The sequence below is a fragment of the Bacteroidales bacterium genome, from assembly GCA_013141385.1.
Classification (GTDB): Bacteria; Bacteroidota; Bacteroidia; order Bacteroidales; family Tenuifilaceae; genus UBA8529.
On sequence record JABFRB010000011.1, the window covers coordinates 115343 to 172018 of the forward strand.

Here is a 56676-nt window from a genome sequence, read left to right on the forward strand (position 1 = left end):
ATGGGGAAAAGTATTACAATAGAGCAAACCCGAAATACACTAAAGAATTTGGCAATTGCTGGAATTAAAACAACAACCTACTGGGTTATTGGCCACCCAGAGGAAACAGAAGAGGATTTCCAGTTAACACTTGATCTGATAAGTGAATGTAAAAATTACATCTATCAAGCAGAATGTAATCCATTTAACTACTCATATTACGGACAAGTATCTTCCGATAAATGGGCAAGTATGCAGACGTTACTGTACCCAGAACATGGGAAGAAAATGTTATCGATGCTCCAAACATGGGTACTAAACTGTGAGCCTACAAGGGATAAAACTTTTGATAGAATTTTCAGGTTTACACAGCATTGTAAAAAAATAGGATTACCTAATCCATACTCACTTAACGAAATATATAAAGCGGATAAGAGATGGCAAGGTCTTCATAGAAATGCTGTTCCAGCATTGTATGATATAATTAGCAATAGCGTTAATCATGAAGAGGATAGAGAAAATGTTAAATTAGTACAGTTTGTTCAAACAGAGAACGAGAATATTGTAGAATTCAATTTTTAGTATGGAAATGGAAAAAAATAATAATACCCAGCCAACAGTTTCAGATAGGGAAGTTATTAACGAACAACTTTTCTGGAATAAAATGTTCGATAATTTCTCGGAAAGAATAGTTATTCCCTATGATAATTTTGATGTATTAAATGACTGTAATTATAAAGAGGTTGAGTTTGAATTTGAAAAGGAAAGCTCAGAGCGACTTATCTCTATGAGCAGTAATTCGGATCTTGCTTTACAAATTATTCTTAACGCGTTTGTCATTACTCTTCTTCAAAAATATACATCAAGTAAAGATTTGGTAATAGGAACAACTATTGATAAGCAGGATTTCGAAGGTGAGTTTATTAATACGGTATTACCATTACGTGTGAGGTTTGATTCGAAATTTACATTTAAAAATTTAATTCTTGAGTGCAGAAAAACAATTCTAGAATGTAAAAAAAATCAAAACTACCCGATTGATTCTCTTCTTTATGAATTAAAACTTCAACGCACAGAATCATATTTTCCTTTGTTTGATATTGGTGTTATTTTAAAGAATATTCAAGAGGAATCATATCTTAAAGGGATCTATCCTGGTGTTATTTTTATTTTTAATAGAAAGGAATCTTCTATCCAAATAACTATTAAGTATAATTCATATTTGTACAACGAGTCAAAAATATTTGCAATCAAGGAAAATGTCACTTCTTTAATGACTAATTTAATTTTTGATGTAAATAAACCCCTCAGCAACATATCTTTATTTTCGAAAGAAAGAACTAAAGAACTTCTTAATAAATACAGTAATAAAGCAGATGTTGGAATAAAATGTGAAACCATCCATTTTCTATTTGAAAATCAGGTCAAGAATAATCCGGATAGGGTTGCCATAATTTATGAGGATAAGCAGATAACATATCGTGAGTTAAATACAAAAGCAAATATCATTGCAAAAACCTTGCAGGAAAAGGGGCTTGAAAAAGGTGAAATAGTTGGGCTTGTGTTAAATCGTTCAATTGAAATGATAATTGGAATGTTGTCAGTGATAAAGGCCGGAGGTGTTTATTTGCCTATAGATATTGAAGCGCCTATTAATCGAAAGATTATGATGCTGAACGATTGTAGCGTGAAATTATTAATATCAAATATTGAAATTGACGAAAAACTATCTAATAATTATAATATTACAAGCCTCAATAATATTGAATCAATTACGGATCAATACGCAGATAATTTTGTAAGCATTCACGATCCAAACGAGGCGGCATATATCCTGTATACATCTGGTTCAACGGGTAAACCTAAAGGAGTAGTTATAAATCAAAACTCTGTAGTAAATCAGATAAGTTGGAGGAAAAAATATTTTAACTTAAACGAAAAAGACATAATTCTACAAATATTTTCATACTATTTTGATGGTTCAGTTACCGATATTTTCTCTTCACTGATAAGTGGTTCAACATTAGCAATTGTTCCTGCTGAGAATCGTTTTAATTACGATTTTATTGATAAGATGATTAAAAGACTAGGTATAACCTATACCATAATGGTTCCTCAGCTCTATAAAGCTTGTTTAGACAATTTAACAGAGCCTCCGAAAACGTTAAGAACTGTAATAATTGCCGCAGACAAACCTGCGGTTGATTTGTCTAAGCAACATTTTAATAAGCATGCGGATGTTAAATTATATAATGAATATGGACCAACTGAAAACTGCGTTGTAACTACTGTATACAATATTACAGGAGATGAAATATTTATTGGTAACGAAATTTTTAATTGTAAATGCTATATCTGCAATGATGATCTAAATCTTTTACCTGCCGATTTTTCAGGCGAACTTGTAATTTCAGGTAAAGGTGTTGCACGTGGATATTTAAATCAACCCGAATTAACTGCTTCGAAATTTATTAAAAACGAAAATTTTGAAGAAATTGTCTATGCAACTGGAGATCTTGCTAGGAGAACAACCCTTGGGATGCTTGATTTTATAGGGAGAAAAGATCATCAGGTGAAAATTAGAGGGATTAGAATTGAACTGGGCGAAATAGAAAGTTTACTTGCAAAACATCCATCTATAAAGGAATCTGTCTTAGTTGCGAAAGATGATAATAACGATAAAAAGTTGACGGCATATATTGTAGCAAATAAAGTTTTAGCTGTTGACGAAATTAGAGAATATCTTCTTGAATCGTTACCTGAGTATATGGTTCCATATAATTTTGTGTTTCTCGACGAAATGCCATTGTCAAGCATCGGTAAAGTTGATATCAAGGCATTGCTTCAATTGGATACAAATAACGATCAACTCGTTGTTAAACCTAAAACAGAAATTGAACAAAAATTGGTTGCTATCTGGTCTGAGATTTTAAAGATAGATTATGATAAAATCAGTGTTGATAAAAGTTTTTTTGAGTATGGAGGTAACTCCTTAAACTCAGTCACACTAATTTCTAAGATTCACAATGATTTAAATGTGGAAATAAAACTCGTGGATTTTTTTAAAAATCAAACAGTTCTAAAACTTTCTGAGATGATTGAAGCCTTATCGATAAGTTTTGATGAGATCAAGATTGAGCGGGGAAATGTAAAAAGAATTACAATATGAAACACCCATGTAAGGCAGCTTACAAAAACACAGATGAACAAAACATGGGTGTTTGCCTTCGGCGAGCCCTTCGGTGTTCATCCGCTCGGTAATGATTGTTAGAATATAAATGTAATGAATTGGTAATTAACTAATTATATATTTTGTACGAATGAAAGTTGCAAATCTTATTATTAAATTATATAAGTTGGGTATAAAAATTCAACTTATCGATGAAAATTTAGATATTGAAGCTAATGAAGGCGTTTTGACCGAAGAGCTAATTGGCGAAATAACTAAGAATAAGAAGGAGATTATCTCTTTTTTAAAAAAGCAGCAAAGTAAAAATGAGCAACTATCTATAATAAATACTGAGAAAAGAGATTATTACTCTTTATCTTCGGCTCAAAGAAGGTTGTATGTTTTGAATCAACAAGATAAGAATAGCACTGCTTATAATTTAACCAGTATAATATCATTACCAAAAGATTACCAGAAGAACAAAATTGAAAACGCCCTAATAGAATTAATCAAACGACATGATAGTTTCAGAACCAATTTTTACTATTTGAATGAGGAACCAGTTCAGATTATTCATTCAACTGTCAGTTTTCAATTGGAGGTATATAATTGTTTAAAAAATGATTTCTATAAAATATACAGTCAATTCAATAGACCATTCGATTTAAGCAAAGACTGTTTGCTTAGGGGCGCATTTATTGAAATAGACGGAACTGAAAAGGTGTTATTGATAGACATGCACCACATAATTAGCGATAATGTTTCCGCATCAATATTAGAAAAAGAATTTATAAGTATTTACAATGGGGGAAAATTACCTCCACTTCCACTTCAATACAAAGATTATTCAGAACTGCAAAAGAATATTATTCAACAAGCAAGAATAAAAAATCAGGAAGCGTACTGGCTAGATAAATTTAATGATGAAATTCCAGTATTAACATTACCAGTCGATTATTCAAGAGAGGCTATTCAGAGTTTAGAAGGCACTTCAATGAATCTGATAATATCTGGAGACGAAGCTAAACATATTAAATCTTTTGCTGAAAATCAGGATGTAACTATTTACATGGTATTGCTATCGGCATTTTCATTATTCATTTCAAAAATTAGTAATCAGAACGATATCGTAATTGGAACACCCGTAGCAGGAAGACAGAATCATAATTTTGAGGATATTGTAGGTATATTTATAAATACTCTAGCGCTTCGCTTTAAAATTGATTCTAATACAACTTTAAATGAGTATTTAAATACATTAAAAACAAATACGCTAGAGGCGTTTGATAATCAAGAATATCAGTTTGAAGATTTAATTGATAAAGTCATCATTAATAGGGATTTTAGTCGTAATCCGCTTTTTGATGTTATGTTTAGTTTTGTTGATCAAACACATATTTTAGATGAGTTTTCCGAGAGTTCGGAAAAGTTTAATTTTACGACTAAAACGTCAAAATTTGATTTAACTCTAATTGCGGTTGAGTATGAAAATTACTTTTTACTAAAATTTGAGTATAGCACAAAATTATTTAAACAGGAAACAATTGAACGAATCATAAATTATTTTAAACACATTCTGCAACAACATACAAATAAAATAACAAGCAATATATCTGATATTGAATTAATAACTCCTTCCCAAAAACAACAAATATTACATGATTTTAATAAAACAAAGAAAGATTACCCAACTACAAAAACAATTCATCAACTAATAGAAGAACAGGCATATAGAACTCCGAGTGAAATTTCAGTTTCTTGTAATGGCGTTGTACTTACCTATTCAGAGTTAAACAGAAAAGCAGAACAGTTGGCCCATTACCTTTTCCAAAAAGGTTATAATAATGGAAAACTTGTTGGGATAATGGTAGAACGTTCAATTGAGTTAGTAATTGGAATACTTGGAATATTAAAATCAGGGTGTGCATATTTACCTTTGGATGCTGAGCATCCAAAGGAACGAAACGAAAAAATAATTAAAAATAGTGAGGTAGAGGTTATACTATCAAATATTGATGGATTACAGTTAAGCATATCTGAAATTATTGATTTGAAAAATGAAGAAATATTCAATAGAACAGAATTAAAAAATATTATAAAATGCAAGAGTGATGATTTAGCTTATGTTATATATACATCCGGTTCAACTGGAGATCCCAAAGGGGTAATGGTGGAGCATAAGAATGTTGTCAACTTTATTTTTGGCATGAAAGAGTTTTTTGATATTAAAGAGGGAGCGTCCCTTTTATCATTGACCACAATTTCATTTGATATTTTTGGATTGGAAATATATGCTCCTCTCTGTAGTGGAGCAAAAGTAATTATTGGTAGTAATGAAGATCAGAAAGATGTAAAAAGGATAAACCAAATACTACATGAAAATGAAGTTTCCGTATTGCAGTTAACACCATCTAGGTTAAGATTAATCCTGTCGAATACAGAAAAACCGGAGTTATTAAGTTGTATTAAAACGCTGTTAATTGGTGGGGAAGAGTTGCCATTAATGCTGCTGGAAGAAGCAAGGGAGGTTTTTAAAGGAAATATATATAACATGTATGGACCAACTGAAACAACAATATGGTCTACATATAAAAATGTTACTGGAAATGCTCAATTGAACATCGGTAAACCAATAATTAATACACAGATAAGGATTTTAGGGCAAAATAATTCGCTTCAACCCATAGGCATTTCAGGTGAATTGTGCATATCGGGTGATGGTGTTGCAAGGGGATATTACAGAAACCCAAAACTTACTGAGGAGAAATTTGTAGAAATAGTAGATGATTTAGGAATTAAAACAAGAGTATATAAAACAGGCGATCTTGCTCGTTGGTTACCTGATGGCGATATTGAATTTTTAGGTCGAATAGATCAGCAGGTTAAGATAAGAGGCTACCGGGTTGAGCTAGGAGAAATAGAAAGCATACTTCTTAAACATCCCGAAGTAAAAGAATGTGTTGTACATATCTTTGAGAGTAATGAAGATAAATATCTTTGTGCTTACATAGTTGCTTCAAAAGGTTTCGATTTCGATTCTTTAAGAAGTTATTTAATTGGACTGTTACCAGATTATATGATCCCATCCCATTTTATTGGTGTGGATGAGATACCTCTAACCCCAAGCGGGAAAATAAATAGAAAAGCATTACCCTCCCCTCAACCTACAAGAAAAGATGATTTTGTTAAGCCATTAACAAAAACTCAAAAATTATTAGTGGAAATATGGAAAGAGGCTTTGAAATTAGAAGACGTAGGTGTTAAAGATCAATTTTATAAAGTTGGGGGCGACTCAATTAAAGCAATAAGATTAGTCAATTTGATTAATAAATCATTTAATGTTGAACTTCAAATTACCGATTTATACTTAAACGAAACAATTGAGAAACTATCCTCAATTATTAGTAATCAGAATTCAAATCGTATTGAAGAAAAAAAGACAATTGAAAAAAGTATTAATGAATTAAAAGAGAATATTCTTGATCGTATTGAAGAAAGACAATTGATTGAAGATGTTTACCCAATGAGTGATATCGAAATTGGTATGGCATACCATTCGATTCTCGATAAAGAAAGTGGAACATATCTTGATCAAATGGTGCGACAAGTAAAGATTCCAAATTTCAATCCGCAATTTTTTGAGAAAGCATTAAATCTATTATGCGATAAACATTCGATACTCAGAACTACTCTTCATCTTGAAGATTTTCAAGAACCAGTTCAAGTTGTTCATAAAAAAAGTATAGTTGATTATCAACACATGGATTTAACAGGGCTAAGCGGAAAAGAGCAGGAAGAATATTTGTTGCAAGTTCAAAAGAATGATAAAACAAAAGGCCTTGATATTAAGAAACTACCTCTTTGGCATGCTAAATCATATTCGGTAGGTAATGATGTAATCGTTGTGCTTTTTATGTGTCATCATGCAATCCTTGATGGTTGGAGCGATAGTTCATTAATGACTGAATTAAATAACGTTTACCTAAAGTTAATTGAGGATAATAGCTATAAACCAGGGCTATTACAAAGTACATATAGAAATCATGTAGTAGATCAAATTATTGAAAAGAGAAACGAAGAAACAAAGGAATACTGGATACAGGAACTCAAGGATTATAAAAGATTAGAGTTTTCAAAAGATATAAATATTGTTGAAGAGAAAAAGATCAAGTTTGTTCGTATTGATGATGTTTTAGCGAATTCAATTGTTAGTTTGGCTAATGAATTCGGAACAAATGTTAAGAATATTTATTTTGCTGCATATATCGATATCATTAGAAGATTTTCGTATAAAAAGGATTTTGTAGTAGGCATTGTCTCAAATACTAGACCCGTTTGCACTGATGGCGATAAAATTTTAGGATGTTTTTTAAATACAGTGCCAGTAAACATAACTCTTCAGCCTAATATTACAAATGAAAATTTCTTAAAATATATCATCAGTAAGCTAAATGTTTTAGTATTTTACGATAAACTACCCCTTGCGGAGATTCAAAAACTGGTGGGAGAGGATTCAAGTGATAAAAACCCATTTTTCGATACACTATTTAACTTCATCGACTTTCATATTTTTAATGATATTGAAGAGACAAAGGCTGTTGATTATCTTGGAATTAAAGGTAATGTCAGAATAAACACGCTATTCGATTTTAGTATTGATAGAACTTTTAGCGAAACTAGCCTTCTATTGCTATATACAAACAGTATTATCACCGATTCAAGAGCAGAAGAAATTTGCAATTGCTTTATTACAACCCTTAAGAGATTTGTAAGTAACTCTGAGGAACAACTGGGGAACGATAAGGTATTCTCCGATGAAGAAAAAAATGAATTATTATATTCATTTAATAATACCGAGAATACTAATAGTAATTTCAATCAGGTAAGTAAAATAATAAATAAAATATTCAGAGAGCACTCCAATAAGACTGCAATAGTTGTTCCAGTTGTAGTAGAGGACATGCATTATAAATATGGTGGGAGTGTTTCTAAAGAAGAAATAATTTATGATGATTATACATACAAATACATCGATCAAAAATCCAACTCGCTAGTAAGGTATCTTGAGAAAAAAGGGGTAAGAAAAAATTCATTAGTAGGAATACTTCTTGAACCTTCCGTGGAGATGATTATAAGCATTGTGGCGGCTTTAAAATCAGGATTTGGATATATGCCTATTTCATCTGAATTCCCAATGGATAGGATTAGCTATATGCTTAATGATAGCGATGCCAAAATTCTTATCTCCGATGGATTATTTGATTTAACATTTAATGGCGAAGTTGTTGATGTAGAAGATGAAAAAATCTATGAAGAGAGTACAGAACCGATAGAAAACGAAGTTAACGAAAACGATGCTGCTTACTTAATATATACATCAGGAACAACGGGAAAACCAAAAGGTGTATTAGTAAGTCAGGGTAATCTTGCCAATTATGTGAATTGGTTTACTGAAAAAATGAGTATTACCCCGAATGACAAGGGAATCTTAACATCATCATTTGCGTTTGATCTGGGGTATTCATCGTTATACACATCAATACTAAGCGGAGCAGAGCTACATTTACCTTCAAAAGATTTATATCTATCATCCAGTAAGCTAATAAAATATATCGATAGCAATGAAATTAGCTACCTTAAACTAACTCCCTCACATTTTAATGCACTAATAAATAGCAATGAACTTCGGAGTGATAATACTAGCAATCTGAGGTTAATCCTTATGGGCGGAGAGCCTATTAATCCAATTGATCTTAAGAAATTATTTAACATTAAAAAGGAGATTGTAGTTGTAAACCATTATGGTCCAACAGAAGCAACAATTGGGTGTATTACTAAGACAATTAAATCTGATATAGTTGAAGAATATTCCTTACAACCTGTAATCGGATCGCCAATAGATAATGCAAAGGCATTGATTCTGGATGATGATGGAGGAATACTTCCCATAGGGATATTAGGTGAACTTTGTATATCAGGTAAAGGAGTAGCCATGGGCTATTTAAACAAGCCAGAGCTAACCCATAGTAAATTTATTCAGGTAGATAAAATAGATGGAAAGGTCTATAGAACTGGTGATAAAGCGAAATGGCAATTTAATGGCGATATTGATTTCTTGGGTAGAGTCGATAATCAGATCAAAATTAGAGGATATAGAGTAGAACTTGGAGAGATTGAATCGAGTTTGAAAAAAAGTAATTTAGTAAGAGATGCCATTGTTATTGCAAAGCAGAATAGTAACGGCGATAAATATATATGCGCTTACATTATTAAAGAAAAAGAGAAAGTTGAAAATTGTTGCTCATGCAACAATACTAGTGACTTAAGAATCGATTACTCCGATTTGCCTTCAATTATAAGCAATAAGTCAGCTGAGAATGCCGAAGAAGATTTTATAGTAACTTCAAACACATCATTAAATTTCAGTGATGTAAATAGCAAAGTTACTAGTATTGCACATTCAATTTCCTCCAGTTTTGATAATAAGTATAGTTTAAACAATAGCGAGAGAGAGCGTTATAAACGACAAATTCTTTTGGATAGTTGGGGTTTAAGTTCACAGGAAAAGTTAAAAGCTACTGTTGTATTCGTTGCAGGGGCAGGAGGGGGTGCTTCGCCTACTTTAATGCAATTAGCGCTTGCAGGATTTGGGAAAATAAAAGTGTGTGATTTTGATGAGGTAGAACTATCGAACCTAAATAGACAATTTATGCACGATGAGTCTAGGTTAGGTAGGAACAAGGCTTTATCAGCACAAGAAACATTATCAAAAGTCAATCCAAATATTGAAGTCATACCCATTACAGAAAAATTGACCAGAGATAATGTAATGAGACTTGTAGGAGATTCAGCAATAATATTTGATATGTTTGATGGTGTACAGGATAAGTTTATTCTTTCCGAATGCGCCGTAAGAAAAGGAATTCCGCATGTTATATCAGCAATGACTGATATAAATGCCTACTCTGCCGTTTTCCACACCCCTCATACACCATGTTACCACTGTGTGTTTGATAGAGATAGACTCTATGCGTTGGTTAATGGAATGAAAAAAAATGATGAATCATACAAGAAAAACCCACTAGCAGTGGTGTCATCATCTCTTTTTGTAAGTGCTGGGCTGGGAGTTAGTGAAGCTTTAAAAATCGTTTTGGGGCTGGGCGTTCCAGCATACAATACATTCTTTTACTATAATTCAAAGGGGACAGATAGAATAAGCGAAATGTCAACTTACAGATCAATGACCTATTCCTTTAGCGATTTCTTTAGAGAAATTTCCAAAGAACAGGGTTTTGACTGGGAAGTTGGATGGAGAGGCAGATATTTAGAGGAAATAAAGATAAAAAAAGATCCTAATTGTCCTGTTTGTGGAGCTTCTGCGAAAATAAACGAGTTAGTAAGTGAGAATGATATTCAATCTAAACCAGCTACAAGCAAGAGTTTCCTGACCAATGTTATTAACGAAAATAATTGTGTGTCGATATGCCTGAGTGATGAAGTTGCAATGTCATTATCAATCCTTGCAATTATTAAAGCAGGTAAATCATTATGTATCCTTGATCCAAAACAATTAGACAACGATTTGAGAAATATTGTTATAACTAGTGGAACAAGAATAATTATTACAGATAATAGCACTTTAGATCGTGCCGAGAGGTTAAGGAACTCTGTTAATCGTAATATTAAAATTGTAAATATTGATACAATTCCTAGCGACACACAAGCAAATTTAAATCAACCTGAAAATAAGAACCTTAGTTATTTCTACAGTGATAATAACAATGAAATAAAGAGTATTCAACTTTCTAAACTTAGCACTTGGCTTGCGGAAGAAGAGAGTTCAACGAGTAAAAAGGATCTTATTATCCTTAAAAAGATATACAATTCACTGTTGAATAATAGAAAGTTAGTATTAGATAGAAGCTTATTTAATAGTGGTGATATTTCAACGGTACTAAATCAAGAGTTACTTAAACATCTCCCTGAATACATGCTGCCTGCCATGTACATTGAGATTAATAGTATTCCCCTTACTCCCAATGGCAAAGTAAACATTAAAGCATTGCCAGAACCTTTACAGGTATTAGACGAAGAAATTGAAAAACCACAGGATGAAAAGGAAGAGATAATTCTTCAAGTATGGCAAGAAGTATTGGGCAGAGATATAATATCAATAACCGATAATTTTTTTAGAATTGGCGGTGATTCAATAAAAGCCATTCAAATATCAGCCCGGCTAAACAAGGTTGGGTATAAACTTGAGATGGCTGATTTGTTGAGACTAGCAACAATTAAAAGTGTGGCAAATGTTATTAAAAAATCCACGTTAGTAATTGATCAAAGCGATGTTACCGGTGATGTACTATTAACCCCAATTCAAAAAGAATACTTTAAGGATAACTTCGATCTACATTATCGGAATATGGCTGTAATGTTTCATTCTCCAAATGGTTTAAGCGAAGAGGAAATACGGGCTGTATTTAATAAACTCGTTCAGCATCATGATATGCTTAGAAGCACATTTACCAATGTGGATGGCAATGTAATTCAAGCCATTGCTCCTGTTGGTAATAGTGTGCCACTTTCAATTTATAATTTAAAGGGTGATAAAAATGCCGCAGATAGGATTGAAGAGTTAGCAACTCAAATACACGCTAGCTTTGATTTATCTAAAGCACCTTTGATTAAATTGGGTTTATTCAAGTTGGATGATGGCGATCGTTTACTTATCTCAATTCATCACTTGGTTATGGATGGAATATCATGGCGAATTTTATTTGAGGATATTTCCATTCTACTAAATCAATACCGTAAAAATGAGAAATTAACCTTACCGCTTAAAACAAACTCATTTAAGCAATGGTCGGATAAACTGCATGAATATTCGAGTAGCGATGCATTAATTAAGGAGAGAGAGTACTGGGAGAAACTTGATATAAGCGTTACAAGACCTGTTCCAGAAGATTTTAAGGGTGATAACAGAATTAAAAATAGTAACTCAATTATCTATGAATTTGATACTGATGTTACTTCAAATCTTCTCTCCGAGGCTAATAATGCATTTGGAACCGAAGTAAATGATTTACTTCTATCAGCCCTAAGCTTGTCAATCCATAGACTGTATGGATATGATAAAGTTCTTATTTCGCTTGAAGGGCATGGTCGAGAAGGTATTGGTGTAAATATTGATATTAGCCGCACAGTAGGCTGGTTCACAACAACATTCCCAGTTACCCTAAGTATGGAATCTGCAAATGATTTAAGAAGGCAGATCATTGTAAATAAAGATATTATCCATAGAATTCCAGTAAAAGGCCTTGGCTATGGCTTACTTAAAATGATAAGCGAAAACACCAATAGTGCTTATAAACTGACACCTCAAATTAGTTTTAACTATTTAGGACAATTCGATGAGGATATTAAATTTATAAATGATTTTACATTAGCAAAAGAGTCAACTGGTATAACCAATAGCCCTGAAGGATTGCTTTCTTTTGATATTAGTTTCTCCGGCATGGTAAGGAATAAAAAACTTGAAATTATACTGTCATATAATAAATCGAAGTATAATCATGAAGGAATGGAGTTGCTATTGAACCAATTTAAGCAAGAGTTACTAAATATAGTCCAGTTTTGTTTATCAAAGGATAACCAAGAAACTACCTCAAGTGATTTTGATTACAAAAACCTTTCAGTGGAAGAACTTGAATCAATATTTGATTAATCCTACATCTTTTTAATATATTTCTTTTCTATTTAAACTACATAGCTTAATTATGTTAGCAAAAGAGAATATTCAGAATATCTATACCTTATCACCATTGCAGGAGGGTATGTATTTTCATTCATTATACAACGATGACAATGCATATCAAGAACAGGTATCTTATAGAGTGAGAGCAGACTTGGATATTCAATGTGTTGAGAAGAGTTTAAATGATTTGATAGTTGGACATGATATACTAAGAACTGTTTTTATAAATAAATCCGAAAAAATACTTCAAGTTGTCCTCAGGAAAAGAGATATAAAAATATATTTCAAGGATATATCTGGAACACAGGGTATCGATGAATTTCTTTCAGACTATAAGCAAACTGTTAGAAATGAAAAGTTTGATTTAGGAGTTGATTTACTTTTAAAAGTAGCCGTTATTAAGTGCTCAGATAATGAGTTTGAGATAATATGGACATTTCATCATATCCTAATGGATGGATGGTGTATGGGTTTGCTGAATATCGAATTCTTGGAAATTTACTTTGCAAATATTCAGAATAAACCTCTGAAAAAAGAGCCCGTAGGTCAGTTTGGAGTTTATATAAAATGGTTAGAGAAACAGAATAAAGATAAAGCACTTGAATTTTGGAGAAACTACCTATCGGGATTTGATAGATTAAGTACAGTGCCTGTTTTAATGAATGATAATACCAATTCTGAAATCTACGATCCTTGCTCATATAAGATAAAACTTGATGAAGTAAATTCTAAAGAATTAATTGGAATTGCCCTAAACAATCAAGCAACCATTAGTACAGTATTCCAAGCAATTTGGGCAGTATTGCTAAGTAAGTATAATAATTGCAATGATATAGTTTTTGGAACAGTAGTTTCTGGTAGACCTCCCGAAATTATTGATGTAGAAAAGATTATTGGTCTATTTATTAATACAATTCCACAACGAATAAAAATAAATGGAAGCGATACTTTTATTGAACTCTTAAAACAAGTTCATTCAGACACAATAAGTTGTAAACCTTACCATTATTCCTCTTTAGCCGAAATTCAAAGAGAATCAGGACTCCCTGATGGGTTGTTTGATAATATTCTTGTATTTGAGAACTACCCAATTTATCAGGAATTGGACTCTGTTATGCAAGATAACTCGGGAGAACATGAGTTTAAGGTGGTTAATTTTGATATGATTGAACAAACAAATTACCATATCAACGTATCCATAATCCCTGGTGATTCTATTACTTTACAATTTGACTTTAATAAGAATAAATACGGCTCAGATACAATCTTGAAAGTTGCTGAACATTTTCAGCAATGTGTAAATGAAATTGTTAATCATCGAGATAAGAAAATTAAAGAAATATCTATTTTATCAATTGATGAAAAAGAAAAAATATTGAATGGTTTTAATTCTAATTATAAAATAGTCAATACCGAAAAAACAGTTATAAATTTATTTCAAGAGCAGGTAACTAAGCACCCAGATAGAATTTCAACAATAATAAATCAGAATTATTTTACTTATAAAGAAATAGATAAAAGATCTGATTCCCTCGCTATTTATTTAAAAGATAAAGGTGTTACAAGAAACACAATTGTTGGAATATACCTAGATAGATCACAGGATGTCATTATTTCGATTTTGGGTATACTAAAAGCAGGTGGAGCATTCCTTACAATTGATTCAACCTATCCTCCCGATAAAACAAAATATATTATCAAGGATAGTAACACGAAATACCTTATATCACATCAAGACTTAACATCTGGTATTATTTCTGCAATTAGCGATATCATCTATTTAGATCAGATTTCAGAATACGAAAATAATCAAAAGCCTGAGGTGATTAATGCACCAGATGATTTGGCTTACATTATTTACACGTCTGGCTCTACCGGTCAGCCAAAGGGTGTTATGATTGATCATGCGCAGCTAATGTCAGTTACAAATGCATGGACTGTGGGTTATGATTTAAACGAATTTGAAATAAAACTTTTACAAATTGCCAGTTTTTCATTCGATGTATTTGTAGGAGATATATCAAGATCTTTGTTCAACGGAGGATGCATGGTAATTTGTGACAGTGAACAAAGAATGGATCTAATACTTCTCCAAAACCTATTTATAAAACACAACATTAGCATTGTTGAATCAACACCATCATTGTTAATCCCCTTAATGGATTACATGTATGATGCTAAAACAAAAATTAAAGCTTTAAAACTTCTAATAATTGGATCTGATGTTTGTAATAGTACAGAATTTTCAAGATTGAAAAGTAGATATGGAAATAGTTTCAGAATAATTAATAGCTATGGAACCACTGAAACAACTATCGATTCAAGTTTTTATGAGTGTTTAAGTGCTGATTCTATGAATGGTACGCTTAAAGCGGGTACGGTGCCTATAGGAAATCCAATGCGAAATACCAAGTATTATATATTAGATAATAATCAATCATACGTTCCAATTGGGGTACTTGGCGATTTATATATTGCAGGGAATGGGGTGGGACGTGGTTATCTCAATAAAATTGAACTATCCGATGAAAAATTTAATTATTACTTAAATGATAATCAACGACTTTATAAAACTGGAGATGTCGCAAAATGGTTGCCAGATGGAAATGTTGATTTTATAGGAAGAATAGACAATCAGGTAAAAATTAGAGGTTTTAGAGTTGAACTAGGCGAAATAGAATCGGCAATATTAAAATATGGTGGTATTGAGAAGGCTATAGTATTAGTGAATGAGGATGCTAATAAAACTAAATACTTATGTGCTTACATTAAGCATAAGAGCATTATTAATCAATCGGCATTATTATCATTCTTAAAAGGAATGTTGCCAAATTATATGCTTCCAGCATTATTTATTAAAATTGATGATGTACCACTTACTGCTAATTCAAAAATAGATATTAACGCTTTGCCCAAACCTCAAATAGTTAATAATAATATTATTGAAAAGGCAAACAACGAAAACGAGCAAAAACTAATTTCTATTTGGTCGGAGGTGCTACTTATAGATATTGATAGAATTGGAAGAAATTCAGATTTCTTTGAACTTGGAGGACATTCTTTAAAAGTTATACTATTAATTGCCAAAATATACAAGCAATTTGAAGTTAAAATTACAGTTAAAGAAGTATTTGAAAACCCTTTACTTAGTGGTTTGGCAGATATAATCAACAAGAATGATAAAAAGAAATATATTTCAATTAGTAAAGCCGTAAATAAAGAGTTCTATAAATTATCATCTGCACAAAAGCGATTGTATTTGCTACAGCAATTGGATTTGGATTCCACCGCATATAATATGCCCAATTTCCTACCCTTGGAGCTAGGAATGAATATTTCGAAGATACAAGAGGTTTTCAATCAGCTTATGATGCGCCACGAGACTTTCCGAACAAGTATAGAAATGGTTGGTGAAGAGCCCATGCAGCGAATACACGATAATGTAGAATTGAAAATTCAAGAAATTCACATAGAAAAAGGGGAGGAGCAAGCCACCAAAAATAAATTCATACAGGCTTTCGATTTATCAAAGGCTCCAATGTTAAGAGTGGCACTGGTTGAGGTTCACGGAGCGGGAAGTCACTTAATGATAGACATGCACCATGTTATTTGTGATGGAATTTCGCACGATATCTTAGAGCAGGAATTTAGGGCACTATGCTCTGGGAAAACGCTACCCCCATTAAAATTGCAGTATAAAGATTATAGTGAGTGGCAATGCAGCGATGAACACAAAGAATGGGAAAAGAAACAGGAATCATATTGGTTAAAGAAATTTGAAGGTGAAATACCAGTTTTAAACCTTCCTACAGATTTTATACGCCCTGCTATACAAAGTTATGATGGAGCGAATATAAACTTTACCTTGAGCAATGAAGAAACTGCAAGTATTAAATCACTTGCAAAAGAAAGTGGTTTAACCAATTACATGGCCGTTTTATCGGCATTTACTATTCTTCTTTCGAAATTGAGTGGTCAAGAAGATATAATTGTAGGTAGCCCAATTGTAGGCCGTAATCATATTGATTTAGAGCGAATAGTTGGAATGTTTGTGAATACATTGGCTTTACGAAACGAAGTAAAAGGCGATACAACGATAAGAGCATTTTTGGAGAATGTAAAACAAACAGCAATTGAGTCATTTGATAATTCCGATTACCAATTTGAGGATTTGGTGGAGAAGGTATCAGTAAGAAGGGATATGAGTCGCAATCCAGTGTTTGTTGTAATATTTACTATGATCAACCAGGAGGAATACAGTGAAAATTTATCATATATAATTGAAAAGGAATTCAAACATACACTCGGAATATCAAAATTTGATTTGAACTTAACCACTGTCGATTTTGGATCTCAAATATTAATGAATATTGAATATTGTACTAAGTTATTCAAGGCAGAAAGTATTGATCTTTACATTGGTTATTTAAAGCGTATTATAAAGGGAATATCGGAAAATATTGATCAACCCATTTCGGCGATTGAGATGCTAGGTGTTGAGGAGAAGCATCAGCTGTTGTATGATTTTAACAATACTACAACAAATTACCCTATTGATAAATCTGTAAAATTAATAGTGGAAGAAATATCCGCTAAATTCCCTGATAATATTGCATTGAGCTATGGACAAACTCAAATAAGTTATAATGAGTTTAATAATAGAAGTAATCAACTCGCTAGACAAATAATAGCAAAGGGAATACAGCAGGGCGATGTGGTTGGTTTAATAGCTGAAAGATCCGAATTACTTATCATAGCAATATTTGGTATAATTAAAGCAGGAGCAGCATATTTACCCATTAGCTTCGATTGGCCTGAAGAACGTATTCAATTTCTATTATCTGATACAGGCTGCTCGTTAATTCTTTATGAAAAAGGGTTAGTGGAACTTAAAGATTTTAATGCAGATACACTCGATATTACTATCCCTGACTTATTTGAAGGAAAATCAGAAAATATAGACTTTTCAGTAGAAGCATCAAATCCAATATATATAATCTATACATCAGGAACTACAGGAGTTCCAAAGGGTGTTTTAACAACCCACAGTAATGTAACACGCGTTGTCCTTGATAACCATTACCTATCCTTGGCGAACAGTGACAAAATATTGCAATTATCTAGTTATACATTCGATGGATCTGTTTTTGATATATATGGAGCGTTGTTAAATGGGGGTAATCTAGTGGTTGTTGGTAGTAATGATATATTAGAAGTGGATTTATTATTGAATATTATTTCAAAAAAGCAAGTTTCTGTATTCTTCCTTACAACCGCACTGTTTAATACTCTTGTTGATTATGGTATAGATAGATTAAAAGATGTTAAAAAGATACTATTTGGTGGCGAGCGGATATCAAAACAACATGCAACCCTTGCATTAAAGGAGTTAGGCAAAGGAAAACTTGTTCATGTATATGGACCAACAGAAACTACTGTATATGCAAGCTATCATAATATCGATGAAATTGATAATGAAAGGGAAACAATACCTATAGGTAAACCATTATCTAATACAACAATTTACTTGTTAGATAAATCACGGAAACTTGTTGCCAAGGGAACTCCCGGAGAAATTTATATTGGAGGCACAGGTAATGCAAAAGGTTACCTTAATAGAGTTGATTTATCAAACGAGAAATTTGTCATTAACCCATATAAAGAAGGCGATATCCTTTATAAAACGGGAGATTTAGCGAGAATGCTACAGGATGGTAGTGTCGAGTTTATGGGTCGGATTGATCATCAGGTTAAAATTCGAGGATATAGGATAGAACTCGGTGAAATTGAAGCACATTTATTGAGATATTCAGGAATTGATGAGGTTTGCGTTGTTCTTTTCGAAAATAATGAAGATAAATATATCTGTGCGTATTATATTGCCAAAACGGACATTGATTTTAATGAACTAAAATCATTTCTAAGTAAATCAATCCCGGTATATATGATTCCTTCCTATTTTGTTGAACTTGAGAAATTTCCATTAAATGAAAACGGAAAAATTAACAAAAAAGAACTACCACAACCATCGAATGAATCAATAAATTATGCTGAATTTGTTGCCCCCAAGGATGGTGTTGAAAGGGACGTTGCAGATGTTTGGGAAGATGTTTTAAAAAGAAGCAGCATAGGGGTTAACGAAAACTTCTTTGATGTTGGCGGTAATTCATTAAAAATCATCGAACTAAAAAGTAAATTAAGTAAGAGGTTAAATATTGAAATAACTGTTGTTGAACTATTTGAAAATGCTACCATAAGTTCGTTTGTATCATCTTTAAATAGGAAAAAGAAAAATGCTGATGATGAACAATTTCAGGATGCTGGAACAATAGTAAATGAAACAATTGATATGTTTGAAAATATTGTTAGCAACTGATTCAAATAGCAGTACTTTAATGAAAGCGATTTTTTTGTTGGATTACCTTTTTAGAAAGTTCAAATAAATATGAGTAAAAAACTTACTGGCCTTGAAATAGCGGTCATTGGAATGTCTGGTAGATTCCCTGATGCTGACGATGTAAATACGTTTTGGGAGAATTTGAGGGATGGGCGTGAATCAATTTCTTTTTTAACTAAAGAGGAGTTGGAGAGTATTGATAAAGATATTGTTAATAACCCTGCATTTGTTCCATCAAAGGGAGGAATGCTTAAAGATATAGATAAATTCGACGCAAATTTCTTTGGTTATAACTCAAGAGAGGCAACCATAATGGATCCTCAAATGAGAATATTCCATGAGTGTGTTTATAACGCATTGGAGGATGCTGGATGTGATCCATTTAGATATTCAGATATGATAGGTTTATATGCTGGATCAGAGATGAATATTGACTGGATAATGAAACTAGCAAATTCAAGTATTATAAGGGAGTATGGAGTTTTTGAATCTTTCCTTTTAGCGAATAATGAATTTTTATGTACTAACATATCATATAAACTAAATTTAAAAGGGCCTGCTATTGTTGTTCAATCTGCTTGCTCAACTTCTTTGGTAGCAACTCATCTTGCTTGTAGAGCACTACTTATGGGGGAATGTAGAATAGCTGTGGCGGGTGGAATTGGAATTAATACCGGAAGCAGCGATGGATATCTCTATCAGGAGGGTATGATTTACTCACCCGATGGTCATTGTAGAGCATTTGACAAAGAGGCAAAGGGAATGGTTAATGGTAGAGGTGCTGGAGCCGTTGTGTTAAAGCGATTAAAACATGCTATTGAAGATAATGACAATATTCATGCTGTTATCATTGGTTCAGCATTAAATAATGATGGCAATAGAAAAGTAGGATATACAGCACCGAGTGTTGAAGGCCAAAAGAACTCAATTCAGCTTGCACTAAAAGTTTCACAGGTTGATCCTTCAAGTATTTCATACATAGAGACACATGGTACTGGAACAGTGCTTGGTGACCCTATTGAATTTGAAGCACTAATACAAGCTTATAAAATTAAGGAAAAGGCACGTTGTGCAATTGGATCTGTTAAAGCAAATATCGGCCACCTAGGCGCAGCTGCTGGTATTACTGGTGTAATTAAAACAATACTTGCATTAAAGAATCGGCAGATTCCACCAAGTATTAACTATTCTGAACCAAATCCTAAAATAGATATTGATAATAGTCCCTTTTATGTTAACACAAAAATTAAACCTTGGACCGAAGAAGTTTTGAGGGCTGGAGTGAGCTCTTTTGGAATTGGGGGTACAAATGCGCATCTTATTATTGAAGAAGCTCCAGTAAAAGAAAAAAGTGAAAATAATAATGAATGGAAAATTATTAATATATCAGCAAATTCAGAAAAATCCTATAAAGAGTTATTATCTAAACATGTCAATTTCCTAAAACAGAATAGTGAAATAAATTTATCGGAAGTTTCATATACATTACTTGAAGGAAGGCGAGAGTTGAAGTTTAGGAATTCATTTATTTGTAAAGACATTCAAGAATGTATAGATAATCTCACAAGCGATAAGGCAGAAAAATTTACAATTGTTGAGAAAAATAAAGAAGATATTGTATTTGTTTTTCCAGGTCAGGGATCTCAATATGTTGGGATGGGTCTCGAAATCTATAAAACGAATGAGCGTTTTAGAAATGAACTTGATAGCTGCTTTAAAATTATTAATGAAATATCAGGGATTGATATAAAAGGGATAATATACTCTGAATTTGCTGTAGATAAAACAAAATTAGAAGGGTTAAGTGTTGACAAGCAAATAATATCTCAACCCCTTTTGTTCTCGTTCGAATATGCGCTATCAAAACTTTTAATAGAATTAGTAGGAGCTCCCTATGCGATGATTGGTTACAGCTTAGGGGAATATGTTGCTGCCTGCTTATCTGGCGTATTTTCTTTGAATGATGCTCTTTTATTGGTTGTTAAGCGGGGTGAATTAATGGATAAAATGCCCGGCGGCATTATGCTAAATATTCCATTAACAGAGAAAGAGTTATTACCATTACTTGATAAAAACATATCGCTTGCAGTATCGAATGGAGAATCATGCATTGTTTCAGGTGATGAAAATAGCATTAAAATAATTGAAGAAAAAATGAAAGAAATGCGTGTGCTTTGCATGCGCTTGGGGATATCACATGCAGGCCATTCTTCGATGATGGATCCCATATTACCAGAATTTAGAAAAGAATTATTAAAAATAAAACTGGGGAAGCCAGAAATACCCTATATATCTAGCGTAACAGGAAATTGGATTGACGCAAATGAGGTTGTTAAACCCGATTTTTGGTTACGAAACCTGAGAGATACAGTGAGATTTGCTGATGGAATCCTTAAATTGATTGAAAAGGGTAAGGATTTTATCGAAATTGGTGCTGGTCGAGATTTAAGTGCTTTAGTAAGAAGATTTTCGGAGGGTTCACATTCAGTTAAGGTTTTTAGTACAATAAAACATAAAACAAGTAATGTATCGGATCAGAAATATCTATATAACTCAATTAAACAATTATGGTTAGAAGGATACAAAATTAATTGGAATGAATTATTTATTAATAAAAATATTAAAAAGATATCCTTACCCAGCTATGTATTTGAAAAAGAAAGTTATTGGATTGATGCTTCACCCCGACGTGCTAATAGTTATCAATCTAGCCCCAAACAAATAGCAAAAAACAATAACATTAGAGATTGGTTTTATATACCAACATGGAAAAAAAACCAGGTTAATAATGATTTGTATAGTTCTGATTTTGATAATTCATCGCTTACCATTTTTCTAGGAAAAGACGAAGATTTATTTACATCAAATCTATTGAAAATCATTAATGAGAAATGTAAAAATATTAATCTAATATACATTGGTGATTCATTTAAGGTTATAAATTCAAATATTTTTGAAATTGACCCTTCCAACCCAGATGACTATAAAAAATTGTTCTCATACTTTATTGAAAACAAAATTGATTTCAAAAGAATTTTTCATTTATGGAATAAAACCAATTCAGAGAATAGTAATTCCAAGAATATTCAGAACATTAACGCATTAGGTTTTTATAGTATACTTAATATTGCTAAAGCAACTGGAGATCTTGGTTGGGTGAATGAATTATTTATTAGCGTTATTACAAATAATGTATTTGATGTATTTGACGATGACCTTATTGTACCTGAAAAATCTTTAATTATTGGTGCACTTAAAGTAATTCCTCAGGAGCAACCTAATATAAGTTGTAAATGCTTGGATATAGATAATAGTTTTGATACGCTAATAAATAATCACTTTAATACTCTTATTAACGATTTAATATCTTTTATTGATAATGAGAAAATAATAGCCTACAGAAATAAAACACGATGGGTGCAAATTTTTGATAAACTATTAATTGAAAATAACTTTATCCTAAAGACCAGATTAAAAGAAAATGGTGTTTATTTTATTACCGGAGGTTTAGGTAGAATAGGTTTTACACTGGCAGATTTTTTAATTGAAAAGTATTCTGCAAAAATAGCCCTCCTTTCCCGACAGGTAATCCCATCCAGCGATAATTGGGAGAAATTGTTAAGTGATGCCTCAGCTGATATTGCTCTGAAGAGAAGAATTAAAAAGATTCAGCACTTACAGAAAAAAGGTCAGGTTTTAGTTGTTAATGCAGATATAAATAATTCTGATGAACTTCGAAACGCCTTCCTAAAGGTCGAAAATGCGTTTGGAGATATTAGCGGGGTAATTCATTCTGCTGTAAATCTCAGTGACAATAGCTTTGCGTTAGCTCAGGAATATTCTAAGGAAATATGTGAAAGTCATTTTAAAACTAAAGTTCACGGTTTAATAGCTTTAGAAGAAATTTTAGCAGAAAGGGAAATTAACTTTTGCCTCCTAATGTCGTCAATTGCATCAATATATGGTGGGTTAGGCTATTGTGCTTATAGCGCATCTAATATATTTATGGATGCATTTGCGAAGTCAAGAAATAAATATTCAAAAACCGATTGGATTAGTGTAAACTGGGACGGTTGGACATATAAGGAAAATAGTATCGATCCAATTTTATTTATTGATGATCTAGCAGGCGACGAAATTAAAATGTCACTTGAAGAATCATATCAAGCAATTGAAATTGTATTAAGCAATCATAAAAATGGGCAAATAGTACATACGCTAACAGATATAAACCAGAATATAGATAAGTGGATAAAACTAAAATCAGTTAATAATGATATCACTCAAAAAGATAGGTTGTTAATTGATAGACCAAATCTTGCAAATGATTACATACCACCAACTAATGACTTGGAAATATCATTATGTAAAATATGGCAAAGTGTTTTAGGAATTAATCAAATTGGTATTCAAGATGATTTCTTAGAACTTGGGGGAGATTCCTTAAAAGCAATAAATGTCATCTCCAGAATTCAGAAGCAATTAAATAAAAAATTAAAACTATCAGAGTTCTTCGAGAATCCCATTGTTCAGGAAGTAGCCTATAAAATTAGTAATAGGAGTATTAGTAACGATAAAATTGTAATCCAAAAAGCCGAAAAGAAAGAGTATTATAACCTCTCATCAGCTCAACGTCGACTCTATTTCACTCAGGAATTTGATAAAGAAAGTATAAGTTATAATGAGACTTATGTTTTTAGATTTTATGGTGCTCTCAATAAAGATATACTGAAGACTACATTTCAAACTTTAGTCCAAAGGCATGAGATTTTCAGAACTGCAATTGAAATAATTAACGATATACCTTATCAGGTAATAAAAAATAATGTTGAAATAAAAATTAATTCATATAAATGTCTAATTAGCGAAATTGATGAAATATTAGAAAAAATAGTAATTCCATTTAATTTCAAAAACCCACCCTTTTTTCGAGTCAATTATATTGAACTTGAGAATAACGAGTGCCTTATGGTTGTTGATATGCATCATATCATTACCGATGGTATTTCATTTGAAATATTTTTCAGCGATTTTATAAGTATATACAATGGTAGCACAACTAAAACAAATTATTTACAATATAAAGATTACTCCGAATGGCAATTAACTGATGGATATCTAAAAGGGTTGAAAAATCAAGAAAAATTTTGGATGGAGGAATTAAGCGGAGAATTATCTGTGTTAAATCTCCCATATGATTCTAACCTAAATAATATTGAGAAATTTAACTTTGGAATAGAGAAATTTATTATAGAAAATGAAACTTACACAAAAATTAAGAAATTATTAGTTCGTAAAGGAATTACATTATACATGTTCCTGTTATCAGTTTATGAAATTATATTATCAAAATTATGTAATCAGAAAGAGATAATTATCGGAACACCTGTGGCTGGAAGAGAAACTCCCGAAATTAACAGTATAATCGGCTTTTTTATTAATATGATTTTGATTAAAGATACTGTTAACGAAGAACAATCATACAATACATTTATTGAAGATATTAAGAAAAAAACTATTAAAATCTTTGAAAATCAGTTTTACCCATTCGATGAATTGATTAATAAGGTATCAATTGAAAGAGGTGTGATTAGAAACGATTTTATTAAAACTATATTTATTTTACAAAACGCTAATGGTTTAAATAATAATAATAATAACGAAACAGTTGATGGGCTTAAAATAATCTCATTTGAGAATAAAAATAAGTCATCTAAATTTGATATAGAATTTAATGTTGCAGAAGAAGAAAATAGATTATTACTCTCATTTGATTATAATAATAATCTATTCAAGCAATCAACAATTAAACGATATGTTGAATTCTATTTAAGGATTGTAAATATCATAATTGATGATATTGATATTAAACTTTCCCAAATCGAAATAATTTCAAAAGAGGAGCGTCACCAGCTACTGTACGAATTCAACGATACGAGGTTCAGTTACCCGAAAGGCAAGACGGTTCACCAGCTCTTCGAGGAGCAGGTTGAGAAAACGCCAGATGGGGTATCGGTCATCTACGACGGGAAACCGATGACCTACGCGGAGCTGGATAGCAAAGCAGGCCGGCTAGCCGGTTACCTACTACAGAAAGGGTACGGGGGTAAGCAGCTGGTCGGCATCATGGCCGACCGCTCCGCCGATATGGTCGTGGGCATCCTGGGGGTGCTGAAATCGGGGAGCGCGTACCTCCCCCTCGATGCCGATCACCCCAGGGAGCGGAACGAAAGGATAGTCCGCAGCAGCGGTATAAAGGTGCTGCTGACAAATATTCTTGGGCTACAGCAGGGGGGCGTAGAGATTCTAGCCCTCGCCGATGGGATCGCTGAGGGTCAGATCGATGCGGATCGGCGGGGCAGCGGGGATGACCTGGCCTACGTCATCTACACCTCCGGCTCCACCGGGGAGCCCAAGGGGGTAATGGTGGAGCACCAAAACGTGGTAAACTTCGTATTCGGGATGCGGAAGGTCTTCCGCATGCCGGAGGGCTCGGCGCTGCTCTCGCTGACCACGATCTCGTTCGACATCTTCGGGCTGGAGGTCTACGTCCCGCTGCTCGGCGGGGCGAGCGTGGTAATCGGCAGCGGGGATGACCAGTTGGATGTGAGCAGGATCTTCCGGTTGCTGGCGGAGCATAAAATAACCGTGCTCCAGCTGACCCCCTCGAGGCTCCGGCAGCTCCTCTCAAGGTTGGGCTCACCGATGCAGCTCAAAGGCGTAGAGACCCTGCTGGTTGGGGGCGAAGAATTCCCTCTCCAGCTCCTGGAGGAGGCACGGCGGGCGTTTACCGGGAGGATCTACAACGTATACGGGCCGACGGAGACCACGATCTGGTCGACGTACAAGGAGGTGACTGAGGGGCCGCTGAGCATCGGGCGACCAATCATCAATACACAGGTAAGGATTTTGGGTGCTGGAAATACCCTTCAACCGATTGGCGTAGCCGGAGAGCTTTGCATTTTAGGCGATGGAGTTGCTCGTGGGTACTATAAGAACCAACGGCTCACCGAGGAGAAGTTCATAGATATTTCGAATGGTGAAGGAGAACTAGCGAGGATTTACCGCACGGGCGATCTGGCCCGCTGGCTACCGGATGGGAACATCGAGTTTCTGGGGCGGATGGACAGCCAGGTGAAGATCCGGGGGTATCGGATCGAGCTCGGAGAGGTGGAGAGCGCAATCCTGAGGTCGGATGCAATCAGGGAATGCGTGGTCATCGCCAGGGAGGACAACGGGGAGAAACACCTGTGCGCGTACGTGGTGTGCAAGGGCGGACTCGACCAGCAGGCCCTGCGAGATCAACTGGGCAGGCTGCTGCCGGACTACATGATCCCGTCCTACTTCGTGACGCTGGATGAACTCCCGCTGACGGCGAACGGGAAGGTGAACCGTAAAGCCCTGCCCGCCCCCGATGCAACGGCAGGGGTTGAATACGCCCCACCATCGAGCGAAACGGAGGTGCGGTTGGTGGAAACCTGGTCGGAAGTGCTGAGTATCCCGCAGGAGGCGATCAGCGTAACGGCCAACTTCTTCAGCATAGGGGGTAACTCCCTGCGGGCCACGGTGCTTATCGGGAGGATGCACCGGGAGTTGGGCGTAGATCTTCCCATGCGGGAGGTGTTCAGGAACCCGACCATCCGTGAGCTCGCATTACTGATGGATATTATCATGAGAGGCAAAAGTGCACAGCCAATAAGTTATGTAAATAAAGAAATAATTGTACTATGATAGCATCCGAACTACTAGTCAAGCTATTCGATCTTGGCGTTGACCTGAATGTTGACGACGATAAGCTTATCATTGCTGCTGGACCAGGCCTTTTGACAGAGGAATTGGTTCTTGAGATCAGGGCTCACAAGGGTGAGATTCTGGATATCCTAAAGTTAAGATCAAAGAATAAAATATTTCATGATATAAACCCCGCTCCGGAGAAACCCTACTACCCATTATCCTCTGCCCAGAGGCGCTTGTACCTACTTCAGCAGTTGGAGTTAGGTTCAACTGCTTACAACATGCCCGGTGTTATACCGTTAGGTTCAGGAATGGACAAAACTAAAATAGAATGGGTTTTCCGGCAGCTAATTGCTCGACACGATAGTCTCCGTACGAGTTTTGAGGTGATCGGGGATGAACCTGTTCAGCGGGTCCATAAGGAGGTGGATTTTAGCATAGATAGTTATACGATTGAAAAATCGGAAGTGCAAGAGAGGAGTGCAAGTTTCATACAAGCCTTCTATTTGTCCAGAGCACCACTTTTACGGGTTGCGGCGTTTGATGTAAAAGGGGAGGAGAGCCTCCTGATGATAGACATGCACCACATCATCGGCGATGGGGTTTCGCAGGGCATACTGGAAGCGGAGTACCAAGCGCTCTGCTCGGGAGAAGTGCTACCCCCGCTGAGGCTTCAGTACAAGGACTACAGCGAGTGGCTGAACAGCGTGGAGCACCAGGAACGGGTTAAGGGGCATGAGGAATACTGGGTGAATAGGTTCGCCGGAGAACTCCCAGTTCTGAGCCTGCCCGTTGACTATCCTCGCCCATCAATACAGAGTTACGATGGAGCAATTGTAGACTTCGTTTTAAGCAAAGAGGAAACTAAAAGAATTAAGTCGGTGGGTGAGCAACATGGACTTACCCTGTACATGAGCCTCCTATCGGCTTACACCATTCTACTATCGAGGCTGAGCGGTCAGGAGGACATCATCGTGGGTACGCCGATAGCGGGACGTAACCATCCCGATCTGGAGGGTATTGTCGGGATGTTCGTGAATACGCTGGTCATCCGGAGCAGTTTAGAAAGCGGCGATACCCTGAAGGGCTTCATGGAAAGGATGAAGCAGTCCTCTCTAGAGGCTTTCGAGCATCAGGACTACCCGTTCGAGGATCTGGTGGAAAAGGTATCGGTGAATAGGGATCTGAGCCGTAATCCGCTTTTCGATGCATTGTTCAGTCTTCAGAATCAGGCGGAGTATACGAGAGATATTTCGATGCTCAGCGAACAGGTCTACATCCATGAACTAGGTGTGTCGAAGTTCGATCTTACACTAACGGTAATTGACGGCGGTGAGCAATTGCTATTGAGTTTCGAATATTGCACAAAACTTTTCAAGCCAGAAACTATAGAACGCTATATTGGTTATTTCAAGCGGATAGTGAATCAAATAGCTACTACTCCGGAGATACAGTTATCAAGGGTAGAGTTGCTGAATGATGAGGAGCGACACCAACTACTGTACGAGTTCAATGATACGCAGTTCAGCTACCCGCGGGGCAAGACGGTTCACCAGCTCTTCGAGGATCAGGTGGAGAAAACGCCGGATAGAGTATCGGTCATCTACGACGGTAAACCGATGACCTACGCGGAGCTGGATGGCAAGGCTGATCGGTTAGCCGGTTACCTTCTACAGAAAGGGTACGGTGGTAAGCAGCTGGTCGGCATCATGGCCGACCGCTCCGCCGAGATGGTCGTCGGCATCCTGGGGGTGCTGAAATCGGGTAGCGCGTACCTCCCCCTCGATGTCGATCACCCCAGGGAGCGGAACGAAAGGATAGTCCTCAGCAGCGGGGTAAAGGTGTTGCTAACCAATATGGCTGGACTTGAGCAGGATGGCGTGGAGGTTCTAGCCCTCGCCGATGGTATTGCTGAGGGTCAGAACGAGGCGGATCGTAGGGGTAGCGGGGATGATCTGGCCTACGTCATCTACACCTCCGGCTCCACCGGGGAGCCCAAGGGGGTAATGGTGGAGCACCAGAACATCGTTAACTTCGTGTTCGGGATGCGGGAGGTCTTCCGCATGCCGGAGGGCTCGGCGTTGCTCTCGCTGACCACGATCTCGTTCGACATTTTCGGGCTTGAGGTCTACGTCCCGCTGCTCGGAGGGGCTAGCGTGGTAATCGGTAGCGGGGAGGATCAGCGGGATGTGAGCCGGATACTGCATTTGGTGGCTGATCATAAAATAGCCGTGCTCCAGCTGACCCCCTCGAGGCTCCGGCAGCTCCTCTCAGGGCTGGGCTCACCGGCGCAGCTCAAAGGCGTAGAGACCCTGCTGGTCGGGGGCGAAGAATTCCCCCTCCAGCTCCTGGAGGAGGCACGGCGGGCGTTTACCGGGAGGATCTACAACGTATACGGACCGACGGAGACCACGATCTGGTCGACGTACAAGGAGGTGACTGAGGGGCCGCTGAGCATCGGGCGACCAATCATCAATACACAGGTAAGGATTTTGGGTGCTGGAAATACCCTTCAACCGATTGGCGTAGCCGGAGAGCTTTGCATTTTAGGCGATGGAGTTGCTCGTGGGTACTATAAGAACCAACGGCTCACCGAGGAGAAGTTCATAGATATTTCGAATGGTGAAGGAGAACTAGCGAGGATTTACCGCACGGGCGATCTGGCCCGCTGGCTACCGGATGGGAACATCGAGTTTCTGGGGCGGATGGACAGCCAGGTGAAGATCCGGGGGTATCGGATCGAGCTCGGAGAGGTGGAGAGCGCAATCCTGAGGTCGGATGCAATCAGGGAATGCGTGGTCATCGCCAGGGAGGACAACGGGGAGAAACACCTGTGCGCGTACGTGGTGTGCAAGGGCGGACTCGACCAGCAGGCCCTGCGAGATCAACTGGGCAGGCTGCTGCCGGACTACATGATCCCGTCCTACTTCGTGACGCTGGATGAACTCCCGCTGACGGCGAACGGAAAGATTAACCGTAAAGCCCTGCCCGCCCCCGATGCAACGGCAGGGGTTGAGTACGCCCCCCCGTCGGGCGAAACGGAGGTGCGACTGGTGGGAACTTGGTCGGAGGTGCTGGGCATCCCGCAGGAGGCGATCAGCGTGACGGCCAACTTCTTCAGCATAGGGGGTAACTCCCTGCGGGCCACGGTGCTGATCGGGAGGATGCACCGGGAGCTGGGCGTAGAGCTGCCCATGCGGGAGGTGTTCAGGAACCCGACCATCCGGGAGCTCGCACTATTGATTGATATTATTATGAGAGACAACAGTACAAAGTTAATAAGTAATGTAGAGAAAGAGAGAATTGTACTATGATAGCATCCGAACTACTAGTCAAGCTATTCGATCTTGGCGTTGATCTTAATATTGAAGGTGATAAACTTATTATTGATGCAGCTCCTGGCCTTTTGACAGAGGAATTGATCCTTGAGATCAGGGCTCACAAGGGCGAGATACTGGATATCCTAAAGCTGAGATCGAAGAATAAAATTTTTCATGATATAAACCCCGCACCTGAGAAACCCTACTACCCCTTATCCTCCGCCCAGAGACGCTTGTACCTGTTGCAGCAAATGGAGATAGAATCTACTGCATACAACATGTTATATACCAGATTTATCAATATAAATTTCGATAAATCAAAATTAGAATGGGTTTTCCGACAGTTGATAGCCCGGCATGAGAGCCTCCGTACGAGTTTTGAGGTAATCGGGGATGAACCCGTTCAGCGGGTTCATAAGGAGGTGGATTTTTGCGTTGAAAGCTATACAATTGAAAAATCGGAGGCGCAAGAGCGCAGTTCAAATTTCATAAAAGCCTTCGATTTGTCACGGGCGCCTCTTTTACGGGTTGCGGTGTTTGAGGTAAAAGGGGAGGGAAGCCTCCTGATGATCGACATGCACCACATCATCGGCGATGGGGTTTCGCAGGGCATACTGGAGGCGGAGTACCAAGCGCTCTACTTCGGAGAGGTGCTACCCCCGCTGAGATTTCAGTATAAGGACTACAGCGAGTGGCTGAACAGCGTGGAGCACCAGGAACGGGTTAAGGGGCATGAGGAATACTGGGTGAATCGGTTCGCTGGGGAGCTTCCAGTGCTGAGCCTGCCAGTTGACTATCCTCGCCCTGTAATTCAGAGCCATGTGGGTGCTAGTGTAAACTTTGCATTAAGTAAAGAAGAAACCAAAAAGATTAAGTCAGCGGGTGAACAGCAAGGGCTTACCTTGTACATGAGCCTCCTGTCTGCCTACACTATCCTGCTTTCGAGGCTGAGCGGTCAGGAGGACATCATCGTGGGTACGCCGATTGCGGGTCGTAACCACCCCGATCTGGAGGGTATTGTCGGGGTGTTCGTGAACACGCTGGTCATCCGGAGCAGCGTAGAAAGTGGCGATACCCTGAAGGGTTTCATGGAAAAGATGAAGCAGTCCTCTCTAGAGGCCTTCGAGCACCAGGATTACCCGTTCGAGGATCTGGTGGAGAAGGTGTCGGTGATCAGGGATTTGAGCCGCAATCCCCTGTTCGATGCTATGTTCAGCCTTCAGAACCAATCGGAGTACATGGGAGACATTTCGATGCTCAATGGTGAGATTTACACCCATGAGTCTGGGATATCGAAGTTAGACTTGACATTGACCGCTGTCGACATTGGTGACCAGTTGCTTCTTTGTTTTGAGTACTGTACGAAACTTTATAAACCGAAAAGTGTAGAGCGTTTTATTGGGTTCTTCAAGCGGATAGTGAATCAAATAGCAACTACTCCTGAGGTACAGCTGTCAAGGGTAGAGGTACTGAGTGATGAGGTACGGCACCAACTGCTATACGAGTTCAACGACACTGGGCTTGATTATCCAAGAGAGAAGACTATCCACCAACTCTTTGAGGAACAGACGGAGAGGACTCCAGACCGAGTTTCGGTTTGCTGCGATGGAAATACAATGACCTATGCTGAGTTGGACATCAAAGCTAATGGTATAGCGCAGAAACTATTGAATGCTGGGTGCCAACCTAGTCAACTGGTGGGAGTAATGGCTGAGCGTTCGGTTGATCTGATTGCTGGTATTCTTGGAGTATTGAAATCGGGTTGCGCATATTTACCTCTTGATTCCCATCACCCTAAAGAACGGAACGATAAGATAATCAACAGCAGTGGTATAAAGGTGTTGCTAACAAATATTTCTAGGTTGCAGCAGAGTGATGTGGAGGTTCTGAGTTTAGTTGATGCTGATACTTCCGAAAAGTGTACAACGAACTTGAAAGGAATAAGGAAAGATAGCACGAATGATTTGGCTTATATTATCTATACTTCTGGCTCAACAGGGGAACCCAAGGGGGTAATGGTGGAACACCGAAATGTCGTTAACTTCGTGTTCGGGATGAAGGAATTATTCGAGATGGAAGAGGGCTCAGTGTTGCTCTCATTAACAACGATCTCGTTTGACATTTTCGGGCTGGAGGTTTACGTTCCGCTGCTCAGCGGGGCGTGTATGGTAATCGGAAACGATGATGACCAGAGGGATGTGAATCGAATTAACCAGTTACTTGAGGAGTATAGGGTATCCGTACTCCAGTTGACGCCGTCAAGGCTACGATTACTTCTTACAGCAGGGGGATCAAAGTTACGATTTCAAAATGTAGAGACTTTATTGTTGGGTGGGGAAGAACTCCCCCTCTTATTGTTAGAAGAGGCTAGGCAGGCTTTTAAAGGGAAAATCTACAACGTTTACGGGCCGACGGAAACCACAATCTGGTCGACATACAAGGACGTAACAGAGGGGATGCTAAGCATAGGGCGACCAATAATCAATACACAGGTAAGGATTTTTGGTGCTGGAAATACCCTTCAACCGATTGGAGTAGCCGGAGAACTTTGCATTTTAGGCGATGGGGTTGCTCGTGGGTACTATAAGAACCAACGACTTACCGAGGAGAAGTTTTTAGATATATCGGATGGTGAGGGAGAGCGATTGAGGATGTACCGCACAGGTGATTTGGCTCGATGGCTTCCAGATGGGAATATAGAGTTTCTGGGTCGAATGGACAATCAGGTAAAGATCCGCGGATACCGGATCGAGCTCGGGGAGATAGAGAACGCAATATTAAAATCAAATAAAATTAAGGAATGCGTGGTGATCGTAAGGGAGGACAACGGGGAGAAATATCTGTGCGCATATGTGGTGTGTAAGGCCGATTTCGACCAGCAGACTTTGCGTGACCACCTGAGTAAACTACTGCCGGATTATATGATCCCATCCTACTTCGTTGTGATGGATGAACTACCGTTAACTGCAAATGGAAAGGTTAATCGTAAAGCCCTGCCCACGCCAGATGTAAAGGCAAGCGTTGAATACACCCCACCATCGAACGAGACTGAGGAGAAGTTGGTAGAGATTTGGTCGGAGGTGCTAAACATCTCGAAGGAGATGATCAGTGTAATAGAAAACTTTTTTGTTTTAGGTGGTAATTCATTAAAAGCAATATTATTGATAAATAGAATTAGAAAAGTATTTGAGGTAGAAGTTTCTCTGTCCTCGTTTATGCTTAATTCAACTATACAATATTTAGCTTTATTAATAAATGGGTTGAGTAAAAAAGAATATGTTTCAATTAAGTTAGTTGAAAAAAAAGAGTACTATCCTATATCATCTGTTCAAAAGCGTTTTTATATTATTCAGGTCATGAACCCTGAGAGTGTCACATTTAATTCGGATTGGTTAATTACAATTCCAAAAACCTTTTCATATGAAAAGGCTTCGGATATATTTAATATTGTTGTCGAAAGGCACGATGCTTTTAGAACATTTTTTATAAATCATAATAATACAATTATTCAAAGAGTTGTAGATAAGGTTAATGTTAAAATTGAGACATACAATATTAAAAAGAATGAAATTGATCAATTTATTGTTGATTTTAGAAAACCTTTTGATTTAAGTAAAGTTCCAATTTTAAAAATTGGCTATATTGTTGTTGAAGATGGCGATAATAACTTCATTTTGTATAATACACACCATATTTTTACAGATAGGAGAACATCATTGATATTAGAGGATGAATTTTCGAAAATTGTAAATAATGAGAAGTTAAAACCTCTTAAACTCCAGTATAAAGATTATGCAGAATGGCAAAATTCAAAAGTGCAACAAGATGAAATTAAAAAACAGGAAAAATATTGGCTTGAAGTTTTTAAGAGTGGTATTCCACAGATAAATTTACCCACTGATTTGGCCCGTCCGGAAATAATTAATTGGGATGATTGTTATAGCATAGGTGTGGTATATGATAATAATTATGCTAATAAAATTAGAAAGGCTGCTGAAAACGAAGGCGTTTCATTATTTGCATTCTTTTTATCTGTAACCAATTTATTATTAAATAAAATATCCGGAAATAACGATATCGTGGTTGGAACTTTTGCTTTAGGGCGGAATATGGTTGATTTGGAAAATATTGTAGGAGCTTTTATAAATACTATAGCTATTAGGAATACTTTTAGAACAGATACTTCATGCAAAGATTTCCTTAAAAACACTGCAAATAATATAATTCAAGCAACAGAAAATCAGGATTACCAGTTTGATGAATTAGTTGATTTGCTTAAAGTAAAACGAAAACCAAATCGAGAACCAATTTTTGATATAGTACTTACATTAACAGAAACTGATCAGGAGTTATCGTTGGAGAAGGAGGAAGGTTTGAAACATCATATTAAAACAGCAGGAAGAGGAGATTTGGTCTTTGAGATTATTACCTATCAGGAAAAGATTGTTTTGAGTATAATATATTGCGATAAATTATTTTTACCACAAACTATTGATAGATTTATTCGCTATCTAAATATAATAATTGATACTTTTTTAAATGATGTAAATATTAATATGTCTGAAATTAAACTCATTGAAATTGAAGAAATTACAAAACAAGAAAGAGAAGAAGTTGAGTTTGATATTTAATAGTTATACAGAGAAATAATCTTTATTTAATCTATTTAACTCAAGTTGCTAGATGCTAGTTGCTGATATTATGATTAGTAGAATTTTTCGTGGTTGTAGTTTATAATTGCGTTGTAATTTGCAATATTGATTTTTTGTGGCTTTGAGGCATTCTTTTATTTAGCCACCAAGGCACTAAAACACTAATAAAACACAAAGTTTAACTCGCTATTCTTAGCTACACCCTTTTTCGCCTCTTAAAATTAAAGTTAAATGCAAAAAGAATTAAATTCTGTAAATCACCAAACTAGCAATTTGCAACCAGTAACTAGCAACTTAGGTTATTTAGTTAAATAATATAAAACTATTGCTCTATAGCATTAAAATACTAATGATAATAATGTAAATCAATAGATTTTTTTGATAATATTAAAATCATGACCCTATCTTCAAATATGAAATATCCTACCTCATGGGTACAAAAGAGTATTTATTTTCAGAATAAAGCGAATCCCCAAAGTTTATTTTTCAATAAAAGGATTACTCTGGAATTGCCATTTGAAGAGAGTAATTATGAAATTGAAATTTTGTTAAATGTGATAATTTCAAGACATGAAATATTACGTACAAGTTTCGGTGAAGAAAACGGTATTGTTTATCAACTTATTCATGATGCGATTAATCTTAAAATTAGACATTTAAAATTAAATTTATTAGAGTTTAAAAAATACAAACTTAAATTTGTAAGACCTTTTAATCTTGCCAATGCCCCATTATTCAGGGCTGCATTTATAGAATTAGATAGCAATGAAAATATTCTATTACTTGATTTTCATAGTATAATATTTGATAATTACTCATTTCAAATTATTAGAAAAGAAATTCTAGAATTAATAAATAAAAAAGAACTCCCTAATATTCAAGTTCAATATAAAGATTTTGCTATCAAACAGAATGAAAGTATCGTTGATGGTACTTATAGAAGCAGTATCGATTTTTGGCGTAATGAAATAAATGACACCTCATTTCAACTTGAATTACCAGTAGATAATTATAAAAAAAATAGCGAATTACAACTAACAAAATGTATTGATATTCTATTGGATAAACATTTGGTAACCAAAATAAAAATAATTGTTGATAAATCGAAACGCTCTTATCTGCATGTATTCTTAGCTGTTTTTAATATCTTATTGAGAAAAATAACTCGAAATGAGGAAATTACTATTGGTGTTCAGGATTACAATCAGGTAAATCGCAAAAATACAATTGGAAACTTTACCAACTTGTTACCTGTAATAATGAAAGTAAATAATGATGAAACAGCCAATCGTTTTATTAAAGATATTGAAAACAAAGTAAATACCATTTTTGAATTTCATAATATTCCTTTTGTTTTATTTGAAAAGGAAAACTTAACAGATTCTGCAATCAGTTGTATTTACAGTTATTCTGAAATTGAAAATGATATTAAAGTAGATTGGAAATCTGAGTTTAATTATAGTGAATCATATTGCAATGATTTTACTAATTATGATTTGGGACTTTTTGTTGAAAGACATAAAAACGAATTTGTACTTAAATTTAGTTATTTACCATCAGCCTTTTATTCATCAACTATAGAGCGGTTTATTAGTTATTTTAAGAGTATTATTGTCCAAATTTGTGAGGACTTGGATGAAACTATTTCAAAAGTAGAATTAATCACTAATGAAGAAAGGCAAGAAATTTTATACCAGTTTAACAACTCACGGAATAGTTTTAATACTGAAACTCCAATTAATAAATTATTTAATGAACAGGTAATTAAATATCCTAATAAGGTTGCTTTAGTTTTTGGAAATATAAAAATTACATACTCTGAACTTGATAATCTAAGTGATATATTATCAAATAATTTAATTGAGGAAGGTCTTGTTTCATTTAGTGTTGTTGGTTTATTAGTTGATAGAACACCGGAAATGGTAATAGGAATATTATCTATTTTAAAGTGTAACTGTATTTATCTACCTCTTGATGCAGATTATCCAACCTCTCGGATGGAGCATATGTTAAAAGATTGTGATACACAATTAGTTTTAGCAGGAAATGGACTTGGAAAGAGTATATCCAAACTCTGCAAATTGATTGATATAAATGAATTTTTAAATACTAAAAGTCGAATAAATAGAGATCCCTTAGAATATTGTCCCTATGCATACATTATGTACACATCGGGATCAACGGGTAGACCCAAAGGGGTATTGGTTAAGCAAAGTGGAATTGTACGATTGGTTAAGAATAATAATTATGTACCCTTATCGGAAGAAACAGTAATACTACAGACCGGTGCAGTTGTATTTGACGCTACAACTTTTGAAATGTGGGGAGCACTTTTAAATGGGGGGAAGTTAGTTTTAACTGAAAAAGAGGAATTAGTAAATACTAACCGATTAGGTAAAGCATTATCTAATCAAAATGTAAACACCCTATGGCTCAGTTCAGCATTTTTTAACCAGTTAATACAGGAAGATAGTAGTATATTTAAACCAATAAAGTGGTTATTGGTAGGGGGTGACATTTTATCTCCAATCCATATACAAAAAGCAATGCTAGATAACCCAAAATTGAAAATAATTAACGGTTATGGGCCAACAGAGAATACAACATTTAGCACCACCTTTTTAATTAAAGAAGCTGAATACACATCAATACCCATCGGTAAACCTATATCTAACTCAGTTTGTTACATTTTAAGTGAACAAAAAACTTTGCAACCCATTGGAATAGTTGGCGAACTATTTGTTGGTGGGGATGGTCTATCCGCGGGTTACCTGAATAACCCGGAAATGACTCACGATAAATTTGTTGATAACCCTTTTATTTTAGGAGAGAAACTATACAGAACAGGTGATTTAGCACGTTGGCTTGCTGATGGAGATATTGAGTTTATAGGTCGCATAGATAATCAGGTAAAAATTAGAGGGTTTCGTATCGAACTTGGAGAAATTGAGAGAAGCATTTTAGAGCAGTCTAGTGTAAGTGATTGTGTTGTGTTAAAAAGGACAGATAATCAGGAGGATTACATTTGTGCATATATAGTCGCTGCTGATCCTCAAGACTTTTCAATTGAAAGCATTAGGAGTTATATTTCCAAGAATTTACCGATATATATGATTCCGTCATATTTTGTTCTGCTAGATAAATTCCCTCTAACTATCAATGGTAAGATTAATCGGAAAGAATTACCTGCCCCAGAAATTAAAATAGATAATGATTTTGAAACCCCAAGTAACAAAACAGAGGAAAAATTGCTTTCCATCTGGTCTGATGTTTTAAGAGCTAATGCTAATAAAATTAGCCTCAATTCTAGCTTCTTTCAACTCGGTGGTCATTCATTAAAAGCAGCAAGGTGTATTGCCCGAATAGAAAAAGAATTAGGTGTTAGAATTGGCTTAAGTGATTTCTTTAAATGCCTTACAATCAAAAAGCTTGCTCAAAAGGTTGAATCAAATAGCAAAGAAAAATATATTGAAATAGTACCTGCCATACCAAAGCGTTCATATCCATTAACAATCATTCAGAGGCAGATGTACTATTTTTATCAGCTAAACTCTAAGTGCACCTCTTATAATACACCCTATGAAATTCATTTGAGTAAGGTCTACTCCTTAAACGAAATCTCATCTGCTATTAATACAATAATTGCACGGTATGAAATATTACGAACTAATTTTATTGAAGAAATTGGCATACCATTTCAAGTAGTTAACCAAAACCTAAGTATCAATATTGATTATTATGATTTAAGTACCATATCTTTTCAGCAAATCACTGAAAAATTCATAAGGCCATTTAATTTATCTAGCGGAACTTTAATTAGAGTAGCCTATATCGTAAATGATGCCTCTTCGAGCATACTTATTGATCAACCTCATATTATTACCGATGCTCAATCATTGGTTGTTGTTGAGAAAGAATTAAATTGCCTACTTGATAATGTAAAATTACCTGAAATTAAACTTCAATTTAAGGATTATTCGGAATGGGTTAATTCAATTATTGAAACCCCTTACTATAAAAAGCAGGAACAGTATTGGCTTGATCTATATTCCGATGAAATAACCTCACTCGAACTTCCATACGACACTAAACCAGTTTCCTTTCTTGATAAAAGAGGAAAAATGGTTTCCTTTAAGTTAAACGATGAGGAGATAAGAACTATTGAGTCTTTTTGTAAAGATGGTAGAACCCTGTTCTCTACCACCTTTGGTTTCTTTAATATTTTCCTGAATAAAATAACAAATCAGGAGGATATAATTGTGAGTATTCCTGTGGCAGGAAGACAGCGTGAGGATTTGATGGATATGCTAGGAATGTTTGTCAATACATTAGTGCTGAGAATCCCTTTTGAAAAAGAAATTACAATTACAGGTTTTTTTGAGGTTGTTAGAAATTGTGTTATAAAGGCTCTTGATAATCAGGATTACCCATTAGAGGATTTAATTAGCAATATCTCATTCGCACGAATTCCGGGTAGAAATCCATTGTTCGATGTTATATTTAATTATCTTGAGACAAATGTAAATTGCGAGGAATTAGAGTGGAATAAAGTTAGGTTGAATAATCATCTTGATTTAGAAGCAAAGTTTGATTTAACATTCAATGTAAAAAAATATAATGATATCATAGTATGTGAGTTTGAATACTTCTGTGATCGTTTTAAACCATCAACAATCGATAGATTTATAAAGTATTTTAAAAGGATAATCAATCAGGTTGCACAAAAACCTAATATCAGAATAGCTGATATTGAAATAACCTCTGACCAAGATAAGCATCAGCTACTATTCGATTTGAATTTCACCAATATTGACTATCCCAAGGATAAAACTGTTCATGAGCTATTTAAGTCTCAAGCAACAAGAACTCCAGATAATATTGCAATAAAACTTAATAATCAATGTATTACATATGTTGAGCTGAATGAGAGGACAGATAGAATAGCGAATGTCCTGAGGGACAATGGGGTTAAACCCGATGATGTAGTTGGATTGCTAATGGATCGCTCCATAGAGACCGTTATAGGTATGATATCCATTCTAAAAGCGGGCGGAGCCTACCTACCTATCGATGTAAGCTACCCCGAGGATCGTAAGCAATACCTTATAAATGATAGCGGAACAACTACCATACTAACCACCAAGGATCAAAAGGTTAGTTCTGGTAAGAATATTAACACCCTTTGTGTAGAAGATTTAGAGGCCGAATCTAATAAAACCCGTGACATCCAGAACGTAAATAAACCTTCAGATCTTTGTTATGTAATTTACACGTCAGGAACAACAGGGAATCCTAAAGGGGTGATGGTAGAGCACAGAAATGTTGTCAGGTTATTTTTTAATGAGAAGTTTCAGTTTGACTTTGACTCTGATGATGTTTGGACTATGTTTCATAGTCATTGCTTCGATTTTAGCGTATGGGAGATATATGGAGCCCTCCTTTTCGGAGGAAAGTTGGTTGTAATACCTAAATTGATTGCAATGGATACTTTGGCCTACTTAACAATACTAAGAGAAGAAAAAGTAACCGTACTCAACCAGACACCAAGTGCATTCTACAACCTATCCCAAGAGGAACTTGCAATTCCCCATAAATTACTATCACTGAGGTATGTAATATTCGGAGGGGAGGCATTAAGTCCTGGAAAATTAGAAAAGTGGAAACTTCGTTACCCTAGCACAAAACTTATAAACATGTTTGGGATAACGGAAACCACCGTACACGTGACTTATAAAGAGATTGGAGATTATGAAATCACCAACAATATAAGTAATGTAGGAAAACCAATCCCAACATTATCGGTGTATATTTTTGATAAATACCAAAAACTGTTGCCCAATGGGATTATTGGGGAGATATATGTAGGTGGTGCAGGTGTTGCACGTGGATACCTTGGGAAAAAGGAGCTTACAGATTCAAAATTCATCATAAACCCATATAATTCAGAGGAAAGGTTATACAGATCTGGCGATCTTGGACGAGTTCTTCACACAGGGGACATAGAATATATTGGAAGGATTGATCATCAGGTGCAGCTGAGAGGATTCAGAGTTGAACTCGGAGAAATAGAGAGTCAACTCATATCCCATCACAAAATCAATGAGGCAGTGGTCATCGCCAAAGAAAAAGAGGGTGATAAATACCTAATAGCCTACTACGTTTCAGCAGAAGATATTAATGTGCTTGAAATGCGGAACTTCTTATCGGCAAAGTTGCCTGATTATATGGTTCCATCATACTACGTTCGACTGGACAAACTACCTTTAACCTCTAATGGAAAGTTGGATAATAAAGCACTCCCAGAACCAGAGATTAAAGTTGGAGAAGACTATATTGCCCCTTCTAATGAAATTGAAGCGAAACTTGTCGAAATATGGTCGGAGGTGTTGAATATTGGTAAAGAAAAGATTAGTACAAAATCCATCTTTTTTGCAATTGGAGGACATTCCTTAAAAGCAATATTTGTACTTGCCAAGATTCATAAAGAGTTTAATGTTCGTATTTCTATGCGTGATTTCTTATCAAATCCAACAATAAAAGATATTGCGCAGCTTATCGTAAAAAATAAATACAGTCAATTTGAATCAATTAAGAGTATAGAAAAAAGAGAGTACTATTCACTCTCTGCACAGCAGAAAAGGGTATTTGTTATCCAGCAAATAAATAGGGACAGCATTATGTATAATGTTTTTACTCAAATCCCCATTTATAAGAACTGTGAGGTTCAGGATATTTCGGATGCTTTAAATAAAATTATACAGCGACACGAAATTTTACATTCTGGTTTTGAGTATGTTAATAATATTCCGGTTCAAAAAATATATGATAATATAAATGTTAGTATTCAATGTTATAATGACGATAAAGAAAATTTAGATGATATTATAAGTAATTTTATAAAACCATTCGATTTAGCAAAACCACCCCTTGTTAGAGCTATCCTATTTCAACGTAAGAATAGTAATGTATTGGTCATTGATATGCATCATATAATTATTGATGAATACTCAGTGGATATGTTTACAAAAGAAATTAATTTTTTGATTGAAAATAAACCCTTAAAAAAATTAAAATTACAGTATAAAGATTTTGCTTACTGGAACAACCAGCTGCTCAAAACCGAATTGGTTAATAAACAGGGTCGTTACTGGTTAGATGTTTATAAAGATAGAATACCAAGGTTGAATTTGCCATATGATAATACAGAAAATGTTAACAAAAAAGAAAAGATTGTAAACTTCAAAATCGATGGAAACCTAGCAAGTTCACTATATAGTATAACTTCGCGTGAGAAGGTAACAGTATTTTCATTGATGCTAACAATAACAAGCATTCTGATAAGAAAAATTTCCAGCGAAAATGATATTGTTGTTGGAATACCCGTATCTGGTAGAACACATAATGATTTAACGGATATTTTTGGTTTTTTTGTTAATACAATTGCCCTCCGATTATTCTCCGATGGGAATAAAAAAATTGTAGAATACCTTAATGATGTAAAAGAGAAGTGCATAATTGCTTTCGATAATCAGGATTATCAATATGATAAATTGATAGAGGATTTAATGGATTTTCATAAATGTAAGGATAGGAGTTTGTTTAATGTAATGTTTACAGCAACCGACTTAAGAGATAATGAGGTAAATCTTGATTACGATATTGAAAGGGGTATTGAAAGTATTAATAATAGCCCTAAATGCGATTTGCTGTTTTCATGTAAATCATATCAAGAAAGCATTGATATTTCTATATATTACGATGGCTCTAAATTTAAGAATGACACTATTATTCGTTATTCAAACTATTTTATCGAAATAGTAAAAGCAATTACCCAAGATCTTACTACAACACTTAATGATATTAATGTTTCTCACGATTTACAGGCTATAACTCCTCGAAAAGGTGAAATAGATTTTGAGATTTAACAAACATTAATTATTATTAATGAAAATGTGCAACCCAATCTAGTATCTTAAAATTATAATGCAGAGCCTAACAATACATATCTTTTCTGCTAATAAAATCAATGCCAATTACATTTTTTGAATTCTAATATAAAAATGACGAATATGAGAAATAGCAATTTTTCGGAACAATTGAACATTGTTGCAAATCAAAATGTGAAAGAGAAGAAATATTGGATCGAAAAACTTTCGGGGAGCCTTTCTAAATCAACACTTCCATACGACCTTAATAAAATATCAGAAAATATAAACCTTAATGCATATCATACAGAAATACCCATAGAAATCGCCGAACGTTTATTAATAATAAGCAAAGGGTCGAATGATGCATTACATATGATTTTAATGACTTGCCTATTTATTTTTATTAATAAATCAACAGGGGACGACGATATTATAATTGGTACACCAGTATATAAAATCGATAAATCAGAAGATTTAATAAATAAAATATTACCAATACGCGAAAAGATTGATAAAAATGATACTTTCAAACAACTACTTATAAAAATAAAAAATGGAATTAAAGATGCTGATAGTAATGCAAACTATCCAATTGAGTTATTAGCTAACCAACTGGAGGTAGATAATAAAAATAATTACTTTCCATTATTTGAAATTGCCTTAATGATTGAAGGCATTCATGATTTAAAATATCTTGAAGAAATTGAAATTAATCTTGTATTTTCTTTCGATTTCAACGAGAATAAAAAATTGTTTAAGATTTTATATAACCCTTCATGCTACTATCTTGAATCAATAAAGAGAATTGCCGATTTATTTGTATTAGTACTTAAAGGCACTTTATTTAATGTTGATGATAAATTTTCTTCAATTGAAATAATTACACCAGAAGAAAAGCAAGAAATTATTTCCGAATTTAATAATACTAAAACTAACTACCCACGAGATAAATCAATCCATCAAATATTCAGGGAACAAGCTAATAAATACCCAGCCAAAACGGCTTTAGTTTATGGAGATATAAAAATATCATACGCTGATCTCGATTATCTGAGTGATTTGTTAGCTTCTCATTTAATAAAAAAAGGTATTCTTCCTAATAGCATTGTTGGCTTATTGGTTGATCGAACACCTGAGATGATAATAGGAATATTATCAATTTTAAAGTGTGGTTGTATCTATTTACCCCTTGATATCGATTATCCACCTTCTCGTTTAGAATACATGGTTAAAGATTGCAATGTACAATCAGTTTTAGTGGGAAGTGGATTAGGAGATGGTATTCCAAAACAATACAATTTGATTGATATTGGTGGCGTTATAAAAACCAAAAACAAGGTAGATGTAAAACCGTCAGAGTATTGTCCCTATGCCTATATTATGTACACTTCAGGATCAACAGGAAAACCAAAGGGAGTACTGGTTAAACAGCAGGGAGTTGTTAGGTTGGTTAAAGATGTTAATTATACTATGCTAACACAAGATACGGTAATACTTCAAACAGGTGCGCCTGTATTTGACGCCACAACCTTTGAAATTTGGGGGACATTACTGAATGGTGGTAAATTGGTTATGGTAGAAAAGGAAACCATATTGAACGTAAATAAATTGAGTTCAGCAATTGTTGAAAATAACATCAATACACTTTGGTTGAGCTCATCATTGTTCAATCAAATAATACAAGAGAAAAAAGATGTTTTTTTAGGGATAAAATATTTGCTTGTAGGCGGTGATATTGTATCATTTAAACATGTGAAAATAGCATATGAAAACAATTCAGATATACAAGTGATAAATTGCTATGGGCCTACAGAAAATACAACATTCTCAACTACATATCAAATCCCAAGCGATATATCTGGAGATATACCAATTGGTAAACCAATAAATAATTCAACTGCTTATATACTAGATAAGAGCAGTAAATTGCAACCAACTGGAATTGTGGGAGAGTTATTTGTTGGTGGAGATGGTTTGGCTGTGGGTTACATAAATAACCCAGAGATGACTCATGATAAGTTTATAAATAATCCATTTAATATTGGAGAAAGGTTATATCGGACAGGGGATTTGGCACGATGGTTATTGGATGGAAATATCGAATTTATAGGACGTATTGATAATCAGGTAAAAATCAGAGGATTCAGGGTTGAACTTGGCGAAATTGAGCGAAGTATTTTAGAACACAGTAGTGTAAAGGATTGTGTTGTTATTAAAAGAACAGAAAACAATGAAAGTTACATCTGTGCTTATATTGTCCCGAATGATAATATGAACTTTACAATCGCAATTATACGAGATTTTATTTTTGAAAAATTGCCAGAGTATATGATTCCTTCCTATTTTGTCCAAATTGATAAGATTCCTTTAACAATAAATGGAAAAGTTGATAAAAAAGCATTACCAATACCAGAAATAAGCATTGATAATGAATATTGCCCGCCATCAAATGAAACACAAAAAAAATTAGTCCGAATTTGGTCAGAAATCCTAAACATACCTCAAGAGCAAATTAGTATAAATGCTAATTTCTTCGAAATTGGTGGTCATTCCCTACGTGCTACAATATTTGCCAATAGATTATATGAAGAAATGAATGTTGAGATTAGGCTAAACGAATTTTTTAATAACCCTACAATTAATAAAATTTCCGAATTAATTAAAAATGATATTGAAGTCAATGTAGATGGAGATTTTGATGAGATTTCTATTTAATCCCATTTCATGTTTCGAAATGATATTTTAATACTACACAGGCAAATTAAGTAATAGCATTTATTCGATTTGAATAATCTAGAAAAACAATAAATATGGAAAGCAATAGCGTTGCGACATCATTATTTGAGAAATTAATTGCATTAAATGTAACTATAAGTATTGTTAACGATGAACTGAAAATTAAAGCACCTAAGGGTGTTTTGACAAATAATTTAATTGAAGAATTAAAACTTCACAAAGAAGAACTTTTAAAAATTTGCAAAAAAAAGAATATTTATAAAGTAATAAATAATGTTGAGAAAAAGGAGTATTATCTTCTTTCCTCTTCTCAGAAACGTTTGTTTTTATTACAACAGTTGGATTTAAATTCTAAGGCATATAACATGCCTTATTTTATTCAAATAGGTAATGATATAAATAAAGAATCAATCGAGGAAATATTTAAAAAATTAATAGCCCGTCATGAAAGTTTACGAACAAGTTTTCATTTAATTAACGATATTCCTGTTCAACGAGTTCACAAAAACTTGGATTTTAAAATAAGCGAATATGTAACTGATGAGTTAAATATTATTGAAGAATTTATAACCCCTTTTGATTTAGGACAAGTTCCTTTAATAAGAGTTACAATTTTAAGATCACTCAGTGACAATATCACTCTCTTAATAGATATGCACCATATAATTACTGATGGAACCTCACATTCTATTTTAGAGCAGGAGTTTTTTAAGTTATTTTTAGGTCAATCACTATTACCTCTCCGTATACAATATAAAGACTTTGCTGTATGGCATAATAACCAAGATCAGAAGATTAAGATAAAAGAGCAGGAAGCATTCTGGCTCTCTCAATTCTCTGGAGAACTTCCTGTACTCGATTTACCTATGGATTTTACCCGTCCTACAATACAAAGTGTTGAAGGGGCAATATTTCAAATTGCATTAACAAAGGATGAAACTAATTTGGTTAGGACGTTTGCTAGGGATAACGAGTTAACGTTATTCATGTCAATACTAATGATCTATTCGATTTTACTTTCAAAACTTACTGGACAGGAGGATATCATTATTGGGGTTCCAATTGCCGGTAGACGCCATAATAATTTAGCAAACATTGTAGGTCTTTTTATTAATACAATTGCTATTAGATGCAAAGTAAATGTAGAGCAAACCATAAAAAACTTTGCCGAAAGCATTAGGCAACAGTCTTTAAATGCATTTGAAAATCAAGATTACCCATTTGAAGAGTTGGTTGAACGGGTCGCGTTAAGTAGAGACCTTAGCCGTAATCCATTGTTTAATGTGATGTTCAATATGCTCAACCAATCTGAGTATAGTGGAGATCTAACAGAGATGAGTGAAGATACTCTTGTACATAAGCCTTATATATCTAAGTTCGATCTCACTATAACGGCGATGGACTTTGGGGAACAACTTTTATTAAGTTTTGATTATTGTACTAAACTTTTCAAACCCGAAACCATAGAGCGATTCATCGGGTACTTCCGGCAAATACTGGGGCAGCTCCCGGGAATGCTCGGGGAGAGGCTATGCGATGTTGAGATCGTATCGGAGCAGGAGCGGCGAAAGTTGCTGTACGAGTTCAACGGAACAAAAACAGATTACCCGACGGACAAAACGATCCACCAGCTCTTCGGGGAGCAGGCGCAGCGGACTCCAAATGGACTAGCTTTGGTTTATGGACAGCAGAAACTAACCTATCATGATCTCGATGAGCGGAGTAACCAGCTGGCTCGGCACATTCGGTCGCAGTACGAGGTAAGGGCGAAGCGAGCCCTCACCGAGGGTATCCCCATCGCCCTATACCTGGAGAGGAGTTTGGAGATGGTGATCGGCATCCTTGCCGTGCTGAAGGCCGGGGGTGCCTACGTGCCCATGGATACCAGCTACCCGCAGGAGCGGGTGAACTATATCCTCAAGGATACCGGGGTGGAGCTTGTGCTCACCCAGCAACCCCTAATTGAAGGTCATCACGTGTGGCTGCCGGCGGGAAAGGCCATTCCCATCGACCTGACAGAAAGGCTATACGCAGAGGAGAATTCCTCAAGCCTGCCGCAGTATGGCAAGGCAACGGATCTTGCGTACATCATCTATACCTCCGGCTCCACAGGGATTCCCAAGGGAGTTCCCATCTCGCACGGTAACTTTTGCCCGCTGGCGTACTGGGGGTTCGATGCGATCGGATTGCTGCCGGAGGATCGGGTGCTACAGAACCTATCGTACTACTTCGACTGGTCTGTTTGGGAGATCTTCATCACACTTACCTCAGGGTCCTCCCTATATATTGTGCCCAAGGAGCTCCTGCTAGACCCGATGCAGGTTTATGATTTCATAAACGCCAACCGCATAACCATCCTGCATGGGACACCCTCGTGGTTCAACGCCGTGCTGCAGAATGGCATTAGGTTAGAATCTCTCCGGATGCTCATTCCCGGTGCAGAGAAACTCACTGCGGCGATGGTCTCCCGGTTTATCAGTCACGTAAACCCGCATTGCCGGATATTCAACATGTACGGTCCAACCGAGGCCACCATCATGGCGGCTGTCCACGAGATCGACAGGGGCCGCATGGCGTACTACCAAACCCTACAGAGCATCCCGATCGGCAAGCCAATAGCAAACTCATCGCTTATCGTGCTGGATAAGGGGATGAAACTGTGCCCCGAAAACATCTCAGGGGAATTATACATCTCCGGGGATTCGTTATCAGCGGGGTACCTGAATGACGAGGTGAAGACCCGGAGGCTATTCATCCCCAATGTCTACAAGGAGATAAAAGGGGATATTCTATACAAGACTGGTGATTTGGTTCGCTGGCTGCCCGATGGCAACATCGAGTTTCTTGACAGAATTGACCATCAAGTCAAGATCCGGGGGTTTAGGATAGAACTGGGCGAGATAGAAAGTGCTCTGCTCAGGCATAAAAGTATACGGGAAGCCCTAGTAATAGTAAGAGAGGATAATGGAGAAAAAAATTTATGCGCATATATCGTATGCGAAGGAAAAATTGATGTGGACGAACTACGCGCTCATCTAGCAGTTAGCCTCCCAAACTATATGCTCCCATCAACCTATATGGAGCTTGAGAAGCTACCGTTGAATAGCAATGGTAAGGTGGATCGTAGATCGCTACCCTCACCCGAGCATAGGACAGGCACTGGCTACGTAGCACCTTCAACCGTCATTGAGGCTGAGCTGGTAAGAATATGGTCGGAGGTACTGGCTATCCCCGCAGAGGAGCTCAGCGTGACGGGCAACTTTTTTGCAATTGGGGGACACTCACTGAAAGCTACAGTTTTGGTTAGCAGGATTCACCGTGAACTTGGAGTAAGACTGCCCTTAAGTGATGTATTTCAGAATCCTACTGTTAGAGAGCAGGCGAAGCAGTTGGGGAGCAATATTGGAGTTGATTATGTCTCGATTCCCAAAAGTTCAGAAAAGGTTTACTATGCCCTTTCCTCTGCTCAAAAACGTATTTATGTGTTACAGGAGATGGACTCAAGTTCTACCATCTACAACATGCCATACTTCATATCGCTAAGTAGCGATTTTGATAAAAATAAAATAGAGCAGATAATTAAACAACTTATTGTTCGCCACGAAAGTTTCCGAACCAGTTTTGTAATCATTGAAGACGAACCTGTTCAGTTTATACATAAAAGTGTTGAGTTAGATATCCAAGAAATTCAAATTACACAGTCAGAGATTGAAAATCTATTTAGTAAATACGTTAAACCATTTAACCTTAGTGAAGCTCCTTTAATCAGAGTAATGCTAGTTAATGTAACTAATTCAGACCCTTTACTATTTATAGATACTCATCATATCATTAATGATGGGGTCTCTCAGGCCATCCTTGAGCGGGAGTTCTTGGCACTACACCAGGGGGTTGAACTGGATTTGCTCCGCCTACAGTACAAGGACTACTCTGAGTGGCAGAACAGTCCTGCTCAGCGTGAGCGGGTGAAGGAGCAGGAGACCTACTGGCTGAAACGTTTTAGCGGGGAATTGTCCCCTCTAAGCCTACCTACCGACCATTCACGACCGACCGTACAGAACTTCGAGGGGAGATCGGTCAACTTTGTGCTCGAAGGTAGCGTGACGGCAGGGTTGAAATCGGTAGCTGCGAATCAGGGGTTAACCCTCTATATGGTGCTGCTATCATCGTATGCGGTGCTGCTGTCCAAACTGAGCGGTCAGGACGACATCGTCATTGGAACTCCTGTGGCCGGGCGTAGCCATGCGGATCTCGAGGGTGTTGTGGGGATGTTCGTGAGCACGCTGGCCATGCGCATCCTGGTGGACGGGAGCATGACAGTTAAGGGTTTCATGGATGGGATTAAGCAGAGTAGCCTAGAGGCCTTCGAGCATCAGGACTACCCTTTCGAGAGTTTGGTTGAACGCCTCTCGGTGACTCGTGATGTGGGTCGCAACCCAGTGTTTGATGTGATGCTCAACCTGCTCAACCAGTCTGAGTACACGGGGGAACTAGCGGAAGTGGGCGGTGATGCTCTTGTACATACACCTAGCATATCCAAGTTTGACCTAACCCTTACCGCCGTTGATTATGGCGAGCAGCTGCTCATGAATTTCAGCTATTGCTCTAAATTATTCGAACCCGAAACCGTAGAGCGATTTATAGGGTATTTCCAGCAAATACTGGGACAACTCCCGGGAAGGCTTGGGGAGAGGCTGAGCGATGTTGAGATCGTATCGGAGGGGGAGCGGCGAAAGCTGCTGTACGAGTTCAACGGGACCAGCACCAGTTACCCGAAGGACAAAACGATCCACCAGCTCTTCGGGGAGCAGGCGCAGCGGACACCGGATGGCCTAGCACTGGTCTACGGGCAGCAGCGGCTAACCTACCATGATCTCGACGCGCGGAGCAACCAGCTGGCTCGGCACATTCGGTCGCAGTACGAGGTAAGGGCGAAGCGAGCCCTCACCGAGGGTATCCCCATCGCCCTGTACCTGGAGAGGAGCTTGGAGATGGTGATCGGCATCCTAGCCGTGCTCAAGGCCGGGGGCGCCTACGTGCCCATGGATACCGGCTACCCGCAGGAGCGGGTGGATTACATCCTTAGGGACACCGGGGCAGAGCTCGTGCTCACCCAGCGGCATCTTATCGAGGGCCATCCTGCGCAGCTGCCCGCGGGCAGGGTCATCCCCATCGACCTGACCGAGGGGCTATACGCGGAGGAGGACTCCTCCAGCCTACCGTCGTACGGCGAGGTAGCGAGCCTTGCGTACATCATCTTCACCTCGGGCTCAACGGGAATCCCCAAGGGGGTTCCGATCTCGCACGGGAGCTTCTGCCCGCTGGCGCACTGGGGGTTCGATGCGATCGGGCTGCTGCCGGAGGATCGGGTGCTGCAGAACCTATCGTACCACTTCGACTGGTCCGTCTGGGAGATCTTCATCGCGCTCACCTCGGGATCCTCTCTCTACATTGTTCCTAAGGAGCTCCTGCTGGACCCGATGCGGGTCTACGACTTCATAACCGCCAACCGCATCACCATCCTGCACGGGACGCCATCGTGGTTCAACGCCGTGCTGCAGCATGGCAAGCGCCTAGAATCGCTCCGGATGCTCATCCCCGGTGCGGAGAAGCTCACCGCCGAGATGGTCACCCGGTTTATCAGCCACGTAAACCCGCATTGCCGGATATTCAACATGTACGGTCCAACCGAGGCCACCATCATGGCGGCTGTCCACGAGATCGACAGGGGTCGCATGGCGTACTACCAGACCCTACAGAGCATCCCGATCGGCACGCCGATAGCGAACGCATCGCTGATCGTGCTGGATAAGGGGATGAACCTGTGCCCGGTAAACATCCCGGGGGAGCTATACATCTCCGGGGATGGGCTATCCGCGGGGTACCTGAATGACGAGGTGAAGACCCGGGGGCTCTTCATCCCCAACCCCTACAGGGAGCTGAACGGCGATACCCTTTACAAGACCGGCGATTTAGCCCGCTGGCTGCCCGACGGCAGCATCGAGTTCCTGGACCGGATTGACCACCAGGTCAAGATCCGGGGGTTCAGGATAGAGCTGGGCGAGATAGAAAATGCTCTGCTCAGGCATAAAAGCGTACGAGAGGCGGTGGTACTGGCAAGGGAGGATAGCGGAGAAAAATTCCTGTGCGCCTACATCGTATGCGAAGGGAGAATTGATCCGGACGAGCTGCGCACCCACCTAGCCGCTAGCCTGCCGGACTACATGCTCCCCTCAACCTATATGGAGCTGGAGAGGCTGCCGCTGAATAGCAACGGCAAGGTGGACCGGAGATCGCTACCCACCCCCGAGCGTAGGACAGGCTCTGGCTACGTAGCGCCCTCAAGCGCCATTGAGTCGGAGCTGGTAAGAATATGGTCGGAGGTACTGGCTATCCCCGCAGAGGAGCTCAGCGTGACGGGCAACTTTTTTGCAATGGGAGGTCACTCACTTCGGGCATCCGCCTGTGTTAGTAAAATGACAAAAACATTTCATACTAACATCCCTTTGGTTGAAATATTTAAGAATCCGACTATATCTCAATTAGCCAGTATTATCAATAGAACTGCAAAAAAAGAGTACTTAGATAATATAGTTTTACTTAAAGAGAGTAAAAAATGTAGCGAGAATCTATTTCTAATTCACGATGGGAGCGGGGATGTTGATGGATATATAGAACTTAGTCAACATGCTAAAGATGAGATAAATATATGGGGTATAAAAGCTTCTTGGTTTAAGAAGTTAGAGGCTTATAATATCTCTGTTGAGCAAATTGCTCATGAGTACCTGAAATCTATCCGACAAATTCAGTCATCGGGAGAATACCGTTTGATGGGTTGGTCACTGGGAGGATCGATAGCCCTTGAGATATCCAGATTACTCGAACAATCGGGAGATAGAGTATCCTTTCTTGGAATTATTGATTCAATACCCCCGGGAGGATTGGAAGATTCCTACAAACCTGAATTTACAATTGAATCCGAGATTGAGTGGTTAAAACAGTTTGTTAACAATCAGGATATTTTCAAAGATTTCGAGGGTGTCAGAGACTTTGGACAACTTTGGTTCAAAACTATTGATTTACTTAGGCGTTCAGAGGTATCCGAGGAAATAGTAAAAAGAGGGTTAATGGGAGTAGTCGGATATTCTATTAAAGATCAAGAGACTCTGACTATTAATGAATTAATAACTTATATGAATTTCACTAGAACGCTCCTAAGAGCTTGTAGTAATTACATTCCATATTGCCCAGTTCTCTCAAAAGTAACATATTTTAAAGCGAGCGATTCGGGTGTTGAGAACCCTCAATTATGGTTTAATTACTCAATAAATAAAGGAACGATTCATACAATTGAAGGAGACCATTTTTCCATACTCAAAAAACCAAGCGTTTTTAAACTTTATGAGGAAATCAGGGGATCATTTAGCGGAGAAAAGGAATGCACTCCACTTGCTGAATCTCTTTTTTAATCAATATGTAAGAAATAATAAAAAAAATGTTTGATCTAAAACACCTTTGAAAATACATTAAAGTATTAAAGCATTAAATTGAGGAGATTCCATATATAGTCAAAAGTAAATTAGTGATATTCGAAAAGTGCAAAATGTAAAACTAACGAAAAACACATTTTATAAGTACTAGAAAGATGAGCCACCTAGGATTTCAAAAATAGACTGGTGCAGGTCATTTTTTGAATTAGAATATCAAACCTAAAAAGATTAATATATAATAGAATGTAGTTAAATGGAAACTTATTATATGCAAATATTTTTTTCCAAAAAGGTAATCTCAATAGGTTGATACTATTGTTTATGCTTATTTAATTCTTTTTATAAAACTTTACATACATTTATTAGTTATTTTTGAGGTTCAATTTAATCCCAATACTATTGTTTTAAAATACTAAATGGTCTATATATGAAGAGGTTTTTAGTGGTTTTACCATACTTAGTTGCAGTTTCCGTTTTTGTGATACTTAGTTCGGTTTTCTTTGCTCCACAATTTGATGGTTACAGTTTGAATCAGAGCGATGTTAGCCAGTATATTGGAATGAGCAAAGAAATTTATGATTTCCGACAAGAGGAAAAAACCGATCCTCTTTGGACCAATTCTGCATTTAGTGGAATGCCTGCCTACCAGATTTCAATGAAAAATCAAACCCTTGTTAGTACAATAGAAAGCTATATTGTTTTTAAGCTATTCAAAGCGCCTACTGGTTATTTGGTTCTGGGGATGTTAAGTTTTTATGTTTTATTGTTGTGCTTTGGTGTAAATCCATGGTTAAGTATTATTGGGGCTGTTGCTTTTGGTTTTTCTACTATCAATATACTTTACCTTGGAGGTGGGCATAATACAAAAGTTCACGCCATTGCTTTGTTGCCCGGAATTATTGGAAGTTTGGTTTACGCCTATCGAAAGAATTTTCGAATTGGAGGACTGTTGTTATGTGTATTTATTTGTTTACATCTATCCGCAAACCATATTCAGGAAACCTATTACTTGCTTTTTTTAATTCTAGCAATTGTCATTTTTGAATTTTACAGGTTTTATAAGGAACACCGAGTACCTGCTTTTATAAAAATATCAACCTTTTTACTATTTGCTTCAATACTTGGGATCATTCCTACCATGTCTAATTTGCTTTTAACAAACGAATATGCAAAGTATACCAATAGGGGAAAATCCGATTTAACTATTTCAACAAACCAAACTGATGATAAATCTAAATTAAAAGGGCTTGATCGCGATTATATTAAGGAATATAGTTTAGGATATGGCGAGATTTGGTCTTTGGCAATTCCAAATATAAAAGGTGGAGCATCTGGTCGTTTAGGCGATTTTAAAGACAAGTTAAGTGATGTTACACCTGAATATAGGAACGATATTGCTAATTTTCCAAGTTATTGGGGAGAACAACTTGGTACAGGAGGTGCATTTTATTTTGGGGCAACAATCTTTCTGCTTTTCGTGTTGGGGTTGGTTTTTATTAAGGATACGATTAAGTGGGCTTTCTTTGCAGTATCTATTCTAGCCGTATTTTTATCGTGGAAATATAGTGCAATTCTCGATTTATTTATCGATTACATGCCCTTATTCAATAAGTTTAGAGATACAAAAATGATGTTGGTTTTAGTGCAAATATCTTTTCCCCTTCTAGGCCTTCTATTTCTAAATGAATTATTTAATACCCAAATAAACAAAAAGAAACTAATATATTCTATAGGGGCAACAATTGGACTATTTTTCCTTTTCTACCTATTGCCTTCTCTTTGGTTTAGCTTTTTTAATAATAATGAGTTGGAGTATTTTAACAAACAGTCGCAATTATACCCTCAGGCACTTCAACAAATAAACCAAATCAAAATGGATATTGAGCAGGTGCGAATAGCCATATTCAAAACTGATCTATTGAGATCTATCTTTTTTATGATTCTGGTTTCTGGTTTAATCCTTCTTTATACACGGAATAAAATTGCAAAGCATTATTTTATTCTTTCAATTGGCGTTTTGGTACTGCTTGATTTATGGATGGTTGATAAAAGATATCTCAATAATGATTTAAGTGGTTACCACTGGATTAAATCAAAAGATAAAAACACTCCCTTTAGGCCTAATGTAGCAGATATTCAAATATTGAATTGGGAGATGAAAGACAATCCGATATTAAATGAGAGCATTAATCAAAAGATATCGAAAATTAGGAACAACGAAATTGAAAAAGCGAATTTAGCTTTTACAACCTTAAACTTCGGCACAGATTACAGGGTATTATCGCTCGATAATCCATTTGCCAATGCTTCAACCTCATATTACCACAAATCTATTGGAGGGTATCATGGTGCAAAATTAAAGAGATATGCTGAGTTGATCGACTTTAGGCTCAATAATGAATATCAAGGTTTAATAAATGCTTTAAAAAGCAATAACGATACCATTATTGAGAACACCCTAAAGAGTCGAATTTCTGCTTTAAATATGTTGAACACCAAATATATTATCTATAATCCCGAAGCAGCACCAATTAGAAATCCTTATGCAAATGGTTCAGTATGGATAATTAAAGATATTAAGGTTGTAAAAAATGCAGATGAAGAGATTAAAACCCTAGACTTAATAGATCCTAAAAATACAGCTGTTGTTGATCAATCATATAGCAATTTGATTCCTAGTAATTATAAATACGACACTTTGGCTCAAATTAACTTAAAGAAATATCGTCCCAATCATTTAATCTACGAGTCAAATACTGGAATGGTACAAGTTGGAGTCTTTTCTGAAATTTACTATAAAGATGGATGGAATGCATATATTGATGGAAAACCATCACCATACTTCCGTGCAAATTTTGTTTTGAGAGCAATTGCTATACCTGAGGGTAAACATATTATCGAATTTAAATTTGAACCTAAGACATATAGTATAAGCAAGAAAATTTCTTATGCTGGATCCGTATTGATAGTTTTTTTTGCATTAAGTATAGCGTTTTATGAGGTTTGGATTAATTTTAAAAAGCGACAGTAAATTTCAATTATTCGGTGGTTAAGAAGACCAAAATAGGCCTATCGATTATTGCAAGTGTTATGGGTAGTGATATCAATGATGGTTGGTTGTTAGTAACTGAGATTGACAAGAAATACTCTTTAAAAAACAGATAGATTTTTTGTTTTAACTTATTTGCCAACATACTATTAATGGCTTTAATCCAACCGATCATTTCAAACTATGTTAAGCCAATAATATATGATTTGCATGTAAATTGTTATAAGTAAGAATATTAGAGTTTATTTAAAAATATAGAGGCTTCCCGAAAAGGACAGCCTCTATATTTTGGTAATAATGCCAAAATTAGTTGGTGATTTTGTTTTTATCTCATAAAAATTTCCTGACTTCTGACGCTTTCGAAAATTAGTGCGTATGTATTTTTCAAATAGTTGAAAACTAATAAAATACAATTTAAATTTTTGCATTTTACCGCACTAACGCATATTTTTACCTTATGTATAGGGT

General features: G+C 36.5%; 12 protein-coding genes (1 of these 12 running past the window's edge). 11 read left to right on the forward strand and 1 reads right to left on the reverse strand.

Features of this window, described 5'->3' with window-relative positions; all coding sequences use genetic code 11:
• From HOO91_06380 to HOO91_06430, 11 genes are all read left to right on the forward strand, one after another.
• On the forward strand, positions 1–561 hold the final stretch of the coding sequence (locus HOO91_06380; GenBank protein NOU17169.1) for a radical SAM protein. Its footprint begins 1137 nt before the window's first position; the window shows 561 of its 1698 coding nt (coding positions 1138–1698); the start codon falls outside the window, past its left edge; its stop codon occupies positions 559–561.
• Positions 562–568: 7 nt separating this feature from the next.
• A complete protein-coding gene (locus HOO91_06385) occupies positions 569–3148 on the forward strand; it encodes a non-ribosomal peptide synthetase (protein NOU17170.1) in 2580 nt (859 codons plus the stop codon).
• 151 nt (positions 3149–3299) lie between these two features.
• Complete coding sequence (locus HOO91_06390; GenBank protein ID NOU17171.1) at positions 3300–12872, forward strand: amino acid adenylation domain-containing protein; 9573 nt, start codon at positions 3300–3302, stop codon at positions 12870–12872.
• Positions 12873–12924: 52 nt separating this feature from the next.
• Positions 12925–19278 carry an amino acid adenylation domain-containing protein gene (locus HOO91_06395; protein ID NOU17172.1) on the forward strand — a complete coding sequence of 2118 codons (6354 nt, stop codon included), beginning with the start codon at positions 12925–12927 and terminating at the stop codon, positions 19276–19278.
• Between the two features lie 69 nt (positions 19279–19347).
• Positions 19348–27030 (forward strand): amino acid adenylation domain-containing protein, encoded by a 7683-nt coding sequence (locus tag HOO91_06400; protein ID NOU17173.1) that lies wholly within the window; start codon positions 19348–19350, stop codon positions 27028–27030.
• Positions 27027–30347, forward strand: coding sequence for an amino acid adenylation domain-containing protein (locus HOO91_06405; GenBank protein ID NOU17174.1), 3321 nt, complete (start codon positions 27027–27029; stop codon positions 30345–30347). The genes HOO91_06400 and HOO91_06405 overlap by 4 nt, the downstream gene beginning before the upstream one ends.
• A complete protein-coding gene (locus HOO91_06410) occupies positions 30344–34984 on the forward strand; it encodes an amino acid adenylation domain-containing protein (GenBank protein NOU17175.1) in 4641 nt (1546 codons plus the stop codon). Before HOO91_06405 ends, HOO91_06410 begins: the two co-directional genes overlap by 4 nt.
• 416 nt (positions 34985–35400) lie before the next feature.
• The gene (locus tag HOO91_06415; protein NOU17176.1) at positions 35401–42930 is read left to right on the forward strand and encodes an amino acid adenylation domain-containing protein; all 7530 of its coding nucleotides are present in this window, start codon (positions 35401–35403) and stop codon (positions 42928–42930) included.
• Positions 42931–43074: 144 nt separating this feature from the next.
• Positions 43075–45648 carry a non-ribosomal peptide synthetase gene (locus HOO91_06420; GenBank protein ID NOU17177.1) on the forward strand — a complete coding sequence of 858 codons (2574 nt, stop codon included), beginning with the start codon at positions 43075–43077 and terminating at the stop codon, positions 45646–45648.
• A gap of 95 nt (positions 45649–45743) precedes the next feature.
• Positions 45744–53138, forward strand: a complete 7395-nt coding sequence (locus tag HOO91_06425) for an amino acid adenylation domain-containing protein (GenBank protein NOU17178.1) — start codon at positions 45744–45746, stop codon at positions 53136–53138.
• A 448-nt stretch (positions 53139–53586) separates the two neighbouring features.
• A complete protein-coding gene (locus HOO91_06430) occupies positions 53587–56190 on the forward strand; it encodes a hypothetical protein (protein ID NOU17179.1) in 2604 nt (867 codons plus the stop codon).
• Between the two features lie 7 nt (positions 56191–56197).
• Here the strand turns inward: HOO91_06430 and HOO91_06435 are convergent, their stop codons facing one another.
• Positions 56198–56383, reverse strand: a complete 186-nt coding sequence (locus HOO91_06435; protein NOU17180.1) for a hypothetical protein — start codon at positions 56381–56383, stop codon at positions 56198–56200.
• Positions 56384–56676 lie beyond the last annotated feature (293 nt).

Excerpts from the sequence above, each read along its gene's own strand:
- HOO91_06385 (NOU17170.1), top strand. The coding sequence starts at position 569 with ATGGAAAAAAATAATAATACCCAGCCAACAGTTTCAGATAGGGAAGTT.
- HOO91_06390 (NOU17171.1), top strand. The coding sequence starts at position 3,300 with ATGAAAGTTGCAAATCTTATTATTAAATTATATAAGTTGGGTATAAAA.
- HOO91_06395 (NOU17172.1), top strand. The coding sequence starts at position 12,925 with ATGTTAGCAAAAGAGAATATTCAGAATATCTATACCTTATCACCATTG.
- HOO91_06400 (NOU17173.1), top strand. The coding sequence starts at position 19,348 with ATGAGTAAAAAACTTACTGGCCTTGAAATAGCGGTCATTGGAATGTCT.
- HOO91_06405 (NOU17174.1), top strand. The coding sequence starts at position 27,027 with ATGATAGCATCCGAACTACTAGTCAAGCTATTCGATCTTGGCGTTGAC.
- HOO91_06410 (NOU17175.1), top strand. The coding sequence starts at position 30,344 with ATGATAGCATCCGAACTACTAGTCAAGCTATTCGATCTTGGCGTTGAT.
- HOO91_06415 (NOU17176.1), top strand. The coding sequence starts at position 35,401 with ATGACCCTATCTTCAAATATGAAATATCCTACCTCATGGGTACAAAAG.
- HOO91_06420 (NOU17177.1), top strand. The coding sequence starts at position 43,075 with ATGAGAAATAGCAATTTTTCGGAACAATTGAACATTGTTGCAAATCAA.
- HOO91_06425 (NOU17178.1), top strand. The coding sequence starts at position 45,744 with ATGGAAAGCAATAGCGTTGCGACATCATTATTTGAGAAATTAATTGCA.
- HOO91_06430 (NOU17179.1), top strand. The coding sequence starts at position 53,587 with ATGAAGAGGTTTTTAGTGGTTTTACCATACTTAGTTGCAGTTTCCGTT.
- HOO91_06435 (NOU17180.1), bottom strand. The coding sequence starts at position 56,383 with ATGATCGGTTGGATTAAAGCCATTAATAGTATGTTGGCAAATAAGTTA.